Here is a 57,671-nt window from a genome sequence, read left to right on the forward strand (position 1 = left end):
CGCCCGGCTGTAACCGCAGCCTTCCCGCTTTACCGTGTCGGGCAAAGGCGCTGTAGGCTGCGGCGATATCGGCCAGTCGCGCGCCTGCACCGCCGAGGATCAGGGAGAGATTCGGCTGAGCCCCCGCGGGCAAGATCAGCGGCAACCCCGCGTTACTGAGCATCCCGGCAAAACGTTTTGGCCCGTAGGCTTCCAGCACCTGTACTGCGGGCAGGTTGAGGGAGCGCACCAGCGCTTCACTCATGCTGACCGGTCCGTGAAACCCACTGTCAAAATTCCCTGGCCGATAATCACCGGTTTTTCTGGGAACGTCCTGGAGCAGAGAGGCGGGATGGATCAGGCCATCGTCCAGCGCCATACCGTAGATAAAGGGCTTTAACACCGATCCCGGGGATCGGATCGCATTGACCATATCCACATGGCTGAAACGACTGTCATCGTTAATATCCACCGATCCGACCCAGCCCCGCACCTTCATATCCGTATGATCCACGACGATCATCGCCAGCGAACTGCGCGCAGGAAGTCGGGACTTCCAGTTCATCGCCAGCTCTTCCAGCTGCCGCTGTAGTCCGGCATCCAGCGTGGTGACCATTTTAGTGTCGCGGCTTTTGCCAAGCATCATGCGTGCAAAGAGCGGTGCCAGCTGCGGCATCTGTCGGGGCGCCAGCCATACCGATTCTTCCCGCGATTCCTTGACCTGCTTCACAGACCAGACGCCCTGCGTGACCATACGGTCGAGCACTTTATTTCGCGCCGCTTCAGCCCGTTCAGGCCAGCGGTCCGGACGTAATCGACTCGGTGCCTGCGGCAGCACCGCCAGCAGCGCCGCTTCGGAATAGCTGAGCTGCGATGGTGGTTTTCCCAGATAGGTCCAGCTTGCAGCCCCTACGCCCTGCAGCGTACCGCCAAAGGGGGCGCGGTTGAGATAGAGCGTGAGAATGTCGCGCTTGGAAAGATGCCACTCCAGCTGCATCGCCCGCCAGAGCTGACGAATTTTACCGCCAAAGGTGCGCGGATGCGGATCCAGCAGGCGTGCTACCTGCATGGTGAGCGTACTGCCGCCAGAGACGACTTTGCCAGAACTGAGATCCTGCCAGGCGGCACGCAGGACAGAGAGCGGGTTTACGCCAGGATGATCCCAGAACCAGCGATCTTCGTACTGGATCAGCGCCTCAAGATAACGGGGAGAGACCTCTTCAATCGTAACCGGGTAGCGCCAGATCCCGTCGCTGTCCGCAAAGCGCCACAGCGGGGTGCCCTTCTCATCCACCACCACCCGGGCGGGGTTAACCTCTTTCAGAGGCAACGGCCACAGGCGGTCGGCGACGATAATCAGCCCCCATAAAACGAGAAGCGCTCCCGCCAGCCAAAGCCAGCGGGAGCGTGTCAGACGAGCTATCTGCATATTACGGAACAACAATCAGCGGGCCGCTGGCTGCACCCGTTGCCCGCCACTGCGGAACGTACATAGACTCCACCATCGGCACCGGCACCTGGTAGGTACCCGGCGTCACGGCACGCGCCAGATAGACCAGCGTGACCGGCTGACCTTCATTTACCGGCACGGCAGCCACAAAGCGGTCATCGCGGAATTCCATATGCTGAATATCCGCCTGCTGCATCTGGCTGAGCAGGTTCTGGACCTCACTGCCGCTGTCCTGCAGGCTGGCACTGCTGTTCGCCAGGTTTTGGTTTTCCAGCTCCAGACCTGCCGGGAGCAGATCGACCACCAGCGCATCCGGCACGTTCTGGCTGGCCTTCACTTCCAGCCACACCAGCACCAGCTCACCGCTCTTCAGTGAAGAGAGTGACTTGCTGCTGCCGTCGGTTGCCAGGATATGGCGTTCAACCTGCAGCACGTTAGACGTTGGCTGAGGCGCATATTCCGGGTAACCGGTGCTGTCGAGGCGCACCCACATCGGCGCTGTACCGGTGTTAGTCACCTCCAGCGCGCCAAGCTGGTCACCGTTGACGTTTTGCACCTGCGATTTATCGCCGCTCAGCGCTTGTTCTGAAAGACTGGTCGTTGCCTGCCACGCACCAGACAAGGTTTGCAGCGAACGTCCTGCCAGGAACAGCGCATTGCTCTCCTGGGTTGACAGCCAGCGTTGGCTGAACGCTTCTTCAGATAAAGTATTGAGCAGAGCGTTTTGTGCTTCCGGCAGCAATTTGTACTCTTCCAGCAGGGAGAGCATCAGCGCGTTATCGCGAAGCTGGCTGCCGTAATCGGCCATCCAGTTTTTGCTGTCGTTGCGCGGTGTTTTAAGCGCCAGATCCAGCGCTTGCTGGCTGCGTGGGGCGTCGCCCATCAGTTTGAGCGCCATGCCCAGCTGCATCAACGGCAGCCCGGAAGCCGCCTGACCGTGGCGATCCCAGATTTCACGCAGCGCGCCCAGCGGCGCTTTTTGCTGACGTGCCAGCACCAGCGCGGCATAGGCCTGCACGGCGAACTTGCTGGCCTGAGTATCATCGCTATAGCGAATGGACATCATGCCCGGATCCTGCAGATAGCGCAGCAGGCGGCTATTGGCGTTATTCACTGCATCGGCGGGTACGCTGTAACCCTGCTCGCCCGCACGCACCAGGAAGTCGGTCACGTAGGCCGTCAGCCAGTACTCTTCCGGACCATTTTTATCCCACAGGGCGAAACCACCGTCGTCACGCTGCATTTGCAGCAGACGGGAAATACCAATATCGATCGCTGCACGGCGTTTATCGTCCGTATCACCCTTAATGCCAAGCGCCGACAGCTGCGCCGCGTTGGTATAGAGCGACGGGAACAGGCCACTGGTGGTTTGTTCCAGGCATCCGTACGGGTAGGCCTGAAGTTCGCGAATGTAGCGCGCCAGGTTCAATGGCGGTTTGCCGCTCAGCAGCAGTTGTCCCTGCAGCGTTGCAGGCGAGAAACCGTTGCTATGTTGCGCCGGTGCAATCCAGGACTCACCTGGGTTCAACATCGCGCCAGTGTTTACCGTCTGCGCCGGGAATGCAGGACGCACGCCGATTTTCCAGCTCTTCTGCTGCGGTGCGAAAGTTTCCTCCGGAAGCTGCAGACCGGTCACCTGAGCCGTCACCTCTCCGTCACCATAGCCCTCCAGCGCACGCACCGGAATAAACATCGTACTGCGCGCCCCCGGAGGCAGTTGAACCGGCTGCGGCTGCGAGCCTTCCAGCGACACTTTACCCGTTGTGGTTAAGGCCACGTTCAGCGTTTGCGGTTGGTCGGTCAGGTTAGTCAGATCCAGCGTCAGCCGCGAGGTATCGCCGCTTGCCAGGAAGCGTGGCGTGTTCAGCTCGGTAATGATCGGCGCGGCGACAACCACCTTACTTTCACTGCTGCCGAAATCGTCTTCCGTCCAGGCTTGCGCCATCAGGCGCAGCTCACCGTTGAAGTCCCCAATCGGCAGCGTAACAGTGCCCTCCCCGTTGGCATCCAGCGTGACCGGCAGTGCCTGCTGGGCAATAATGGTGACGTGGTTCACCGGCGGTTTGCCGCCGCGCTTGAGTTCATCTCCATCACCACCGAAGCGCAGCGCGGCCATACGTCCCTGCCCTTCAATAACCTGGCCGTAGATATCGTAGATATCCGCGCCGTAGCGCTTCTGGCCGAAGAAAGCCTGCCACGGATCGGGCGTAACGTAATCGGTGATGTTCAACACGCCGCTATCCACCGCCGAGACCAGGACGTTCACTTTCTGCGGCACAGCCCCCTCTTTCACGCTGGCTTTCACTTTCACAGAGAGCGTCTGGTTCGGACGCATTTTCTGCGGAGTATCCAGCGCAATATTCAGACGGCGATTTTCGTCACCCATCGGCAGATGCAGCAGACCTACCGCGCGTTTCGGCGTGGCGGATTTGGATTTATCGCCAGGACGAACCACCAGCGTGCTGAGGTAGAGATCGTGACGTTTCCAGGCTTTATCTACCGGAATGGAGAGATCCAGCCCGTTTGCCGGTACGTCGATCTCTTTCCACCACAGCGGTCCTTCGCTGGACTCGATCATCGCATAACCCTTACCTGCGGCCGGCGCGGCAATGTGCAGGTTGATGGTGTCGCCAGGCTGATAGGCTGGCTTATCCAGTTTCAGCGTCACGCGGTCAGGGCGCGCAGCCCCGGTGCCGTCGCTGTTATCCTGCCAGCTATACCCTGCCCAGAAACGTACGCTGCTGACCATCTCATCAGGCGCTTTAACTTCCAGACGGTATGAGCCCCACTCCACCGGGAAGGTGACTTTACCCGTCTCATCGGCCTTGAGCGTCAGCTCCTGCTCACCTTCAACCAGGTCTTTCTGATCGAACTGAGACTGCCAGCCATCGCTCTCCGACCAGTTCCAGTAATAGTCCCGGCGTTCGCGGATCAGGCGAACCTGTAACCCGGAAACCGCTTTTTTCGCGCCGCTGGCATCAGCGTAAACGATATCGAAGCTGGCGTTGCCGTTTTCATCCACAATCGGCTGGTTGACGGTGGTATCGGTGCGGTAGTCGTAAACGGCTTTACTGGCGAACTGAGGGCGAATACCCGGCAGCTCAGCCGCAGGCCAGATGGCCTGCTCAGCGCGACGCGTTACCGGACGGCCGCCGGACTCCAGCAGGCTGGCCTGCAGGATCAGCTGCAGCGGAGAGTGTACCTCTTTCCACTGGCTTTCGGTGCTGACCTGTCCACGCCCCTGCTCGTCGAGCGTAAGCTGTACTTCATCCAGGCTGCGGCTCAGGTTTTCCTCGGCGATATCGCCAAACTGGAAGCCCGGCAGCGTAGCCACCGCCTCACGCAGCGGACGCAGGTACAGCTGGCCCTGCAGCGAATTGCCATTAGCTGGCGCGCCGTACAGGTAGTACCCCACCACGTTAAAGTCGACATTATCTTGCTGTGATACTGGGGCTTTTTGCCCGGTCAGGTTGAGCGCCATACGCTCCGGCATGAAGTCTTCAACGTTGAAGTCCCACAGCCGCTGCAGGTTGTCGCCGGTGTTAGCGCGAATATGCCACATACCGGTCTGTGCCCCGCTGTCCAGCGGATAGTTAAAACGATAGAGTCCGTTTTCTGGCTTGACGACAATCGTACGCGCGACCTGTCCATCCGGACGCAGCACGTCAAGCTTCACAGGCTGATCGGGAAGCGGTTTTCCGTCGCTGTCGCGCAGCAGACCGTTGAGGATCACCGTTTCGCCCGGGCGATAAAGATCGCGTGGGCCAAACATAAAGAATTGCTTGCTGTAGCCAGGGCTCCCTGCGATGTCGAACTCCGCCAGGTCGAGCGCAGGCAGCTTGAGGTCAAGCAGCGTGGTCTGGCCGTCTTTGCTGGCCAGGATCAGCGCGGCTTCTTTGTCGGTTTCAAGTTTCGCATGACCGTCGGAATCGCTGTTCGCCTCGGCAAGCGTCTGGCCTTTGTCATTCAGCAGCGTAACGGACACGCCGGACTGCGCCGCACCGTTTTCCAGGCTCTGAGTGAAGATGTCCAGGCGGTTGTGATAGCGGTGAGCGGACAAGCCGATATCGCTCAGGGTAAAGAGCGTTGCGGCGTTGCTGTAGTTGTAGTGCCCTGCCTGGTTCATGACCGCGATATAAACGCCAGACTGCTGGAGTGGTTTAATATCCTTCAGGGGCAACAGCAATTTTTCGCGCGTATTGCGCGCCGGATTAAGGTCGAATCGACCGGTGTAAACCAGTTCCGCCATCTTCAGCAGGTTATCGGATTCCCAGTTGGTTAGAGAATTGCGGTATTCCCACTGGCTGACAAAGGAAGCTAACGACTCCGGCTTCACGCGGTAGAAGTTCACGTCCACGTTGTTAACGTTGAGCGCCATCACCGGCAGGCCTTCCACCACTTTACCCGGCAGCAGTGAGCCGCGGCTGGCAAAACCGACCGTCGGTTCGACATCCCGGGTGGTTAAGGCTTTTTCATAATCGATGCCAAAGGTCGCTTTATTCAGCGCCTGCAGGCCGCGTTCAACGGTGACGACCAGGCTGCGGTTAGGCTCCAGATGGCGCAGTCGAAGCTCTTTCAGGTTAGGCGCAAGTTCCCACGCCCCGTCAACCTTGCCGCTTTTCTTATCCACGACATGCACGGTTTTCGCGAAATCCTGATCGGGATTCAGCGGAACAGAAAAGGTCAGCACCAGTGTGGCGGCACCGTCGAGCTGAACTTCAGAGGTATCCAGCAACGTCAGCGCTTTTCCCTGACTCTGGGCGGCCAGTTTAGCCAGCGTTTCAGCATTGGGCTTTTCCGCGGCTTTCGGTGTTGATGCGGTGGATGCCGCGGGAGCCGCAGCCTGAGATTTATCGTCGCTGTTATCACAGCCGACAAGCGTAAACGTGGTAAGCAGCGCAAGAGAGAGCGCGGCTAAGCGAAACGGTTTCATCCTTTGTCCCTGGCCCATGGAGCCTGTTGGTCGTCGTCCGGATAAGTATTATCCGCAAGTTTCATTAATTCAAAAAGTCCAATTTTAGAATCTTGAAAGCGCCTCGCAGAATGGCATCACGCCGCTACGCCGTGATGGATCCGCGATCACAGCACATAACGTCACATGTTACCTTTCACGTCATTTGTTTTTAAAACAAGAAGATAGCTGGATAAGCACGGCTGAAGACTGCTAGTTTTATGACCATGACGCACCCCGAGTGCGCGGTTCAATAAGAGAGAAAGCCATGAAACGAGCCGTGAACGCCCTACAAAATTTCGGAAAATCATTGTACGGACCGGTACTTATCTTACCGATTGTCGGTCTTTTTATCGCCTTTGGTAACGTGCTGGGTAACGGCAATCTTGCCGAGTACCTGCCGTTTCTTGGCCATCCTCTGATTCAGAATATCGGCCAGCTCATCGCGAAATCTGCCGTATCGGTACTGGTTAACCTGGCACTGGTATTTGCCGTCGGTATCCCGATTGGTCTGGCGACGCGCGATAAAGGCTATGCCGCGCTGATTGGGCTGGTGACCTTTGTGGTGTTCATCAACGCCATGAACGTCACGCTGCAGCTACAGGGCGCGCTTGCGCCTGCCGAGCAGATGAAAGCGGCTGGACAGACCATGGTGCTGGGCGTGCAGGTGCTGGAGATGGGCGTGTTCGCCGGGATCCTGACCGGCGCGCTCTCCGGGTATCTCTACAACAAATACTCCGGCGTGCAGTTTAACGGCGCGATGGCGATTTACTCCGGCCACTGTTTTGTCGCTATCGTCATGCTCCCCGTCTCCATGCTGCTCGGCGTGGTGATGAGCGAATTGTGGCCGTTTGCCCAGCACGGCATTAGCGCCCTGGCGCTGGCCATTAAAGGCTCCGGGCCGTTTGGCGTAGCAATCTACGGTTTCCTGGAACGCATTCTGGTCCCCACCGGCCTGCACCATCTGGTTTATACGCCGTTCCTCTATACCGAGCTGGGCGGCACGCAGGAGGTTTGCGGCGCAACCTATCAGGGCGCGCGCAATATCTACTTTGCCGAGATGGCCTGCCCGGACGTGAAGCAGCTCAGCAGCACCGTGGTGTGGGATGCGCGCGGCATCAGCAAGATGTTCGGCCTGCCTGCCGCCGCGCTGGCGATGTACATGACCGCGAAGCCGGAGCGTAAAGCCATTGCGAAAGCCATTTTGATCCCGGCGGCGCTGACCTCGCTGCTGGTCGGCGTGACCGAGCCGATTGAGTTCTCCTTCCTGTTTGTCGCCCCACTGCTCTTCGTGGTGCACGCGGTGCTGACCGGCATCGGCATGATGCTGTTCTCGCTGCTGGGCGTTCACGCCATCGGCGCCAACGGGATTATCGACTTCATCCTTTACAACCTGCCGCTCGGCACGGAGAAGTCCAACTGGCCGATGTACCTCCTGGTCGGGCTGATCATGTTCGCCCTCTACTTTGTGGTGTTCCGCTTCCTGATCCTGCGCTTCAACATGAAGACGCCGGGCCGTGAGGATGACGATAAGGAGACGCGTCTGTACACCAAGCAGGAGTACCAGGCCAAAGGCAATAACGACGGGCTGGGCGAGTCCATCGTGGTGGGGCTGGGCGGCCGGGAAAACATTGAAGTGGTGGATAACTGCTACACCCGCTTACGCGTCACGGTGAAGGATGTCGCCATCATCGACGAGCCGCGCCTGAAGGCGACCGGCGCGAAAGGGATTATCAAACAAGGTAACAACGTTCAGGTGGTCTACGGGCTGCACGTCAAAAAAATGCGAGAAGCCGTTGAGACGTTTCTCTGAAAGGAGCTAAAGATGTTTACACCCCCATTTATCCTGTCGATTGCCGGCGGCGGTAGCACCTACACGCCGGGTATTGTGAAAAGCCTGATGGTGCGCCTGCAGGATTTCCCGCTGGCTGAAATTCGCCTTTACGATATCGACGAGGCGCGTCAGAACACCATTGCGCCCGTTGTCGAGAAGGTTATTCGCGACCACAGTCAGAGCATCAAATTTACCGTCACCAGTGACCCGGAAGTGGCCTTCAGCGGCGCACATTTTGTCTTCGCCCAGATGCGCGTCGGCCAGTACAAGATGCGCGAGCAGGATGAAAAGATCCCGCTGCGTCACGGCGTGGTCGGGCAGGAGACCTGCGGACCCGGCGGGCTGGCGTACGGGCTGCGCACGATCCTGCCGATGGTCGAGCTTATCGATCTTGTCGATCGCTACGCGCACGAGAAAGCCTGGATCGTGAACTACTCCAACCCGGCGGCGATCGTCGCGGAGGGCGTGCGGCGTCTGCGCCCAAATGCGCGGGTGCTGAACATCTGCGATATGCCGGTGGCTGCCATGCGCAATATGGGCGCCATTCTGGGCGTCGATCGCCGCAAGCTCGAAGTCGACTACTTCGGCCTGAACCACTTCGGCTGGTTTACCCGCGTGCTGGTGGACGGCGAAGATAAGCTTCCAGAGCTGCGTAAACATATCGCGAAGTTTGGCCTGCTGACGGAAGACGCGGCCAAAACCGACCCGCAGCATTCGGATCCGTCATGGGTAAAAACCTGGCGCAACATCAAGCCGATTATGGATAACTTCCCGGAGTACCTGCCGAACCCGTATCTACAGTACTACCTGATGCCAAACCAGATTGTGGAGCATCAGAACCCGGACTATACCCGCGCCAATGAAGTGATGGACGGGCGCGAGAAAAAACTGTTCGCCGCCGCCGAAGAGTATAAGCGCACCGGGATCCTGCCGGATGCCTTCCACGTGGGCGTCCACGGCGAGTTTATCGTCGATGTCGCCTGCTCGCTGGCCTTTAACCTGCGTAGCCGTCATCTGGTGATGGTGGAAAACCGCGGCGCGATTACCAACCTGCCTTACGATGCCGTGGTGGAAGTGCCCGCTTATATCACCTCCGAAGGCCCGGAACCGATTCGCGTCGGTCAGGTGCCGCTGTTCCATCAGACCCTTTTGCAACAGCAGCTCGCCTCGGAACAGCTGCTGGTGGAGGCGACCATCGAGGGCAGCTATGAGAAAGCGCTGCAGGCGTTCACCCTCAACCGCACCGTGCCGACCATGGAGCACGCGAAAGCGATTCTGGATGAGATGATTGAAGCCAACCGCGACTACTGGCCTGCGCTGCAAAAAGCCTGGCAGGACGGCGAAACGGTGAAAAAATAGGGGCTTGCTCGCGAGTTGAACGTGGTTTGCTTGTCGGTGTCAGAAAAAACACCGACAATCCTTTTTTACGGAAAAGAATGGAGGCAACCCATGTCCACCTCATATTTCGTCGCCGCCGACTGGCTGATTGAGCACGGCGACGATCCGGAAGTTCAAATTATTGACGCGCGTATGGCCCCGCCAGGGCAAGAACATCGCGACGTGCCCGGTGAATACCGTGCCGGACATATTCCTGGCGCGGTATTTTTTGATATCGAAGCCCTCTCCGACCACACCTCTCCCCTGCCGCACATGCTGCCGCGCCCGGAAGCATTTTCCGTGGCGATGCGCGAGCTGGGCGTCAGCAAAGACAAACACCTCGTTGTTTACGATGAGGGTAACCTCTTCTCCGCCCCGCGGGCGTGGTGGATGCTGAAAAACTTCGGCGTGGAAAAAGTGTCGATTCTGGCGGGCGGGCTTGCGGGCTGGAAGCGCGACGACCTGCCGCTTCAGCAGGGCGACATGACGCTGCCGGAAGGCGAATTCGATGCCACGTTCGACGCGCACGTGGTGAAACGCCTGACCGACGTGCTGGTCGTGAGCCATGAAAAAACGGCGCAAATCGTCGATGCCCGTCCTGCTCCACGCTTTAATGCCGAAGCGGATGAACCGCGTCCGGGGCTGAAGCGCGGACATATTCCGGGCGCGCTGAACGTGCCGTGGGGCGATCTGGTGTTTGAGGGCGAGCTGAAAACCACCGACGAGCTGCGCGCCATTTTTGACCGTGCAGGCGTGGATTTACATCGTCCGATTATTGCCAGCTGTGGCTCCGGCGTAACGGCCTGCGTAGTGATCCTGGCACTCGCCACGCTCGGCGCGAACGACGTCACGCTTTACGACGGCGCCTGGAGCGAATGGGGTGCGCGGGACGATCTGCCTGTCGAACCCGCGAAATAATGGATAACCGCCTGGCCACGCTGTTAACGCGCGGGGCATCGCTGACCCGCGCGGAGTATCGCGTCCTCGCCCACCTCACGGAGCATCCGCTGCTGGTGGGCAACATCACGGTACGCGAACTGGCGCAGGCGACGTTTGTTTCGACCGCCACCATCATGCGGCTGTGTCAGAAGCTGGGGTTCAGCGGCTTTAGCGAGTTTATCTGGCATTGCAAACAGCTGCTCTCCGACACGCCGCACATTGCCGTTCAGGGGCAGTCGCGTCCTGAGCTGCCGGCGCTTTTTAATCAGTTTATTGCCAACTATCAGCACACCTTCCGGTGGGCCACGCAGGAGAAGCGCCAGCAGTTTGCCAACCTGCTGCGCCAGAAAGAGAGCTTCTTTCTCTACGGCGCCGGTTTTTCTTATCTGTTTGCGGAGTACCTGACCAAGAAGCTGCAGGTACTGGGCAAAACGGCGTTTATCTCCGGGCCGGGAGACAGCCGGAATATTTTCCTCAGCAACGCCGCACGCTATCAGGTTTTTATTGCCGTCTCGCGCAGCGGCGAAACGGAGCAGGTGCTGGATAAAGCGCGGATTGCCAAAAACGTCGGCATGACAATCGTTGCCTTTACCCGCGCCTCGGCCAATACGCTGGCGGGGATGTCGGACGTGCACTTTGCCCTCTATGACGAAGCGGTACACTTCGCCGCCGAAGCCGCGGGGGTGACGTCGTTTGAGTCGAATCTGGTGCTGCTGATGGATTTACTGCTGCTGGAAGCAACGGGGTGATATCCACCCCGCCGTAATCAGATGATGCGGTTAGTTTTGAGATCGCGCAGGAAACCGCCCCAGCGACGCTCGTAGAACGGCGTGATGTGCTCGGTAATAAAATGGCTGATGCCCTTCTCACCGTTCTTCACCTGGCAGATATCGATCGGCTCATCGCCCGGCAGCGTGTCGGTCGCCACGCTTCCCGCCGCCTGAATGATATCCTCGATATCGCCGTCCGCCTCAATACCAATCAGCAATACCGGATGCTCGTCCGCGCGCTCTTTAATAGAGCAGAGGAACGCGCGCCTGACGGGCTTGAGCGTTTTGAACAGCGTGGTCAGCGAATCGATCATCTGCGCGGGTGGTTCAGCCACTTCAGACAGCAGCAGCGTTTCGCCCCCTTCCAGCACTTCCTGAGTGCTGAGCGGGTTACCTTCTTCGCCCATCAGGTGGCTGATTTCACGCGGCGTGAACTCTTTCCCGGTCGGCAATTTAGCGTTGAGGAACAGCGTCTGCCCCAGCGTCATTTCAAACAGGGTACGTACCGGCATCACCACGAACGCCTGTTCTTCTTCTACCGCTTCCTGCAGGGCTTCCAGTGAGGTAAAGAACGGGATCACCGAGGTGCCGTCGTCTTTTTCCCAGTGCAGCAGATCCAGCGCGCTGTCTTCTACGACCTGCTCACCTTCCGCCGCGGCGCCCGGCACCCAGACGGTGGATTCCAGCAGCGTGCGGAAAAATGCCGGACGGTGGGCGGGCTCGGTCGCCGCCTGCTCCAGCAGGGTTTCTAATTCGTTTTTGGTTTCTGACATAGTTTGGCTACTTCAAAAAACGCCGGGTGGCGCTTCGCTTACCCGGCCTACAAAACCGTAGGCCCGTGCAAGCGCAGCGCCGCCGGGCAATATGATGACTCCGAAGGCGCGCGTAAGCGTAGCGCCACCCGGCAAAAAGATTACTCAGCCGTCAGCAGGTTCGCCACGGTACGCACGCCCAGACCGGTCGCGCCCGCGGACCACTGCTCAACCGCCGCTTTACGGTACGTCGCGGAGCAGTCAATGTGCAGCCAGCCCTCGTGGTAGTTCTCAACGAAGTGGGACAGGAAGCCTGCTGCGGTGCTTGCACCCGCCGGGTACGCCGCGCTCGCGGTGTTGTTCAGCTCGGCAAAGTTGGACGGCAGCTGGCTGCGGTGGAACTCGGCCAGCGGCAGACGCCAGAACGGCTCGTTTTCCGCAGCAGCGCTTGCCAGCAGGCGGGCAGCGAGCTTGTCGTCGAAGCTGAACAGCGCGTGGTAGTCGTTACCCAGCGCCGTTTTCGCCGCCCCGGTCAGGGTCGCCATGTCGATAATCAACTCTGGCTTCTGGGCAGATGCGTCGATCAGGCCATCAGCCAACACCAGGCGGCCTTCGGCGTCGGTGTTCATCACTTCGACGTTTTTGCCGTTGCGATAGCGAATGATGTCGCCCAGCTTGAAGGCGTTACCGCTCACCATGTTGTCCGCGCAGCACAGGTAGAGCTTCACGCGCTTGTTCAGACCGCGGGTAATCGCAAACGCCAGCGCGCCGGTGATGGTTGCCGCGCCGCCCATGTCGGACTTCATGGAGTCCATGAACGCGCTCTGCTTCAGGCTGTAGCCGCCGGTGTCGAAGGTAATGCCTTTCCCGACCAGACAGGCAAAGACCGGCGCTTCTTTATCGCCGGTTGGGTTGTAATCCAGCGCCAGCAGGACCGGAGGACGCTCAGAACCACGGCCCACGGTGTGGATGCCCATGTAGTTCTGTTCGCGAAGGTCTTCACCTTTGGTGATGCGGTAGGACATTTTCTCGCCCGCCACGCCGCACAGCAGGTCAACCGCGCGCTGCGCCAGCTGCTCAGGGCCTAACTCTTCCGCCGGGGCGTTGATGGTGTCGCGCACCCAGTCGATGATTTGCAGGCGGCTTTCCAGCTCTTTCTGACCGGCTTCATCAAGGTTAGCCCACTCGATTTTACGGGTGCCTTTCGGGCCTTTGTAGCCTGCCCAGAATGCCCAACTGCGGTCGGTGTCCCAGCCTTCGCCTTCCAGAGAGACGTGTTTAATCCCCAGGCCGTCAATTTTACGCGCGGCGCGCTGGATCAGGCCCAAATCATCGTTGCCCGTCAGGTGCAGGGTAATGCCGTCGTTGTTAATGCTGTAGGTGGCTTTCTCGCCCCAGCGCGCATCGGCTGGCTGCGTAGAGAGCGTAATCTTCATCGCTTCGGTCATTTTATTTTTCCTTATTAGCAACTAGCAAACGGGCCGCCTGAAGGCAGCCCGTTATGTTTTTTATTCTGCTTCATCTAACCAGACTAACAGAATCGCCTCCAGAATTTTTTCATTGGATGCGTTTGGATCATCGTCGAAATCCTCTAAATCGCAGATCCACTGGTGCATGTCGGTGAATCGTACGGTCTTCGGATCGAGATCCGGGTTCGCGTCGTAGAGCGCTTCGCCGATTTCACGGCTGTCTGTCCACTTCAGTCCCATATCAATGCTCGCGTGCGTGGTTGATGGTGTAGCGTGGGAATTCCACGACCAGATCTTCATCGGTCACCGCGGCCTGGCAGCTCAGGCGGCTGTCAGGCTCCAGACCCCATGCTTTATCCAGCATGTCGTCTTCGTCTTCGGTGCTCTCAGCGAGAGAGTCGAAACCTTCACGCACGATGCAGTGGCAGGTGGTGCAGGCACAGGATTTTTCACAGGCGTGTTCCACTTCGATACCTGCACGCAGGGCAACATCGAGAATGGTTTCACCGGTCTTCGCTTCCAGAACAGCGCCATCCGGACAGAGGTCCGCATGAGGCAAAATTACAATCTTTGGCATATTAAACCTCGTCCACGGACTGGCCTTTCAGCGCGACGCGGACAGATTTGTCCATGCGGCGAGCAGCAAAGTCCTGGGTTTGTTTATCAACGTTTTTAATGGCTTCTTCTATTGCGTCAGCGTCATTGCCTTCGGCCACTGCGCTCAAGCGCGCGGCAGCATCGTCAATCACCTGACGCTCAGCGGCGCTTAACAGCGCGGCATCGGCAGCGAGCGCGCCGTTAAGGCTTTCCAGCACGCGTGCGGCTTCAACTTTTTGTTCAGCCAGCATACGCGCCTTCACATCCTGCTCGGCGTAGCTCATTGAGTCCTGAATCATGGAGGCGATTTCGCCATCGGTAAGGCCGTAGGACGGCTTCACCTGAATGGACGATTCCACGCCGGTGGATTTTTCCATCGCCGTCACGCTCAGCAGACCGTCCGCATCCACCTGGAAGGTGACGCGAATATGCGCCCCGCCCGCAGGCAGCGCCGGGATGCCGCGCAGCGCAAAGCGCGCCAGTGAACGGCAGTCCTGCACCAGCTCGCGTTCGCCCTGCATCACGTGGATGGACATCGCGGTCTGGCCGTCTTTGAAAGTGGTGAACTCCTGCGCGCGCGCCACCGGAATGGTGGTGTTACGCGGGATCACTTTCTCCACCAGGCCACCCATGGTTTCTAACCCCAGCGACAGCGGGATGACGTCCAGCAGCAGCATTTCACTGTCCGGCTTGTTGCCGACCAGGATATCGGCCTGGATTGCAGCGCCCACGGCAACCACTTTATCCGGATCGATGGAGGTCAGCGGCGTGCGGCCAAAGAATTCGCCCACGCGCTCGCGCACCAGCGGCACGCGGGTCGAACCGCCCACCATGACCACTTCCAGCACCTCGTTCGCCTCAACGCCCGCATCTTTCAATGCGCGACGGCAGGCCAGCAGGGTGCGTTTCACCAGCGGGGCAATCAGATCGCTGAACTGGTCGCGGGTGATGTCACCCTGCCAGCCCGCAACGTTTACGGTAACCGTGTGCGCATCGCTCAGGGCGATTTTGGCATCGATGGCCGCATCCAGCAGTTCACGCTGTACGCGCGCATCGCTGCGATCGCTGATGCCTGCCTGCTCGCGGATGTAATCCGCCAGCAGATGGTCGAAGTCATCGCCGCCCAGCGCGGAATCCCCGCCGGTCGCCAGCACTTCAAACACCCCGCGGCTCAGGCGCAGGATGGAGATATCAAAGGTGCCGCCGCCGAGATCGTAAACCGCAATCACCCCTTCCTGACCGGAGTCGAGACCGTAGGCAATCGCCGCCGCCGTCGGTTCGTTCAGCAGTCGCAGCACGTGCAGGCCCGCCAGACGCGCGGCGTCTTTGGTGCCCTGACGCTGTGCGTCGTCAAAGTAGGCTGGTACGGTAATAACCACGCCGTCCAGATCGCCGCCGAGCGTTGCGGTCGCGCGCTCTGCCAGCGCTTTGAGGATGTCAGCGGACACGCGGATCGGGTTCAGCAGACCGGCCGCCGTCGCGATCATCGGCAGGCCGTTTTCACTGGCCTGCAGCTGGTACGGCAGATGCGGATAGCGGGTCTGAATATCGGCCAGCGAGCGGCCCATCATGCGCTTTACGGAGCTGATGGTGTTGGCCGGATCGCGCGCGGCGTTGGCGCGGGCGTCATAGCCAACCGCGTGACCCTGCTGCTGGTAGTGGACCACGGAAGGCAGCAGATGGCGGCCCTGCTCGTCAGCCAGCGTTTCCGCCTGGCCGCTGCGCACGGTCGCCACGAGGGAATTGGTGGTGCCCAGATCAATACCCACCGCCAGACGACGCTGGTGCGGTGCGGCACTTAAGCCAGGCTCACTAATTTGTAATAAGGCCATAATTGCTTCCGAAATTAAAAATCGAGCAGCTTTTCTTCGAGTTGTTCAGCACTGCTTCGCAGTTTATCGAGAAAACGGAGTTTGCGCACAGTGTCTGCCGCCACGTCCCAGGTCTCGTTGTTCAGTTGCTCCACCATCTGCTGATGGCGGGTATCGAACATGCCCTTCACGCGCTTGATGAAGCTTTCCAGACGCGCTTCGTCTTTGGCCTGTTCAATCTCATCCAGTTCTTCGCGAAGCTCCAGCTGCTCCATCAGAAACGCGGTGTCGCGCACGGTATGCTGTTCGCTCGCCAGGTCGAAACCGTGCAGTGAAAGCAGGTACTCGGCACGGCTCAGCGGATGGCGCAGCGTCTGCCAGGCCTGGTTGATGGTCGCAGAGTGGGAGACCGCAGCCAATTGCTCTGACTGAGTACCGCTCGCGAATTTATCCGGGTGGTACTGACGCTGCAGATCCTGAAAACGGATCGTCAGCGCCTGCAGATCAATCGGGTATTGAGCGGGTAGTCCGAAGAGAGTGAAGTAATCCATAACAATCTCAGGGGTAGCCTGTTAGAACAAACCCCACACGTAGCAGGTAAGCCACGGTGGGGTTTCGGATGACGCGCGGTTAAACGTGGAAGCTTTCGCCGCAACCACACTCGTCTTTAACGTTCGGGTTCGTAAATTTGAACCCTTCGTTCAGACCTTCTTTGACGAAGTCCAGCTGAGTGCCGTTGAGGAATTGCAGGCTTTTGCCATCGACCACCACCTTCACGCCCTTGTCTTCAAACACGGTGTCGTCGGACGCCGGTTCATCAACAAACTCCAGTACGTAAGCCATACCAGAACAGCCGGAGGTACGTACGCCCAGTCGCAGGCCAAAGCCTTTACCACGGTTCGCCAGAAAAGAGCTTACTCGCGCGGCAGCGCTGTCGCTAAGGGTAATCGACATACTCAAACCTCAATTATTTTGCTTCACGTTTGCTTTTATAGTCCGCAATGGCGGCTTTGATCGCGTCTTCTGCCAGAATTGAACAGTGAATTTTCACCGGTGGCAGTTCGAGTTCTTCAGCAATATCGGTGTTCTTGATTGCCTGTGCTTCGTCCAGAGACTTGCCCTTCACCCATTCGGTCACCAGGGAGCTGGACGCGATAGCAGAACCGCAGCCGTAGGTCTTGAAGCGCGCGTCTTCAATGATACCTTCATTGTTGACTTTAATCTGCAACTTCATCACGTCGCCACACGCCGGTGCGCCAACCATGCCGCTACCGACAGATTCGTCGCTGTTGTCAAATGAGCCAACGTTGCGCGGGTTCTCGTAATGATCGATGACTTTTTCGCTGTATGCCATGTTGAATTCTCCTTATGTACCGATTAGTGATGTGACCATTCAATGCTGTTCAGATCCACGCCCTGCTTGAACATTTCCCACAGTGGAGAAAGGTCGCGCAGACGGCCGATGGAGTTGCGAACCAGCTTGATGGTGTAGTCAATCTCTTCTTCGGTAGTGAAACGACCTAAAGAGAAACGGATAGAGCTGTGTGCCAGCTCGTCAGTCATGCCCAGCGCGCGCAGCACGTAGGATGGCTCGAGGCTTGCAGACGTACAGGCAGAACCGGAAGAAACGGCCAGGTCTTTCAGCGCCATGATCAGCGATTCGCCTTCAACATAGTTGAAGCTGACGTTGAGGATGTTCGGTGCGCCCTGCTCGAGATCGCCGTTCAGATACACTTCTTCCATATCCTTCACGCCGTCCCACAGACGGTTACGCAGCGTGCGCAGGCGCGCCATCTCGGTTTCCATCTCTTCTTTCGCGATGCGGTACGCTTCGCCCATGCCCACGATCTGGTGAACAGGCAGCGTACCGGAACGCATGCCGCGCTCATGACCGCCGCCGTGCATCTGTGCTTCGATGCGGATACGTGGCTTACGACGAACGTACAGCGCGCCGATCCCTTTCGGGCCATAGATTTTGTGGCCGGAGAAGGACATCAGGTCCACTTTCAGCTGGCTCAGGTCGATAGGCAGTTTGCCCACGCTCTGGGTCGCGTCCACGTGGTAGATGATACCGCGCGCGCGGCACATTTCACCGATGGTCGCGATGTCCTGAACGACGCCGATTTCGTTGTTAACGTGCATGATGGATACCAGAATGGTGTCATCACGCATGGCCGCTTCGAGCTCTTTCAGGTCGATGATCCCGTTGCTCTGCGGCGCCAGGTAAGTCACGTCGAACCCTTCACGCTCCAGCTGACGGCAGGTGTCCAGCACGGCTTTGTGTTCGGTTTTGCTGGTGATGATGTGCTTGCCTTTTTTCTGATAAAAGTTGGCTGCACCTTTGATCGCCAGGTTGTCGGATTCGGTCGCACCGGAGGTGAAAACAATTTCACGCGGGTCGGCACCGACCAGGTCAGCAATCTGATTACGGGCGATATCAACCGCCTCTTCAGCATGCCAGCCAAAACGGTGTGAACGGGAAGCTGGGTTACCAAAGTTTCCGTCCAGGGTCAGACACTGCATCATTTTCTCGGCAACACGCGGGTCCACCGGCGTGGTTGCGGAGTAGTCGAGATAAATCGGTAATTTCATTGCTCTTTAAACTCCGTACATCGCTTCAATGCAAGGAATCAGGCAACCGGCTGGATGTACGACCGAGTACACGGGGCGTGACCGCCCCGGCCTGATTCTGAAATACTTATCTTTTTATTACGCGCGCAGTTTGACGTCGATAGCGTCTTGCGCGCGGGTGCTGCGTTGTGATTCATGGCTTTGCTGACGACCCGATACGTCCAGAACTTCCTGGTTATTCACCAGTTCACCCAGGGTGATGTTGTTCAGGAAGCCGGTCAGACGGTCGCTCAGATCGCGCCACAGCGCGTGGGTCAGGCACTTATCGCCGCCCTGGCAGCCGCCTTTACCCTGGCAACGGGTCGCGTCAACGGATTCGTCAACGGCACTGATCACTTCGCCAACTGCAATACTGCCCGCGTCTTTACCCAGCAGATAGCCGCCGCCTGGGCCACGAACGCTGGAAACCAGTCCATTTTTACGCAGTCTGGAGAACAGCTGTTCCAGATAAGAGAGGGAGATCCCCTGTCGTTCAGAAATATCAGCCAACGGAACCGGGCCCGCTTCGGAGTTGAGCGCAACGTCCAGCATCGCGGTCACGGCATAACGCCCTTTAGATGTCAGTCTCATGTCTTACTTAACCTCAAACTCGCCCCTGCCCGGGGTTTTTTATTGTAAAATGGGGGTATTGCATAGCTGGGCCAAGTCTGACATTCCTGACTAAAATGGTCAACTATTTACTTGACTGTTTTAGTCAGGTATTTAACCTTCTGTGCCGTTTTTTGTCGGGTGGCGCTGCGCTTACCCGACCTACGGTTTGTAGGCTGGGTAAGCGCAGCGCCACCCGGCGAACAGACGACACTACTCTTTATTCTTCTGCTCAATCGACGCCAGAATACCGCGCAGGATGTTCAGCTCCTGGCTTTCCGGACGCGCGCGGGTGAACATACGGCGCAGCTTGTTCATCACCTGGCCCGGGTGGCCTTCACGGATAAAGCCGGTTGAGAGCAGCGTCTGCTCCAGGTGACCGTAGAAGCGTTCAAGGTCGTCCACCAGCGGGTAGGCGCTCTCTTCTTTAGGTTCGACCGGTTTCTCCTGCGTCGCCAGCCACGCCATACGCACTTCATAGGCGATAACCTGCACCGCCATCGCCAGGTTCAGCGAGCTGTATTCCGGGTTCGCCGCGATGGCAACGTGATAGTGGCACTTCTGCAGCTCGTCGTTGGTCAGGCCAACGCGCTCACGGCCAAACACCAGCGCAACCGGGGCCTGTTCCGCTTCTGAAACACTTTTCAGGCCGCATTCGCGCGGGTCCAGCATCGGCCACGGCAGCGTGCGGGAGCGCGCGCTGGTACCGACAACGAGACTGCAACCGGCAAGGGCTTCATCAAGGGTATCGACGATCTGGGCGTTGCCGATCACGTCGCTGGCACCGGCCGCCAGGGCGATGGCCTGCGAGTCTGGTTTTACCAGCGGGTTAACCAGCCACAGGTTCGTTAAGCCCATGGTTTTCATAGCGCGGGCAACGGAGCCCATGTTGCCGGTGTGCGATGTTTCGACCAGCACGATTCGAATGTTTTGCAGCATAATTTTAGATGTCTGGATTCTGTGTCTGAAGAATATTCGGGCATATTATCATAAACGGGAGACATAATCCGATCCCGCTGCTATACTCTGCGCCGATTTTCCTGTTCTTTAACATCCAGTGAGAGAGACCGATGCATCCGATGCTGACCATCGCCGTGCGCGCAGCGCGCAAGGCGGGTAATGTAATTGCCAAACACTACGAAACCCCAGACTCCGTAGAAACCAGCCAGAAAGGCAGCAATGATTTCGTGACTAACGTCGATAAAGCCGCAGAAGCGATTATTATCGAAACGATCCGCAAATCTTACCCACAGCACACCATCATCACCGAAGAAAGCGGTGAACATGAAGGTACCGATCAGGATGTTCAATGGGTTATCGATCCACTGGATGGCACCACCAACTTCGTCAAACGCCTGCCACACTTCTCTGTGTCTATCGCAGTACGCATTAAAGGTCGTACTGAAGTCGCCGTTGTTTACGATCCAATGCGTAACGAACTGTTCACCGCTACCCGCGGTCAGGGCGCTCAGCTGAACGGCTACCGCCTGCGCTGCAGCAATGCACGCGATCTGGACGGCACCATTCTGGCGACCGGTTTCCCGTTCAAGGCGAAACAGCACGCGACGACCTATATGAATATCCTGGGCAAACTGTTCACCGAATGCGCAGATTTCCGTCGTACCGGTTCTGCAGCGCTGGATCTGGCCTACGTTGCGACCGGCCGCGTTGACGGTTATTTCGAGCTGTCACTGAAGCCGTGGGACTTTGCGGCGGGCGAGCTGATCGCACGTGAAGCAGGCGCGATTGTTTGCGATTTCACCGGCGGCCACAACTACATGACCACCGGCAACATCGTTGCAGGTAACCCACGCGTTGTTAAAGCCATGCTGGCAAACATGCGTGAAGAACTGAGCGATGCGCTGAAGCGCTAATGCCGAAAATTCCCTCTCCCTGTGGGAGAGGGGATCCCAACTAAAACGGCCGCAATCCCCTCCCCGCCGGCACCGCACTCATCCACATCGTCACCGCCGCCACCAGCAGAACCACCCCGCCCGCCAGCGCAAGCGTCGTCCACCCTACCTGTCGCCACAGCACCGGCGTTTTATTGCCGCTGAGTTTAACCGCCAGCTGACGGAAGCTGTGTACCAGCAGCGCTAAAGACGAAATGGTGAGAGACGTTCCTGCCGCCATCGCCAGCGCGGACAACATTCCCCAGCCAAACACGCCGATTACCTTACTGAACAGCAGCACCATGATCGCCCCCGAGCACGGGCGCATACCCATCGAGAGAATAATCATCAGCCGCGCGCGCCAGTCGTCGCCGTTCTGTAATTGTTCCTGCGTGGGCAGATGCTGATGCCCGCATCCGCAGTTTTCATCATGAACGTGGTGCGGCGTAAAGGTCTTGAATTTCGGCTTTTGCAGCAGCACGCGCAGCTTTTTGAGCGCCCGCCAGCAGAGGATCAGCCCCAGCACGCCCACCAGCGCATAGCTCCCTTTTTCAAGCCAGAAGCTGCTCATGTGTAGCTGACGGGCAGGCAGCTGTAAGAGTGAAAGGACTATCACGACAAGCGCAATCGCCACGCCGCCCTGCAGCAGCGAGGAGGCCAGCGTCAGGCCAATGCTCGATCTCAACTTCGAGGGATGGGTAGCAAGCCAGGTGGTGATGACGATTTTGCCGTGCCCCGGCCCCAGCGCGTGCAGAACACCATAGATAAAGCTAAACGCCAGCAGGGAACCGCCCGCTTTTGTCGGGTTCTCCGCCACCGCCTTCAGCAGCCCGCTCATCTGTTGATTGACTTCACGCTGCCAGATGATGCTTTTCATCATCACCTGCGGCCAGGCCTGCCACAGCCAGAGCGAACCGCAAACGGCGAGCAGGAGAAAAAGCGCCAGCGGCCAGAGATGAAGCCAGCGGCGCGGTTTTTGGTGCGAAGAGGAGATCACTGACATTGTAACGTCACCTCCTGCGCAAACTGTTTACCCAGCTCCATGTCCTCCGGCGGCGCATCTTCTTTGTCGAGAGAGACCGCAAAGTTCAGCGTCTCTTCGCTGGGCTTTGGCGTGTGGACGGTAAGCTTGCATTTCTTTTGTAGCGATGCCGTAAGCTGCACGTCGCTGTCCTCGGCGTAGCTCATATCGACATAGTAGGTGGGGTCAAAGGTGGAGAAACGATACTTTTGCCCTGCCAGCGGCTGAGGGTGCGCCAGCGGGAGAATAAATGTCAGCACCGCCTGATGCCCGTCTCGCGTCATACCGTATTCCGTGGGCCGGTTAAGAAATTTGACCTTTTGTCCGTTATGCCAGAACTCGGTGAAATAGTGCTGACCGAGCACGTTGGCCATCACTTCTGCCGCCAGCTTTTTCCAGATCTCATCGCCAGGCTTTGCGTTTCCCGCATCATAGAGCAGATCCGCCGAGGTGATTTCATCCATCGTCCAGCGCATTTTCAGGCCGCTGAGCTGCGTGCCGTCCGTCACAAGCTCGGTTTTCAGGCTGATAAAACTGTGAGGATGTGCGCTGACGGCAAAGGTGATAACCGCCAAAAATAACGCCATCGCGCTTTGTTTAACTATTTGCATCAATTCCTCACGTCAAAAATTCTGTGATGTTCCCCAGCAATCCTGAATGAAAGGCCTGCCGGCGCGCTTTTCAGCGCCCATCCTTTAGCTATTCTTATCAAACATTCACACTGGATACCCGACAGATGATGACGACGCTTGAAATTCCATCTGTGCTTTCCAGTTCGCAGCGCCGCTGCCAGGTGCTTTTGATGCTTTACCTGCCCGATGCTGCCGTCACCGCACAGAACATAATCGCTGCCAATGGCGTGGACGACGCAATGGCACGGCAAGATATAGCCGAGACGCGCGATGAAATCCAGCGCTATCATCGGCTTGATATCGTCACGCACCTCGACGGCAGCTACCGAATTGAAGGTTCGGTCCTGAATCAGCGTTTATGCCTGCTGCACTGGCTGCGCAGGGCACTTCGGCTTTGCCCGCAGTTCGTCTCTCACCAGTTTACTCCCGCGCTTAAAACCGCACTTAAACAGCAGGGCATCGCTCGTCCACTCTATGATGACACCAACCTGCGAGCATTGATCAACTTCTGTTCGCGAAAGCTTCAGCGTCCGTTTGACTGCCGCGACGTACAGTTTTTACAGCTGTTTTTGCAATACTGTCTGATCCAGCATCATCTGGGCAATACGCCGCAGTTTTCCCACGTTCAGCGCAACTGGACGCAATCGAGAGGGGAATATTTCACCGCGCAGGAAATCGTGCGTCACTGGAAACGGCGCGTTCCGCAGGGAACGCACAGCGATGAACAGCTGTTCCTCGCGCTGCTGTTTATGATGCTGCGCACCCCCGATCCGGTGCTTGACAGACATCAGCAGGATCAACGCCTGCGCCGCACCATAGTGCGGATGATCGCGCGCTTTCGGGCCCAAACCGGGATGAATTTTAGCGATGAACAGGGGCTGACCGATCAGCTTTATATCCATCTTGCTCAGGCGTTAGATCGCTCACTGTTTGAAATCGGCATCGATAACAGCCTGCCGGAAGAGATTCATCGGCTTTATCCGCGGCTGTTACGCACCACCAAAGAGGCGCTATTTGAGCTGGAAGCGGAGTTCGGGCTGCGTTTCTCCGATGAAGAGATGAGCCTAGTGGCGGTGATTTTTGGTGCCTGGCTGATGCAGGAGACCGATCTGCATGAAAAACAGGTGGTGTTACTGACCGGGGAAGATAAAGCATGTGAAGCGTTGATTGAGCAGCAGCTGCGCGAGCTGACGCTGTTGCCGCTCAATATTCGTTATCTGACCCTGCACGCGTTTCAGAAGGGAGGAGCGCCCCGTGAAGCTGCGCTGGTGATCACCCCTTACCCAACCGCCCTGCCGTTGTTCTCGCCGCCGCTGATCCATGCCGTTGAGACATTGAACGCGCAGCAGCAAGAACATATTCGCGCGATGCTGGAATCCTAGTTACGCGCGTGCCGTCACTTTGGGGCGAACGAGCATTGCAGGTAGTGCAACGAGTGCCATCACCCAGAATACGCCGTGCCCAAGGTGCTGATAGAGGAAGCCAGCAAAGACCGTCATCACGGCTATGCTGCCGCCCATTGCCACCGCAGAGTAGACCGCCTGCAGTCGAATCACATCCCCACCCTCTCGCGCAGAGATGTAGCGCATCGCCGCCAGGTGGCACACGGTAAAGGTACCGCAGTGCAGAATTTGCGCCAGAATCAGCCACGGCAGTTCGGTCGTCCAGCCCATAATCCCCCAGCGTGCCACGCCGCACACGGCAGAAAGCAGCAGCAAATCGCGCGCGCCGAAGCGACGGAACAGTTTTTTACTGAGCGCAAAGATGATCACTTCCGCCACGACGCCGAGCGACCACAGGTAGCCTACCGCAGAAGCAGAGTAGCCCGCACCCTGCCAGTAGATGGCGCTGAACCCATAGTACGCCGCATGCGCCCCCTGAAGCAGGCAAACGCACGCCAGAAAACGCCAGCTTTGTGCCACCAGGCTCCGCCAGGCCGGCCAGCCTGCGCTCTCCTGGTGACGGCTTTCGCCCTGCGGCATTACCGACGGACGCAACAGCATCCCCAGCAGCATGGAGGCAATACCCACGCTCAGTAACGCAAGGATGGCGTGATAGTCGTACAGGCTGACCAGCTTACCCACCAGCGCCGAGCCGATCACGAACGCAATCGATCCCCAGAGACGCACGCGGCCATAGTCCATGGTGATCTGCTTTTGCCAGGTGTTCGCCAGGGCATCCGTCAGCGGCACCAGCGGTGAGAAGAACAGGTTGAAGCCAACCATCACCACCATCAGCCAGGCAAACTGCTGACTCACCCAGAAGCAGGCGACAAAGACCAGCGTGAGCAGCGCAAGTATGCGCACGGCCTTGATCAGTAAGGAGGGATCGCTGACGCGCGGCGCAATCAGCAGACTGCCCAGGAAACGCGCCACCAGTCCTGCGCCAAGCAGAACGCCGATGGACTCAGGGGTGAGGCCGATTCCCTTGAGCCAGACGCTCCAGAAAGGCAGAAAAATACCGTAGCTAAAGAAGTAGGTGAAGTAGCTGAGCGCCAGCCAGCGCGTGGAATGCAAGACCATGAATCCCTCCCGAAATGGAGGCGATAGTCTGGCGTTTATCCTGCACTTTAGCAAGTCGTTAGCGCGCTATAAATTAACGATAAATTAACATCATGGACAGCCGGTCGGCGTATGGCGAGAGCGGCAAAATTGTATTACGTTTAAAGAACATCGCCTGAAGAGGTCGTTTGCCATGAACAGCTTACGTTATTTCGATTTCGGCTCCTCACGTTCTTTCCTGCTTTTGATTGCCCGTATTGCTATCGTTGTCCTGTTTATTATTTTTGGCTATCCCAAACTCACGGGGTTTAGCGGCACCGTTCAGTATATGACGTCCCTCGGCGCCCCCATGCCTATGCTTGCCGCGATTATTGCGGTGGTGATGGAGGTCCCCGCGGCAATTCTGATCGTGCTGGGCTTTTTCACCCGCCCCATCGCGGTGCTCTTTGTCTTTTATACGCTGGGAACGGCGGTGATAGGCCACCATTACTGGGATATGACCGGTGATGCGGTTGTGCCGAACATGATTAACTTCTATAAGAATGTGAGTATTGCTGGCGCGTTTATTTTGCTGGCGATTGTGGGACCGGGGGCCATATCTCTCGACCGACGTTAGCCCATAAAAAAAGGCCGCAAGCGCGGCCTTTTTTATTTCGGCAAAGCAGAGGGATTATGCGTATACCGGGAAGCGTGCGCAGATATCCAGAACTTTACCTTTAACGCGCTCGATAACCGCTTCGTCATTGATGTTGTCCAGAACGTCACACATCCAGCCCGCCAGCTCTTTCACTTCCGCTTCTTTGAAGCCGCGGCGAGTCACTGCCGGAGAACCGATACGGATACCGGAGGTCACGAACGGGCTCTTCGGATCGTTTGGCACGCTGTTTTTGTTCACGGTGATGTTGGCGCGGCCCAGGGCGGCGTCAGCTTCTTTACCGGTCAGGTTCTTATCAACCAGATCCAGCAGGAACAGGTGGTTTTCAGTACCGCCAGACACCACTTTGTAGCCACGGCTCAGGAACACTTCCACCATCGCTTTGGCGTTTTTGGCAACCTGCTGCTGATAAACCTTGAACTCTGGCTCCATCGCTTCTTTCAGCGCTACCGCTTTTGCGGCGATAACGTGCATCAGCGGGCCGCCCTGCGCGCTTGGGAACACGGCGGAGTTCAGTTTCTTATACAGCTCTTCGTCACCGCCTTTCGCCAGGATCAGGCCACCGCGTGGACCCGCCAGGGTTTTGTGGGTGGTGGTGGTCACAACGTGAGCGTGTGGAACCGGGTTCGGGTAAACGCCTGCCGCGATCAGACCCGCAACGTGCGCCATATCAACGAACAGGTAAGCACCGATGCTGTCTGCGATTTCACGCATTTTTGCCCAGTCAACGATACCGGAGTAAGCAGAGAAGCCACCGATGATCATCTTCGGTTTGTGCTCTTTGGCCTGCTTAGCCATGTCTTCGTAGTCAATTTTACCGGACTCATCAATACCGTAAGGAATGATGTTGTACAGTTTGCCGGAGAAGTTAACCGGGGAGCCGTGAGTCAGGTGGCCGCCCTGCGCCAGGTTCATACCCAGAACGGTATCGCCCGGCTGGAGCAGCGCGGTGTAGACCGCGAAGTTAGCCTGAGAGCCTGAGTGCGGCTGCACGTTCGCGTAGTCTGCGCCAAAGAGTTCTTTCGCACGGTCAATCGCCAGTTGCTCAACGATATCAACGTACTCGCAACCGCCGTAGTAGCGCTTGCCCGGATAACCTTCAGCGTATTTGTTGGTCAGCTGAGAACCCTGCGCCTGCATCACGCGCGGGCTGGTGTAGTTTTCGGAGGCGATCAGTTCGATGTGCTCTTCCTGACGTACTTTTTCCTGCTCCATAGCCTGCCACAGTTCGGCATCATAATCGGCAATGTTCATTTCACGCTTTAACATCCGCATCTCCTGACTCAGCTAACAAGTAAATTTTGGCCTGAAAAGGCAGTCCCGTTGGACGACGGGCAACAGTATAACTGAATAGTTCTGCGATAACAGGTCTTGACAAACGATTTTACGCAAACGTTTACCTCCACGCCGCGCAAGGGTTTGAGGAATAAAGCTCTCATCATTTTCAACGGATTTCTTTTCAGGTTTGTGATGCATATTTTTCATCTTGCAAAGAACCATTTACAACGCAGGGTTATTTTTTATAAGATGCATTTAAAATACATCATTAAATATAACATCAGAAGGACGCGCTCATGCTCGACGCTCAAACCATCGCTACCGTTAAGTCCACCATTCCCCTGCTGGTGGAAACCGGCCCTAAACTCACCGCGCATTTCTACGATCGCATGTTCTCGCACAACCCGGAGCTCAAAGAAATTTTCAACATGAGCAACCAGCGCAATGGCGACCAGCGTGAAGCGTTGTTTAACGCCATCGCAGCCTACGCCAGCAATATCGAAAACCTGGCGGCATTGCTGCCTGCGGTAGAAAAGATTGCGCAGAAACATACCAGCTTCCAGATCCAGCCTGAGCAGTACAACATCGTTGGCGGCCACCTGCTGGCCACGCTGGACGAAATGTTCAGCCCGGGCCAGGAAGTGCTGGACGCGTGGGGTAAAGCCTACGGCGTGCTGGCAAACGTGTTTATCAACCGTGAAGCGCAAATCTACAGCGAAAACGCCAGCAAGAACGGCGGCTGGGAAGGCACGCGCGCGTTCCGCATCGTCGAGAAAACCCCACGCAGCGCATTGATTACCAGCTTTGAATTTGAGCCGGTGGACGGTAAACCGGTGGCCGAATATCAACCGGGCCAGTATCTGGGCGTGTGGCTGAAGCCTGAAGGTTTCCCGCATCAGGAAATTCGCCAGTATTCCCTCACCCGCAAGCCAAACGGCAAAGGCTACCGTATTGCGGTGAAACGCGAAGATGGCGGTCAGGTCTCAACCTGGCTGCACAACGAAGCCAGCGTGGGCGACGTGGTTCATCTGGCCGCGCCGGCGGGTGATTTCTTTATGGCCGTTGACGGCAATACGCCAGTGACGCTGATCTCTGCGGGTGTTGGTCAAACGCCAATGCTGGCGATGCTCGATACGCTGGCAAAAACAAACCACGACGCGCAGGTAAACTGGTTCCACGCCGCAGAGAACGGCGACGTGCACGCCTTTGCGGATGAAGTGAAAACGCTCGGGACGTCCCTGCCGCGCTTCACCGCGCATACCTGGTATCGCCTGCCAACGGACGCAGACCGCCAGGCCGCACGCTTCGACAGCGAAGGTCTGATGAATTTAAGCCAGCATGAAGGGGCGTTTAGCGCGCCGGACATGCAGTTCTACGTCTGTGGACCGGTGGCGTTTATGCAGTATGCCGCGAAGCAGCTGGTAGACCTGGGTGTGGACAAGGACAACATTCATTACGAATGTTTCGGGCCGCATAAGGTGCTGTAATGAAAAAGCCCCTCGTTCGAGGGGCTTTTTTTTCGCCGGGTGGCGGCTGCGCCTTACCCGACCTACAAAACCGTTGGCGCTGTTAAATCGCGGCGTCGTCTTCTTCGCCGGTACGGATACGGATCACGCGCGCCACGTCAAAGACGAAGATTTTACCGTCGCCAATTTTGCCCGTCTGCGCGGTACGGATGATGGTATCCACGCAGGTATCCACGATATCGTCGCTGACCACGATTTCAATTTTCACTTTCGGCAGAAAGTCGACCATGTACTCCGCGCCACGGTAAAGCTCGGTGTGGCCCTTCTGACGACCAAAACCTTTCACTTCCGTTACTGTCATCCCGGTGATGCCAACTTCCGCCAGCGCTTCACGTACATCATCCAGTTTGAAAGGTTTAATAATCGCATCAATCTTTTTCATGGTGGGTCCTTAAACTCTTGCCTGTAAGCTGCCTCGTAATCGATTGCTCACAGTACCATACGGCATTACTCTTTAAAATCGTTTGCTTCCAGCTCGTGACGCGACAGCAGCTTGTAGAACTCGGTGCGGTTGCGCCCGGCCATGCGCGCCGCGTGGGTCACGTTACCCTTCGTAATCTGCAGCAGTTTGCGCAGGTAGTTCAGTTCGAACTGGTTACGCGCTTCGGCAAAGGTCGGCAACGCCGTGTTTTCTCCTTCCAGCGCCTGCTCCACCAGCGCGTCGCTGATAACGGGCGACGACGTCAGCGCCACGCACTGCTCAATCACGTTGACCAACTGGCGCACGTTGCCAGGCCACCCGGCGGTCATTAGCCTTTTCATTGCATCCGTGGAAAACGCGCGCACGAAGGGTTTATGGCGATCCGCGGACTGGCGCAGCAGATGGTTTGCCAGCAGTGGGATATCTTCCGCACGCTCGGCCAGCGCAGGAATTTTCAGGTTCACCACGTTCAGGCGGTAGTAGAGATCTTCACGAAACTCATTGCGCGCCATCACTTTTGGCAGATCCCGGTGGGTGGCGGAAATAATACGCACGTTGATGTCGATATCGCGGTTGCTGCCGAGCGGACGCACCTTTCTCTCCTGCAACACGCGCAGCAGTTTCACCTGCAACGGCGCAGGCATATCGCCAATCTCGTCGAGGAACAGCGTGCCGCCTTCCGCCGCCTGGAACAACCCTTCCCGGCTGCTCACCGCGCCGGTGAAGGCGCCGCGCGCGTGACCAAAGAGTTCAGACTCGAGCAGTTGCTCCGGAAGCGCACCGCAGTTAATGGCGATAAAGGCATTTTTAGCGCGCGGGCTGGCGTTGTGGATCGCCTGCGCCAGGATCTCTTTCCCGGTACCGCTCTGGCCGTTGATCAAAACGCTGACGTCAGATTGCGCCACCATTCGCGCCTGCTCAAGCAGACGCAGCATGACAGGGCTTCGCGTCACGATGGACTCGCGCCAGGCATCATCACCAGAAGGCGCGGCATGCTCCAGCGCGCTGTCGATGGCTTTATAAAGCGCGTCTTTGTCCACCGGTTTAGTGAGGAAGCTGAACACCCCTTGCTGGGTTGCCGCGACCGCATCCGGGATCGAGCCGTGGGCGGTCAAGATGATAACCGGCATGCCGGGCTGCTGCTTTTGAATCTCTGCAAAAAGCTGCAGGCCATCCATTTCGTCCATCCGCAGATCGCTGATCACCAGATCAATTTTCTCGCGGCTGAGCACTTTCAGCCCCTCCTGCCCGCTTTCCGCCGTCACAACGCTGTAGCCTTCACTGACCAGGCGCATCCCCAGCAGCTTTAACAGTCCAGGATCGTCATCGACCAGTAAGAGATGGGCAGGTTTACGGCTTGTCATGGCTTCACATCCTCTTCCTTCTGCGCGTCACCGTCCGGCGACGCGGCAGAATTTCCTTTCGACGAATCTGGCAAATAGCTGCCTGCGGGTTTACGCGTCGACAGTTGCCTTTCAATATCGGTCAGATTTTCAAGCTTGCGCGTGGTGGTCTCAAGCTGGGTGCGCAGATAATTCTGCTGCTGGCGAAGCGTATCAAGCTCGCCGTCCGTTGACTGCTGTAATTTGCTGTAGCGGGAACGCTCTTCAGACAGCTGAAGCTGTAATGCCTGGCCGTCCCGCCAGAGTTGATATATCGGCCGCACCTGCGCAGGAATGTTGGCGCTGAACGCGTCCAGACGCGTGATATTCGTGCGGCGCTCCACGGGCGTGATTTTGGCATCGCCAAGCAGAATGGCACGTTTAAAGGTCGCCTGCCATGCGTTGTCGCCCCACATCGTGGCTTGCGCCCGTGCCTCTACGGGTTCCAGACGCTGCGCACAATCGATGCCACGTAGCCAAAACAGCGGGTTGGTATCAACTTCATGTCCTGATAAGTGCCAGATGCCCTCGCAGGGGGTGGTCAGGAAATCCGCCAGCTGATTTTCAGGCCATTTTTCTTCCGGCTTTTCACTGATTGCGCTCTTCGGGGCATGGGTCACACACCCTGCCAGCAGTAAACACGGCAGACTTAGACGTACGGTATTGCGGGAAAACATCGCGCGTGCGGCGCGGAAAAAAACGTGTGACATACTCACCAGACTTAGATTCATTTTATTGATTTTCCGGCTTAAGAGGCAGTTCGATACGAAAGCACACATCCGACCGTTCATCACTGACGATATTCAGTTCGCCGTGCATGCGTCGTATGCCGTCGCGGGCAATACTGAGCCCCAGACCACTTCCTTTTACCGCACCTTTTCGCTGATGACTGCCCTGGAAAAAGGGTTCAAAAATCATCGTTTTTTCTTCATCCGGAATCGGGGTGCCCGTATTCGCTACATCGATAAACACCCGGGAACCCGCCCTGTAGCTTCGGATATAAATGTTACCGGATTCAGTACCATAGTGCACCGCATTGGAATAAAGATTATCCAGAACGCTCATAAACAGCATGGGCTCTGCAAGACAAGCGGGCTCGCTAAGATCGACCTGGGTATGCATCATTTTAGCTCTTGCTGGCAGGCTATGGGCGGAGATCACCATATCCACTATCGGTGCAATCTCCACATTTTCCAGTACCACTGCCCCGTCCGCCAGCTTACGGTTGTAGTCCAGCAGTTGCTCAATCAGCTTTTGCAGATTCCGGCTGCTGTCATCGAGGATCTCGACAATCTCTTTTTGCTCAGAGGTCAGCGGGCCAGCCACTTCGTCCGCCAGCAGCTCGGTGCCTTCTCGCATGCTGGCGAGAGGCGTTTTGAGTTCGTGGGAAATGTGACGGAGGAACTGATGACGCTGCGTTTCCAGCCACGCCAGACGTTCGGAAAGCCAGATGATCCGCTGACCCACTGAACGCAGCTCGCGCGGCCCGGTGAAAACAACCGTATCCCCGAGAGACTTCCCCTCACCCAGACGGTTAATCATCCGCTGTATGCCCTTCACCGGACCGATAATCATGCGGGTGAACAGCAGAACCAGAGCAAGACTGACCAGGAACAGGACCAGCGCCTGCCAGCCGAAGAATTGACCGCGCTCGGCGATTTCCTGCTGCAGCTGCTGCCCGCGAGAGAAGATCACCGTGCGTGTAGACTGGACCATTTCCGTATTGGCATTAGCAAAAGCTTCCAGCCGCGCGGCGGCGGCGGCATCCGGGCCGCTATTTTTACACTGTAGCTGAGCCAGATCGTTCAGGTCCTGACGTAATGCCTGGTAGAGTTTGTCGTCCGGCAGCACGCCCGCGTGGGCATCCAGCATTTCGCTGTAGCGTTTACGTTGATTCTGGTAAACCCGCTCCAGGGTGCGATCGTCCAGCACGCAATACTGGCGATAGCTTCGCTCCATCTCCAGCGCGGCGTTCGTCATTGCTTCGCTTCGCCTTGCATCAATTAGCGTCGTGCGATTCGTCAATGCCGCCTGCGCGCTTAGCGCATTGAGACTTTGCCAGGCCTGCCACGCCAGTATCAGTAAAGGGAGCAGGATCAGCAGGAATGCCATCATGACGAGCTGTCGCAGGGAGCGAGGGAAAACAGACCAGCGTTTCAACGCATTACTCTCTTAATGGGGGTTTACGCAGAGCGTAACTGAGTCTGCCCTTCAGATACAACAAAGCCGGGTAAAAACCCGGCTTTGTTGTGGAATGAGGCGGTGCCTAACTCGACGTTTCGCCCTGTCCTGATAAAGCATCGCTATGATCAGTAGTTGGACGGCAGGCACCTTTTTGTGCGTCATTCTAAGTTTATGTAGCGCGTCCCGAAGGGGCTGACATAAGAAGGTGAATGAGCCACTGATTAATATTATGCAACAGCCGTGCCAGTTTGCAAAACAATAAATTAACATGATGAATTAAAAGGGTTTTATACACTCAACCTATTACTTGTTGGCAGAATGATTTCCAGGCTAAGTGTCGCTATTTAACAACACCTTTAGACCATGATTTTTCTACTTATATAAATCAACAAGTTAAGTGTCACCTTTTGGAGACATCGGCGGGGCAGGATTGTCGCGATTTTGCGACACGCATAAAAAAGCCCGGTGGCACTCACGCCTACCGGGCCTACAAGGGTTAGGGTGCTAAAACTTAACCCAGCTGCTTACGCGCGTTGCGGAAGATACGCATCCACGGGCTATCCTCGCCCCAGTTTTCCGGGTGCCAGGAGTTGCTCACGGTGCGGAACACGCGCTCCGGGTGCGGCATCATGATGGTCGCACGACCGCTTTCACTGGTGACTGCCGTAATACCGTTGGCGGAGCCGTTCGGGTTAGCCGGGTAGGTTTCTGTCACCTTGCCGAAGTTATCGACAAAGCGCAGCGCCACCAGACCTTTGCTCTCCAGCTGAGCCAGATGCGCAGCATCACGCACTTCTACCTGACCTTCACCGTGGGAAACGGCGATTGGCATCTGTGAACCCACCATTCCCTGCAGCAGCAGAGAAGGGCTTTGGGTCACTTCCACCAGGCTGAAGCGCGCTTCGAAGCGGTCAGACTGGTTGCGCACAAAGCGCGGCCAGGCTTCGCTGCCCGGGATCAGTTCGCGCAGGTTAGACATCATCTGGCAGCCGTTACACACGCCCAGCGCCAGGGTCTGCGGACGATGGAAGAAGGTTTCGAACTCGTCACGCACGCGGCTGTTGAACAGGATGGACTTCGCCCAACCTTCGCCCGCGCCCAGCACGTCGCCGTAGGAGAAACCGCCGCACGCCACCAGCGCCTGGAAATCTTCCAGACCGGTACGTCCGGCCAGCAGGTCGCTCATGTGGACGTCGATGGCGTCAAAGCCCGCGCGGTGGAAGGCAGCCGCCATCTCAACGTGGGAGTTAACGCCCTGCTCGCGCAGCACGGCTACCTTCGGACGCGCGCCTGTCGCAATGTACGGTGCAGCGATATCTTCGTTGATATCAAAGGAGAGCTTCACGTTCAGGCCAGGATCCTGGTCATTCGCTTTCGCGTTATGCTCCTGATCGGCACATTCCGGGTTATCACGCAGGCGCTGCATCTGCCAGGTGGTTTCTGCCCACCACATGCGCAGCGTGGTGCGGCTTTCGCTGAACACCGCGTGGCCGTCTGCTTCAATGACGAAGCGGTCACCCTGAACGGCTTTGCCCAGATAGTGGACGCAGTCTGCCAGACCGTGCTTCGCCAGAATCGCTTCAACCGCGTCGCGATCTGCGGCACGTACCTGAATTACCGCACCCAACTCTTCATTGAACAGCGCCGCCAGACGGTCTTCGCCAAGCGTGGCAATGTTCGCTTCAACGCCGCAGTGGCCGGTGAAGGCCATCTCTGCCAGCGTCACCAGCAGGCCGCCGTCAGAACGGTCGTGGTAGGCCAGCAGCTTACGCTCCGCCACCAGCGCCTGGATGGCGTCGTAGAAGCCTTTCAACTGCGCGACGTCGCGCACATCGGCTGGCTTGTCGCCGAGCTGGCGGTAAACCTGTGCCAGCGCGGTGGCACCCAGCGCGTTGTGGCCTTTACCCAGGTCAATCAGCAGCAGGGCGTTGTCTTCGGTCGCAAGCTGCGGCGTAACGGTGTGGCGCACGTCTTCCACGCGGGCAAACGCGGTGATCACCAGCGACAGCGGAGAGGTCATCTCGCGCTGCTCGCTGCCTTCCTGCCAGCGGGTTTTCATCGACATGGAGTCTTTACCCACCGGAATGGTCAGGCCGAGGGCAGGACACAGCTCCTCACCCACCGCTTTTACGGCTTCATACAGGCCAGCATCTTCGCCAGGGTGACCGGCTGCGGCCATCCAGTTTGCAGAGAGTTTGATACGTTTGATGTCGCCAATCTGCGTCGCGGCGATGTTGGTCAGCGCTTCACCGACCGCCAGACGTGCGGAGGCGGCAAAGTCCAGCAGCGCCACCGGGGTGCGTTCGCCCAGGGCCATCGCTTCGCCGTAGTAGCTGTCGAGGCTCGCGGTCGTCACCGCGCAGTTCGCCACCGGGATCTGCCACGGGCCAACCATCTGGTCGCGCGATACCATACCGGTCACGGTACGGTCGCCGATGGTCACCAGGAACGTTTTCTCCGCCACGGCAGGCAGGTGCAGCACGCGGTTAACCGCTTCTGCCACGGTGATGCCCTGGCGATCCAGCGCTTTGCCCGCCGCTTTGCGGGTTGTCACGTCGCGGGTCATCTTCGGCGTTTTACCGAGCAGGACGTCCAGCGGCAGATCGATCGGCTGGTTGTCAAAGTGGGTGTCGCTTAAGGAAAGGTGCTGCTCTTCGGTCGCTTCACCGATCACCGCATACGGCGCACGCTCGCGGCGGCACAGCTCGTCAAACAGCGGCAGCTGATCCGCGGCAACCGCCAGCACGTAGCGCTCCTGGGATTCGTTACACCAGATTTCCAGCGGGCTCATGCCCGGCTCATCGCTCAGGATATCGCGCAGGTTGAAACGGCCACCGCGGCCACCGTCGCTCACCAGCTCCGGCATGGCGTTGGACAGACCGCCCGCACCCACGTCGTGGATGAACAGAATCGGGTTGGCGTCGCCCAGCTGCCAGCAGCGGTCGATCACTTCCTGGCAGCGACGCTCCATTTCCGGGTTGTCACGCTGCACGGAAGCAAAATCGAGGTCCGCATCAGACTGGCCGGACGCCATAGAAGACGCTGCCCCGCCGCCCAGACCGATGTTCATCGCCGGGCCACCGAGCACGATCAGCTTCGCGCCGACGACGATCTCGCCTTTCTGCACGTGATCGGCACGGATGTTGCCGATCCCGCCCGCCAGCATGATCGGTTTGTGGTAACCGCGCAGCTCTTCGCCGTTGTGGCTGTCCACTTTCTCTTCATAGGTACGGAAGTAACCGTTCAGCGCCGGACGACCAAACTCGTTGTTAAACGCCGCGCCGCCCAGCGGGCCGTCGGTCATGATATCCAGCGCGGTTACAATGCGCTCTGGCTTGCCGAAATCTTCTTCCCATGGCTGTTCAAAGCCCGGGATACGCAGGTTAGAGACGGAGAAACCGACCAGACCCGCTTTAGGTTTAGCGCCACGACCGGTCGCACCTTCGTCACGGATTTCACCGCCGGAGCCGGTCGCCGCACCCGGCCACGGGGAGATCGCCGTCGGGTGGTTGTGGGTTTCCACTTTCATCAGGATATGCGCGGGCTCCTGATGGAAGTCATAGCGCCCTGCTTCGCGATCGGCGAAGAAGCGGCCCACCTCGGAACCTTCCATTACCGCGGCGTTGTCTTTATAGGCAGACAGCACGTGGTCAGGGGTTTGCTCCATGGTGTTTTTGATCATTTTGAACAGCGACTTCGGCTGCTGTTCGCCGTCAATAATCCAGTCGGCGTTGAAAATCTTATGGCGGCAGTGCTCAGAGTTGGCCTGCGCGAACATGTAGAGTTCGATGTCGTTCGGGTTGCGGTTGAGCTTAACGAACGCGTCCTGCAGGTAATCAATTTCGTCTTCTGCCAGCGCCAGGCCGAGACGCAGGTTGGCGTCAATCAGCGCCTGACGGCCCTGCCCCAGCAGGTCAACGCTCTGTACCGGCGCAGGCTGATGGTGTGAGAACAGCTTCTGCGCGTCGTCGAGAGAGGCAAATACGCTCTCCATCATGCGGTCGTGCAGCTCAGCCGCAACCGCCTGCCACTGCGCGTCGTTCAGGGTGGAGGCTTCAACATAGTACGCCACGCCGCGTTCCAGACGGTTAATCTGGCTCAGACCACAGTTGTGGGCGATGTCGGTGGCTTTGGAAGACCAGGGGGAGATGGTGCCCGGACGCGGCGTCGCAAGGATCAGTTTGCCGGTTGGCGTATGGCTGCTCAGGCTTGGACCATACTTGAGCAGGCGTTCCAGCTGTACGCGCTCCTCTGCATTCAGGGGGGCATTCAGGTCAGCAAAATGGACATACTCAGCGTAAATATTGCTTACCGGAAGGTCGGCCGCCTGAAAACGTGCCAGCAGTTTGGTAATACGGAAGGCAGACAGTGCAGGCGAACCACGCAGAATTTCCATCATAAGTCTCTCGTCTTCGAAGCGCCGGGGCGCTTACAGTGTGCGCAAGGGGGGAAAACGGGCGTCATTATAGAGAATCCTGAGCGCCGACGAAACCGTTTGCGTCGAAATAAAATTTGCACAGCGGTTTAACAATAGGTGTGACCTGTCTCTCTAATTTGTTGCCAAGTGGCGTAACTTTGCGCAAAATGCCGCTCATTCAATGGCAAACCTTATTCTTAACATGGCTACAGCATACTGAGGCAACCGGCGTCGCAGAGAATTAACTAATTGAAAAAATTAAAGATTAATTATCTGCTCATCGGCATTGTTACGTTGCTGCTGGCAGTGGCCCTCTGGCCTTCTATCCCCTGGTTCGGTAAAGCCGAAAACCGTATCGCCGCCATTCAGGAGCGGGGGGAATTGCGCGTCAGTACCCTCTCCTCTCCGCTGATTTACGGCGACATCAACGGCAAAACCATCGGTCTGGATTATGAACTGGCCCAGCAGTTTGCCGACTATCTGGGTGTTAAGCTCAAAATTACCGTGCGTCAGAACATCAGCCAATTGTTCGATGACCTGGATAACGACGACGCCGATATCCTTGCAGCCGGGCTGGTGTACAACAGCGAGCGCAGCAAGAACTACCAGCCAGGCCCAACCTACTACTCTGTCTCCCAGCAGCTGGTTTACCGCGTGGGAAGCGTGCGCCCGCGCTCACTCGCCACCATTAACGAGCAACAGCTGACGATTGCCCCCGGCCATGTCGTGATTGAGGACCTGCGCGCCCTCAAAGAGAAAAAGTATCCTGACCTGAGCTGGACGGTTGACCCAAAACTGGGCACCACAGAACTGCTCGATCAGGTTAAAGACAAAAAGCTGGCCTATACCATTGCGGATTCGGTGGCGATCAGTCTTTTCCAGCGCGTGCACCCGGAAATCGCAGTGGCGCTGGATGTGACTGACGAACAGCCGGTGACCTGGTTTACCCAACTGGATAACGATCAGACCCTCTCTGCGGCCATGCTCGATTTCTATAACGCCATCAATGAAGACGGCACGCTGGCGCGCCTGGAAGAAAAATACCTCGGCCATGGTGATGACTTCGATTACGTCGACACCCGCAGCTTCTTGCGCGCAGTTGATAGCGTCCTGCCGGACCTGCAGCCGTTGTTCGAAAAATACGCCCAGGAGATTGACTGGAAGCTGCTGGCGGCGATTTCGTATCAGGAATCCCACTGGGATACTCAGGCTACCTCTCCGACCGGTGTGCGTGGTCTCATGATGCTGACGAAAAATACCGCGCTGAGTCTGGGTGTTAATGACCGTACCGATGCGGAGCAAAGCATCAGCGGCGGCGCGCAGTATTTACAGGATATGATGGCTAAAGTACCGGAGACCGTGCCGGAAGAAGAGCGGATTTGGTTTGCACTGGCCGCCTACAACATGGGTTATGCGCACATGCTTGACGCGCGCGCGCTGACGGCAAAAACCAAAGGTAACCCGGACAGCTGGTCTGATGTAAAACAGCGTCTGCCGCTGCTGAGCCAGAAACCGTGGTACAACAAGCTGACCTACGGGTATGCGCGCGGGCATGAAGCCTACGTTTACGTGGAAAATATTCGTAAGTATCAGATAAGCCTGGTGGGGTATCTGCTGGAGAAAGAGAAAGAAGCGGCAGAAGCTAAACAGCTGGCTCAGAGCTACCCGGTGGTCGCACCGGACGAACTTAATCGTCCACCTGCTTCAATTCTGCCTTTTGTTGCTTTTTCTGCTGCCGGCGCATTCGAAAGAAGTCACTCAGCAGACCCGAACACTCTGGTGCAAGTACCCCACCGATAGTCTGCACCTGGTGGTTCATCCCCGGATGGCCTAGCACGTCCATTAGCGAACCGGCCGCGCCTGTTTTTTCATCCCGCGCACCAAACACCAGCGTACCGATACGACTGTGCACCATCGCGCCGGAACACATGACGCAGGGTTCAAGGGTGACGTACAGAGTCGTATCGAGCAGACGATAGTTTTGCAGTACCAGCCCGCCCTGACGAAGCGCCATAATTTCGGCGTGCGCGGTAGGATCGTGGCGGCCAATGGGGCGGTTCCACCCTTCGCCAATCACCTGATTATGATGAACCAGCACCGCGCCCACGGGCACTTCGCCCTCATCCCAGGCACGTTGAGCCAGCGTTAGCGCGTGGCGCATCCAGTATTCATGATTGTGTTCAGGGTTGGACAACGGTTGTACTCCAGTCGAAAAGCGGGCGGCATTATACACACCCACTATATACACGTCATCCTTCAAGCCGCCTTGATCCAACTTGAATGATTTAGTGTATGAATTTGTCTATTCGAGTTGCTGAAGTTCACCTGATGGCGTGACGCGCCAGCGGTGCTGGCAAAAATAGAGCAGCGGGTTGTCCTGCTTGCTGTCGCTGTAGCCGCTGTACAGGCGCAGCGGCGTGCCGATGCGCTTCTCCAGCTGAACCACTTTCTCGTGCCCCAGGCAGCGCATAGTCAGCACCCAACCGCCGTAAGCGCGGGAAATTTGCGTGGCGATAAGATTTACGCGCGGCAGCCAGGGCGTATCAAAATAGACCTGCTCCACCAGCGTCTGCGGGGAGCCGGTAATCAGCCAGATATCGGCATCGTTCGCGTCGAGGTAGCTGGTGAGACGCGCCTGCACCACGGGAAACGCGGCGACATGGCCGCGAAACCAGTGCGCAAAATCCTCTTCGAGCTGTTTAAGCCGTGCTTCGCTGTGACCAAAGGTGCATCCCCAGAGCAGCAGGCTCATCGGCCAGCGCGCTGCACGGCCTTTAACCAGCAGCGCGATGCCAATCACGGGTAAGAGCGGTAAGACGAGCAGCGCATTCAGAGGCTGACGCCGCAGCAGATAGCGTATAAAGGTGCCAAACATATCCTGCTGATGCAGCGTTCCATCCAGGTCGAAAAAGACAACGCGACGCGCGTGATTTGCCAAACCTTACTCCTCTGGGTCGTTGAATCCTAACAGCCAGGTAAACAGGAACCCGGCGATTACCGCTACTAAATAGCCTAACAGATAGAGCATCACTTTTCCGGTCACGATGGTTAATGCCAGCGGTAAACCGGAAAGTCCAAAGGTGATCACCGTCGCCACTTTCCAGTAGCTAATGAGCGCCCCGCCCACCGCGCCGCCCAGACAGGCTGCGAGGAAAGGTTTCCCCAGCGGCAGCGTAACGCCGAAAATCAGCGGCTCGCCGATGCCGAGCAACCCGACCGGGAGCGCGCCTTTAATCACTTTTTTCAGTCGCGCGTTGCGGGTTTTCATCAGTACGGCAATCGCCGCGCCGACCTGCCCCACGCCCGCCATCGACAGGATAGGCAGCAGCGCGTTATAGCCGTGCGCCTGCACCAGCTCGACGTGGATCGGCACCAGCCCCTGATGCAGGCCGGTCAGCACCAGCGGCAGGAAGGTACCAGAGAGCACCGCCCCCACCAGCAGGCCACCACGGTCGATAGCCAGAGACGCACCGTGGGCGATGGCTTCTGAGATCCAGCCGCCTAACGGCTGGAGTGCCACCACCGCGACGCTACCGGTAATGAGCGTGGTCAGCAGCGGGTTGAGGATAAGCTCAATCGAGCCAGGCAGGATCGCGCGCAGCCTTTTCTCGATCCAGCACATCAGGATGACCACCAGCAGCACGGCAATCACCCCACCGCGCCCGGGCTGGAGCGCCTCACCAAACAGCGTGATCTGCGCCAGCTGCGGGCTGGACAAGATGCCCGCCATTACCCCACCCATGGCCAGCGATCCGCCAAACACCTTCGCGGTATTCACCCCGACCAGAATGTTCATGATGGCGAAAACTGCGCTGCCGAAGATCCCAAGGATCCCCAGCAGGTTTGGATACTGCGTGGCAAAATCCCCGACGATATCCGGCCGCTTGAGGATATTGATAATGCCGGTGATCAGGCCCGAAGCAATAAACGCCGGGATCAGCGGGATAAAGACGTTTGCCAGCTGTCGCAGCGCATCGCTCATTGGCGCCTTGTATTTGGCTTTTGCCTGCGCTTTGGTGCTTTCGGCATCGTCAAATGAGGCCGTCGCCTCACCACCAACCATCAGCGCGCGCATGGCATCAACAACCTGCGCCGCTTTTCCCGGCCCGACAATAAGCTGGTGCTGCTGCCCCTGTTTGACGTATCCACTTACGCCGGGGAGTTGCTTCAGGCGCGGTAGATCAAGATCGTCGTCGTTATGCACCTCGACGCGCACGCGCGTCATGCAGTTTTCCAGACGCTGGATATTCTTTTCTCCGCCGATCCCCTGCAGGATGCCGCTGGCGAGCGCTGCTGTCTTTTCCATACACGCCTCTGTTAGTTTTCTAATGCAGCCCGTAAGAACCCGTTATGCGCATCGAGTTTGGCTCTCGCCGCCGCGGCGTCCAGCCCGCTTAAGATCATCAGAATGGCCGGTTTAACATCGTGATCGGTTTGTTTCAGGACCGCTTCCGCCTCTTCACGGCCTGCGCCTGTCGCCTCCATCACCATGCGGCAGGCTCTGTCCACCAGCTTGACGTTGGTGGCCTGCATATCGACCATCAGGTTCTGATAAACCTTGCCGAACTTCACCATCGCGCCGGTGGAGATCATATTGAGCACCAGCTTTTGCGCGGTCCCGGATTTCAGGCGCGTGGAGCCGGTCAGCGCTTCCGGCCCGACAACCGGAGAGATGGCGATAGCGGCCACCTGGGCAATCGGCGAGCCCGGGTTACAGGAGATGGCAACCGTCGTGCAGCCTGTCTGGTTGGCGTATTCCAGGCCGCCAATGACGTACGGCGTGCGCCCGGATGCCGCCAGCCCAACCACCAGATCCTGCGCGGTCAGGTTCAGCGCTTTGAGATCATCTTCACCGAGCTGTTTGTTGTCTTCCGCCCCTTCAACGGCTTTCAGCAGCGCGCCTGGGCCACCGGCAATCAGCCCGATCACCAGGCCGTGCGGAACGCCAAAGGTTGGCGGACATTCGGAGGCATCCAGAACCCCCAAACGTCCGCTGGTGCCCGCGCCCATGTAAATAATGCGTCCATCGGCCTTTAGCGCAGCTGCGGCCGCATCAACCGCCTTCGCCACCTCTGGTAATGTCTCTTTCACTGCCTGCGCGACCAGCGTATCCTGTTGATTAAAGCGGTTAACCAGCTCCAGCGTGGAGAGTGCGTCAAGATCCATGGTTTGCGGGTTACGCGTTTCAGAAACCAGTGAGCCAAGATTCATTTTTTGTACCTCAAGAATTTTTAATTCATAATAATCACACTATAGTGGAATATAAAATTCATTCAGGCGAGCAAAATTCGTATTTGAGCAGATAATCACATTTTCGCCAGGAGACCGTATGAACTGTTTAATTCGCATTCGCCAGCGTTATGCAGGCTTTGCCCAAAGCGACAAGAAGCTGGCGGATTTTCTACTTTCTCAACCCGATCACGCGCGCCATCTTAGCTCGCAGCAGCTGGCGAGTGAGGCGGGTGTGAGCCAGTCCAGCGTGGTGAAGTTTGCCCAGAAAATCGGGTTTAAGGGCTTTCCGGCCCTCAAGCTGGCGATCAGCGAAGCGCTGGTGAGTAACCCCAATCCGCAGTCGATGCCGGTGCATAATCAGATCCGGGGCGATGACCCGATGCGTCTGGTGGGCGAAAAGCTGATCAAAGAGAACGTGGCGGCCATGCATGCGACACTGGATGTGAATACCGAAGAGAAGCTGCTGGAAAGCGTGGCGATGCTGCGCGCGGCACGGCGCATTATTCTTACCGGGATAGGTGCATCCGGGCTAGTGGCGCGTAACTTTGGCTGGAAGCTGACGAAGATCGGTTACAACGCGATAGTGGAGCAGGACATGCACGCCCTGCTCGCCACCGTTCAGGCGATGGATCCTGACGATTTACTGCTGGCGATCTCTTATTCCGGTGTACGTCGAGAGATCAATATGGCGACCGATGAAGCGCTGCGCGTCGGCGGTAAAATTCTGGCGATCACGGGTTTTACGCCAAACGCGCTCCAGCAGCGGGCAACGCGCTGTTTATATACCATTGCCGAGGAGCAGGCCACGCGCAGCGCGGCTATTTCGTCCACCAGTGCTCAAATGATGCTGACGGATCTGCTGTTTATGGCGCTGGTGCAGCAGGATCTTGAGCGCGCGCCCGAACGCATTCGTCACAGCGAAGAACTGGTAAAGAAACTGGTTTGACGCGTATAATGCCCGCCCAGTTTGTGTTGTTTCTGAGAATTTCCTGATGGCGCTGTTAATTACCAAAAAATGCATTAATTGCGATATGTGCGAGCCCGAATGCCCGAACCAGGCGATTTCGATGGGCGACAGCATTTATGAGATTAACAGCGACCGCTGCACGGAATGCATCGGCCACTATGAAACGCCGACCTGTCAGAAAGTGTGCCCGATCCCGAATACTATCCTGAAGGATCCGGCCCACGTCGAGAACGAAGAGCAGTTATGGGATAAGTTTGTCCTGATGCATCATGCAGACAAACTCTAGCTTTCAATGATCACCGTTGCGCAGGCGTAGTGGCGTTCATCGGCGAGCGTCACGTGCATGTGATTCACCCCCAGCTTTTCCGCCAGCTTTTGCGCTTCCCCCCACAGACGCAGGCTCGGTTTGCCCAGCTCATCGTTAAACACTTCGAACTGGTTAAACGCCAGGCCGTTGCGAATGCCGGTTCCGAAGGCTTTAGCTGCCGCCTCTTTAACCGCAAAGCGCTTCGCCAGAAAACGCACCGGCTGCTGATGCGCCTCCCAGATGGCCCATTCGTTATCGCTCAGCACGCGTCTTGCGAGGCGATCGCCGCTACGGGCGATCACCGCTTCAATGCGGGCTATTTCAACGATATCGGTGCCTAAGCCCAGAATGGCCATTACTGACGCGCTTCCTGCATCAGGCGTTTCATTTCTGAAACCGCCTCTTTCAGACCGCTCATCACCGCACGGCCAATAATGGCGTGGCCGATGTTCAGCTCGTGCATTTCCGGCAGCGCGGCAATGGCTTTCACATTGTGGTAGGTCAGGCCGTGACCGGCGTTAACCTTCAAACCCAGGCTTGAAGCGTACGTGGCCGCTTTAGCGATACGCTCCAGCTCTTTCGCCTGCTCGGCGTCGTTTTTGGCATCGGCATAGCAGCCGGTGTGAATTTCGATATACGGTGCGCCCACGTCGGCCGCCGCTTTAATCTGGGTGAAATCAGCGTCGATAAACAGAGAAACCAGGATACCGGCATCCGCCAGACGTTTGCAGGCATCGCGCATTTTGTCGAGCTGCCCGGCCACATCCAGACCGCCTTCGGTGGTCACTTCCTGGCGTTTTTCCGGCACCAGACAGCAGAAATGCGGTTGGGTCTCGCAGGCAATGGTCAGCATCTCTTCGGTGACCGCCATCTCCAGATTCATACGGGTGTCCAGCGTCTGACGCAGAATGCGCACGTCGCGATCAGTAATGTGGCGACGGTCTTCACGCAGGTGAACGGTAATGCCGTCAGCGCCAGCCTGTTCAGCGATAAACGCCGCCTGAACCGGATCGGGATACGCCGTGCCGCGCGCATTACGCAGCGTGGCGATATGATCGATGTTGACGCCTAACAGTAATTCAGCCATGACAATCCTCGGTTTTCTTTTCGATTCTGTGGTCTAACGTTTCGGCACAAACTGCCTGAATAATTCGCGGCTCTTTAAGGGCTTGCCGCCAAGATACGGCTTGAGGGCAATCCGGGTAAAGCGTTTTGCTGCGCGCAGGGTGTCCTGATCGGGAAACTCGCGCTCATACAGCGCCCGGAGCTGGCGCCCGGTAAAAGTGCTGTTGTCTATTACGATACTGGCGATAAAGCCTTTTTCTTCGCGGTAGCGGTAGGTCATAGTGTCTTCTACCTCGTCCCCGCTACCCGCACAGTGCAGAAAATCTACGCCGTACCCGAGATGGCCCAGCAGTGCCAGTTCGAAGCGGCGCAGCGCAGGCTCGGGTGTGCCGGTTGCGCCAGCAAGTGCCTGGATACAGTGCAGATAATCGAAGAAAAGTTCCGAGAAGCGAGTCTCATGTTCAAGGACGCGAGAAATGAGTTCGTTAACATACAGACCGCTGTAGAGCGTGATGCCAGAAAGGGGAAGCGCCAGAGAGACGGCTTCAGCGCTGCGCAGGGTTTTGACTTCCCCTCGCCCGCCAAAGCGTACCAGCAGCGGGGTGAAAGGCTGTAAGGCACCTTTCAGGTTAGAACGTTTGGAACGTGCGCCTTTCGCAACAAGGCGCACGCGGCCCGACTCTTCCGTGAAGACGTCCAGCATAAGGCTGGTTTCGCTCCAGGGACGACTATGGAGAACGAAGGCACGCTGCCAACCTTCCATTATACTCGTCGTCTTGCGTTACTGGTCTTCGCCGTAACCGAGGCTGCGCAGAGCACGCTCATCATCGGCCCAGCCAGATTTCACTTTCACCCACAGTTCGAGGTGAACCGGCGCTTCGAACATCTCCATCATGTCCTTACGGGCTTCGATACCGATGGTTTTTATCTTGGCGCCTTTGTTGCCGATCACCATCTTCTTCTGCCCTTCGCGCTCAACGAGGATCAGGCCGTTGATGTCGTAGCCACCGCGCTCGTTGGTCTGGAAACGCTCGATCTCCACCGTCACAGAGTACGGCAGTTCAGCGCCCAGGAAACGCATCAGCTTTTCACGGATGATTTCAGACGCCATAAAGCGCTGAGAGCGATCGGTGATGTAGTCTTCTGGGAAGTGATGAATCGCTTCCGGCAGATGCTTACGCACGATGCCCGCGATGGTATCAACGTTCAGGCCGGTCTCAGCAGACAGCGGAACGATGTCGAGGAAGTTCATCTGGCTTCCGAGCCACTGCAGATGCGGCAGCAGGTCGGCCTTTTCCTGCACGTTATCAACTTTGTTGACCGCGAGAATGACCGGCGTTTTGCCGTCACGCAGCTTGTTCAGCACCATCTCGTCGTCCGGCGTCCAGCGGGTGCCTTCAACAACGAAAATCACCAGCTCTACGTCGCCAATCGAGCTGCTCGCCGCCTTGTTCATCAGACGGTTGATGGCACGCTTCTCTTCCATGTGCAGGCCTGGGGTATCGACGTAGATCGCCTGATACGCGCCTTCAGTATGGATGCCGACGATGCGGTGACGCGTGGTCTGCGCCTTACGCGAGGTGATGGAAATCTTCTGCCCAAGCAGATTATTCAGCAGGGTGGATTTACCAACGTTCGGACGTCCGACGATGGCAATAAATCCGCAATAGGTTTTTTCTTCGCTCATTCCAGCTCCAGCATTTTTAACGCCTGTTCGGCGGCAGCCTGTTCAGCCTTACGACGGCTTGAACCTGTGCCCACCACCGGTTCACTCAGGCCACTGACCTGGCAATGGATGGTAAATTCCTGATCGTGCGCTTCGCCACGTACCTGCACCACCAGATAGGATGGCAGCGGCAGATGACGACCCTGCAAATATTCCTGCAGACGCGTTTTCGGATCTTTTTGTTTATCGCCCGGACTGATTTCGTCCAGACGGCTCTGATACCAGTTCAGGATCAGCTTTTCTACGGTCTGGATATCGCTGTCCAGGAACACACCACCAATTAATGCTTCGACCGTATCGGCAAGAATAGATTCACGACGAAAGCCGCCGCTTTTCAGTTCACCCGGTCCAAGACGCAGACATTCGCCCAGTTCAAATTCACGCGCGATTTCCGCAAGGGTATTACCCCGAACCAGCGTGGCACGCATGCGGCTCATATCACCCTCGTCCACACGCGGGAAACGATGATAAAGCGCATTCGCAATCACGAAACTTAAAATAGAGTCACCTAAAAACTCGAGGCGCTCATTGTGTTTGCTGCTGGCACTGCGGTGGGTTAATGCCTGTTGCAACAACTCCTGATGATGAAAAGTGTAGCCCAGCTTCCGTTGAAGCCGATTAATTACGATGGGGTTCATGCGATACCAATAAATGAATGCGTCAAAAATGCAGCACACGAAACCGACCTGAGAAAACCAACGCGGTTTCGTGTGCCGTGGCTCCCATGCAGGGCCAACCTTAAACTTCGGGGGAATATTCTATACACAACGACAAGGGATGTCGTTAGTTCGAAGAGATTTATCGTGGAAATAATTCACGTAGCCGCGAAATAATGCGGCTACGTGCTCTTTTCGTGAGAATTAATGGATCCCGCCAATACGATTCAGGCGTACCCCGGTCGGCCATTCGCCTTCCTGCTTCTCAAAACTCATCCAGATCGCCGTCGCTTTACCCACCAGATTCGCTTCCGGCACAAAGCCCCAGTAGCGGCTATCGGCAGAGTTATCGCGGTTATCGCCCATCATGAAGTAATGACCTGGCGGTACGATCCAGCTGGCAAGCTGCTGACCCGGCTGCTGGTAGTACATACCCACTTGATCCTGCGCGATTGGAACCGTCAGGATACGATGGGTGACATCACCCAGCGTCTCTTTACGCTCAACCAGGCGGATGCCGTTCTCTTTGGTCTCGCCTTTCGGTACCTGGAAGAAGCCGCTGGTCGCTTCGCCGCCGTTACGACGGGCAAAGGTCTGCACAAAATCACTTGGCTCAACGTTTGAGTAGGTGATGGCCAGCGCGTTTTCACATGCGGTACCGGAACTGCAGCCCGGCTGAACGGTGACTTCCTTCGTGGCCGGATCGTAGGTGACTTTATCACCCGGCAGACCCACCGCGCGCTTGATGTAGTCCAGTCGCGGATCTTCCGGGTATTTAAATACCACGATATCGCCACGTTTCGGATGACCGGTTTCGATCAGCGTTTTCTGGTAGATCGGATCTTTAATGCCGTAGGCAAACTTCTCAACCAGAATAAAATCGCCAATTAGCAGTGTTGGCATCATGGAACCTGATGGGATCTGGAACGGCTCGTAAATGAACGAACGCACCACCAGCACAATGGCCAGCACCGGAAATACCGAGGCTCCCGTTTCCAGCCAGCCCGGTTTCGGGCCAACTTTCTTCAGGGTTTTCGCATCAAGCCCATCGCCAGTGGCTGCCTGTGCGGCAGCCTGACGTTCACGGCGTTTTGGGGCGAAGATAAACTTATCCAGACACCACAGCAGACCTGTCACCAGGGTAGCGATGACCAGGATCAGGGCAAACATGTTCGCCATGCCAACTCCTTAAGGGTTATTTGCCGTCTTTACCAACATGAAGAATGGCAAGGAATGCTTCCTGCGGCAGCTCAACGTTACCGACCTGCTTCATACGCTTCTTACCATCTTTCTGCTTCTGCAGCAGCTTTTTCTTACGGCTGACGTCACCGCCGTAGCATTTCGCCAGGACGTTTTTACGCAGCTGTTTCACGGTAGAACGGGCGATGATGTGGTTACCAATGGCCGCCTGAATCGCGATATCAAATTGCTGACGCGGGATCAGCTCTTTCATCTTCTCAACCAGCTCACGACCACGGTATGGCGCGTTGTCGTTGTGGGTGATCAGCGCCAGTGCATCGACGCGCTCGCTGTTGATCAGCACGTCCACACGCACCATGTTAGAGGCCTGGAAACGCTTGAAGTTGTAATCCAGTGACGCATAGCCACGGGAGGTCGACTTCAGACGGTCGAAGAAGTCGAGGACCACTTCCGCCATCGGGATTTCGTAGGTCAGCGCCACCTGGTTACCATGGTAAACCATGTTGGTCTGCACGCCACGCTTCTCAATACAGAGCGTGATGACGTTGCCCAGGAACTCCTGCGGCAGCAGCATGTGACACTCAGCAATAGGCTCACGCAGCTCGTGAATATTGTTCAGCGGCGGCAGCTTGGACGGGCTGTCGACGTAGATCACTTCTTTCGAGGTGGTTTCCACTTCATACACTACGGTCGGTGCGGTGGTGATCAGATCCAGATCGTATTCACGCTCCAGACGTTCCTGAATGATCTCCATATGCAGCAGGCCAAGGAAGCCACAGCGGAAACCGAAGCCCAGCGCCGTTGAACTTTCTGGTTCGTAGAACAGGGAAGCATCGTTCAGGCTCAGCTTACCGAGCGCATCACGGAAGTTTTCGTAGTCGTCAGAGCTGACCGGGAACAGGCCCGCGTAAACCTGCGGCTTCACCTTTTTAAAGCCTGGCAGCGCTTTGTCCGCCGGGTTACGTGCCAGCGTCAGCGTATCGCCCACCGGAGCACCGAGGATGTCTTTAATCGCGCAGACCAGCCAGCCTACCTCGCCGCATTTCAGCTCGGTACGGTCAACCTGTTTTGGCGTGAAGATACCCAGACGGTCAGCGTTGTAGACCTGGCCGGTACTCATGACCTTAATTTTGTCGCCTTTACGCATGGTCCCGTTTTTGATACGCACCAGCGAAACAACGCCAAGGTAGTTATCGAACCAGGAGTCGATGATCAGCGCCTGCAGCGGCGCTTCCGGGTCACCTTCCGGTGGCGGAATATCACGCACCAGACGTTCCAGCACATCGGGAACACCGACGCCGGTTTTCGCCGAGCAGCGTACCGCGTCGGTCGCATCAATGCCGACGATGTCTTCAATCTCTTCCGCTACGCGCTCAGGATCGGCGGCAGGCAAGTCAATTTTGTTCAGAACCGGCACGACCTCGAGATCCATTTCCATCGCGGTGTAGCAGTTCGCCAGGGTCTGGGCTTCTACGCCCTGCCCGGCATCGACCACAAGCAGCGCGCCTTCACAGGCCGCCAGCGAGCGTGAAACTTCATAGGAGAAGTCAACGTGGCCAGGGGTGTCGATAAAGTTCAGTTGGTAGGTTTCACCGTCGGTCGCTTTATAGTCGAGCGTCACGCTCTGCGCTTTAATGGTGATACCGCGTTCGCGTTCCAGGTCCATGGAGTCCAGTACCTGGGCTGCCATTTCACGATCAGACAGGCCACCGCAAATCTGGATAATACGGTCAGACAGCGTCGACTTACCGTGGTCAATGTGAGCAATGATCGAAAAGTTACGTATGTTCTTCATATAGTTAAATAATTATGCCTTACGAATTCCTGGAGGCCGCTGTTCTTAGCCTGACGTTTTTCAGTGCGAAAACGCAGCATTCTACACTACATCCCCGCAACCTGGAAATGCACTTAGAGCCAAGCATAGCGCGAAGAAACGGCGTTTTCTTTTTTGAGATGTAAATAATGATAAAGCCCGGTGGATCACCGGGCTTCAGAAGAGAGCGTCTCGACACGAAGCTGGTCAGGCGCGAGTGCAACATTGAGGATAACGGGTTGCCACTCTTCACGTGCTGCGAGCTTTGGCGACAGGCCTTTGGCAAGCCAAAATCCACCTACGCCACCCAGTGCAGCACCACACATGGCAGCCACATCGGTGCCAAACAACGTCTGGAAAATACCGCCCATAACAAACAAACCAACCAGTGGGGAGAGATAAACCAGCATCGCGGAGGTCAACAGACTGCCTTCTGCGATGCCCAGTTCCACCTTCTGCCCTGCCACCAGCGGCTGTTCGCTCGGGACGGCGATCGTATGCGACGTTTGCGGCCCCAGCTTGTTGAGCACGCGACTGCCGCAACCCGCTCTGGACGCACAGCTGTTGCAGGATGCTTTTACGTCACAGCTCACCAGCGCAACGCCATCCTGCCACGATACGACCGTAGCCCACTCTTTAATCATTGCGCAGCCCTAAATTTAATGCTGTCGGAAATGCGCTTCGCCGTTTGCGGCGGCAATTCCCCGACGATGGTGATCTCGGCGTTATCACGTACCGTGGTACTCACCGTACGGCGCCCGGTACGAAGCATTTGTTCTGAACTGTTTGCCGTTGCACGGTTGATGTTCACCGAGAAGCTGAACAACCCATCTGAATAAAGACGCGATTCGACCGGCGTTTCAATGGTCGGTAACTGGCGACGGCTACTGGAGACTTCACTAAATCCTTGCGGGATCCAGGAAGGAACCCAGTTGAAGTTCACAGAATCACCGGCAGGAACAGAAAGCAGCGGCGGCAGGCTGGCTTTGGCCAGATTCTGCATGCTATTGCCCACCTGATTATTCACGCTGAAGGAGATGACGCGGAACTGTTCCAGCGTTTCACCGTCACGGTCGAGCAGGTCAACGCGCATTGGCAGCTTGGTTTCTGCATCAATCCAGACGATGTAGCTGTAACGCGTACCGTCTCTGGCCACAACGCGGATAACCTCGCAGAGTCTGTCGGCGATGCGGGTTTTGCCGACCGCGATAAAATCGTAGAAAGGCGCAAGACGCTTGAAATCGGTATAGATAAGCGATGGCAAGGAATCAACGATATAGTCGCCATTCAGAGTGAAAGGTTCCAGGCCAGGTTCAAAGTAGCTGATTTCATTGCCACGCTGAACCACTTCCCGACGTGGACCATCCATCTGTAAAAGCTGGGCGAGCGGCTGGTTATCAAGACGGGCATGGCGATAGCGTAACGATTCGACGCCCTGCTTATTAATGCTGATAAATGCCAACTCGTAATTGAGTGACTGGCTGGCCAGATTCATTTGCTGCAACAACGCCCCGGATGAAACATCAGCCGAGGCGTTGGCAGAGAAGAACAGGCTACCTGTCATCAGAGACATGGCGAACCAAAGTTGCTTCATTACTGCGATTGCGTTCCTAAAGTTTGGTTTCCGGGCACTTGCACAGCAGCCTGCTGGGTTTGTGCCTGCTCAAACTGAAGCTGTTCGGAGTGCAGACGACGCTGCAACTCATAATCCTGCAACATCGCATTGATGCGACGGCGCTGCTCTTGTACCTGCTGTTGCTGACCGCCGCTTGCGGAAGCATCTGCCGGTACGCCCAGGCTAACCGGGCTGGCTTTGCCCATCATCGGCAGTGTATTAAACACTGGCGCTTCAGGCTGCTGATTGGCTTCAGACTGAGTGTTATAGTGCTGGACGCCAACGATAACTGCAAACGATACGCAAGCAGCCACACCCATTTGGGTAAGCTGGCTGGCCCACGGACGCACCTTTTGCCAGAACGGCATTTTCTGCCACTGGTGAGGCGCGGGCTGAGCTTCAGGAATCAGCGGAGTGGTCTGATGTACTGGCTCGTTCTCGATGGCCGCCATGACGCGAGCCGAGATATCGAAATGGAGAACCTCGCCGGTATCACCACGTAAGGTGTCACGGATGAGATGATAGCTCTCCCAGGTCTCTTGCATTTCGGGAGAATGAGACAGCTCATTGAGCAGCTCACTATCCAGCGTTTCACCATCCATTAAAGCGGAAAGTTGTTCTTTCTGCATGCCTAATACCTTTTCCAGTATCCCGCTATCGTCAACGCCTGATAAGCGGTTGAACTTTATTATCAATTGCTTCTCGCGCACGGAAAATTCGTGAACGAACCGTGCCGACCGGACAATCCATGATGACCGCTATCTCTTCATAGCTTAGGCCATCCAACTCCCGTAACGTAATTGCCATGCGTAAATCTTCCGGGAGCGACTCGATCGTGCGAAAAACGATTTGTCTCAGTTCTTCTGACAACATTAAGTTCTCAGGGTTCGAAATTTCTTTCAACGCGCCGCCACTTTCGAAGTTTTCGGCGTCGATTGCGTCCACATCACTAGAAGGCGGACGACGGCCCTGAGCGACCAGATAATTTTTTGCTGTATTCACGGCAATGCGATACAGCCAGGTATAAAAAGCACTATCTCCCCGGAATGAATCCAGCGCACGATAGGCCTTAATAAAAGACTCTTGTACCACATCAGGAACATCTCCCGAGGGGACATAGCGAGAAACCAGACTCGCCACCTTATGCTGGTAGCGAACCACCAGTAGGTTAAAGGCTTTCTGATCTCCCTTTTGGACCCGTTCAACCAGGACCTGGTCCGTTAACTGCTCGCTCATCCGAGGTAATGTCTCCCCAAACCTAAATTCCACGCGCTATCGAAACGCCACTCTAACAGCATTGTACTTTGAGCAAGCACTGGCTTAGAGCGTCTATTCTTCAATAAGTTCCGTCACGCTTTTGTTTTTGTTCATCGCGCCGCAGACCGATCATTTTCTCTCATTATAAGTCTGATCACGATACGCACCCACTTTCTGACAAGAATCATCAACTTTATCGTCAGAAGAGTAACGCAACACCGGCTTTATTTCACCACAAAATCTGAAGCTAACGATCTGCTTCGCAAAATCTTTTCGTTCATTTACCTCTTGTTTAGCTCTGACTTTACGTTTAGTCACCATAACAACATACAAAAAAAACGTGCGAAACCTCTCAGCCAGGTGCTATTCTGGCCAAACACTGTTTAGTAAATTAAACAAACATCATGAACACAACGCCAGAACTTCATTGTGATGTACTGATCATCGGCAGCGGTGCTGCTGGTCTCTCCCTTGCGCTGCGCCTTGCTGAGCACCAGAACGTGATCGTCTTGAGTAAAGGCCCGATGAGCGAGGGTTCAACTTTCTATGCGCAAGGCGGGATTGCGGCCGTGTTTGACGAAACGGACAGCATTGCCTCGCACGTTGAAGACACCCTCATTGCCGGGGCGGGGATTGTGGATGAACATGCCGCAGAGTTTGTCGCCAGCAACGCCCGACATTGCGTACAGTGGCTTATCGATCAGGGGGTGCTGTTTGATACCCACGTCCAGCCTAACGGTGAAGAGAGCTACCACCTGACCCGTGAAGGCGGACATAGCCATCGTCGGATCCTTCATGCGGCAGACGCGACCGGAAAAGCGGTTGAAACCACACTGGTCAGTAAAGCGCTTAGCCATCCTAATATTCGCGTCCTTGAGCGTAGCAATGCGGTTGACCTGATTATCTCCGATAAAATTGGTCTACCGGGCACGCGACGCGTCGTCGGCGCCTGGGTGTGGAATCGTAATAAAGAGAAGGTGGAAACCTGCCGGGCAAAAGCGGTCGTCCTGGCGACAGGCGGTGCTTCTAAGGTGTATCAGTACACAACTAACCCGGACATTGCCTCCGGGGACGGTATAGCCATGGCCTGGCGTGCCGGTTGTCGCGTGGCGAACCTTGAGTTCAATCAGTTCCATCCAACAGCCCTGTTCCATCCTCAGGCGCGTAATTTCCTGCTGACGGAAGCCCTGCGCGGAGAAGGCGCTTACCTGAAGCGTCCCGACGGCTCCCGCTTTATGCCTGACTTTGATGCCAGGGGCGAACTGGCTCCGCGCGATATTGTCGCTCGCGCAATCGACCATGAAATGAAACGTCTTGGCGTGGATTGTATGTATCTGGATATCAGCCATAAGCCAGCTGAGTTCATTCGTCAGCACTTCCCGATGATTTATGAAAAACTGCTGGGCCTGGGGATCGATTTGACCCGCGATCCGGTGCCCATTGTGCCTGCAGCCCACTATACCTGTGGTGGCGTGATGGTTGACGATCACGGCCGCACCGACGTGGACGGCCTGTATGCCATTGGAGAAGTGAGTTATACCGGCCTGCACGGCGCGAACCGCATGGCCTCAAACTCGCTGCTGGAGTGTCTGGTATACGGATGGTCTGCAGCAGAGGATATTACCAGCCGTATGCCGTATGCACGTGAAACAGAGCATTTGCCAGCCTGGGATGAAAGTCGTGTAGAAAATCCGGACGAACTGGTTGTTATCCAGCATAACTGGCGCGAACTGCGGCTGTTTATGTGGGACTACGTTGGGATTGTACGGACGACAAAACGTCTTGAACGCGCCCTGCGCCGCATCACGATGCTACAGCAGGAGATTGATGAGTATTACGCCAATTTCCGCGTCTCCAATAACCTGCTGGAACTGCGCAACCTGGTACAGGTTGCGGAGCTTATCGTACGCTGCGCAATGATGCGTAAAGAGAGTCGCGGGCTGCATTACACCCTGGACTATCCCGATCAGCTGGAAGCGTCCGGCCCGTCGGTCTTGTCTCCTCACGCTCACATAAACAGATAGAACGCCTGGGTCAGAGCAGTGTAATCTTCGGAGTAACGCTGGTCTGGCCCACGGATGACCATTCTGTCATTGAAACACTCCCCTTCTTTCGGTGAGAGTGCCAGCAACACACGATGCGGCAACCGCCCTTCAGTGTCCGAAATGTCGGTGCGTAAACGCAGATTCCAGCCAATCTCCCGGGCAATCTCAATAAAGTTATTGCCGGTACTTTCTGGCAGTACCACGCAGAAAAAACCTTCTTCAGAGATCAGCTCAGCCGCACTGGTTAACAGCGCCTTATGATCGAGTGAACCGGTATAACGAGCCCGTTCGCGCTCGGGCGTACCGCACTCTACGCCGGGTTCGTAGTAAGGAGGGTTACTGACAATGAGATCGTAACGTGAAGTTTGCTCAGGCGCCCAGGCAAGAATATCCGCACACTCAACGGAAAGGCGTGGTGCCCAAGGGGATTCCGCAGCATTTTCACTCGCCTGCCCTGCGGCCTGCGCATCCAGTTCGACGGCATCAATGGTGACATGGTCTTCCGTGCGCTGCGCCAGCATCAACGCCACCAGCCCGCTGCCCGTACCGATATCAAGAATACGCTTAACACCTGCGACAGGTGCCCAGGCACCCAGTAAAATACCGTCTGTACCGACTTTCATCGCACAGCGATCGTGCGCCACAAAAAACTGCTTAAACGTAAAACCATCGCGGCGCAGCTGCGCTTTGAGTTGAGACATGTCAGGGCAACCTTCTAAGTGAAACTGGAGTAGCATAGGGGAAAGCGAAGTGGTCGAAAAGCGATATCCATACAAACAGATGAAGATTACAGCCGTAACGTCTATAATCAGCGCCCCACACAGAGGTAGAACATGACTGTAACGACTTTTTCCGAACTTGAACTCGATGAAAGCCTGCTCAATGCACTTGAGAGCAAAGGCTTTACACGCCCGACCGCCATTCAGGCCGCGGCCATTCCGCCTGCGCTTGAGGGCCGCGATGTGCTCGGTTCTGCGCCAACCGGCACGGGGAAAACAGCAGCCTACTTGCTGCCTGTCTTGCAGCACCTGCTCGATTTCCCACGTAAAAAATCAGGCCCACCGCGTATTTTAATTCTGACGCCTACGCGCGAACTGGCAATGCAGGTTGCCGATCACGCGCGTGAACTCGCGGCAAATACTCATCTTGATATCGCCACCATCACCGGCGGCGTTGCGTACATGAACCACGCCGAAGTGTTCAGCGAAAACCAGGACATCGTCGTTGCGACAACCGGCCGCCTGCTGCAGTACATCAAAGAAGAGAACTTCGACTGCCGCGCGGTTGAAACGCTGATCCTGGATGAAGCCGACCGCATGCTGGACATGGGCTTCGCGCAGGATATTGAACACATTGCGGGTGAAACGCGCTGGCGTAACCAGACAATGCTGTTCTCTGCCACTCTCGAAGGGGAAGCGATCAAAGACTTCGCGGAGCGTCTGCTGGAAGATCCGGCGGAAGTCTCGGCGACACCGTCAACCCGTGAGCGTAAGAAGATCCACCAGTGGTACTACCGCGCGGATAACCTTGAGCACAAGGTCGAATTGCTGAAACACCTGCTGAAGCAGGAAGATGCTCTGCGCACAATCGTGTTTGTGCGCAAGCGCGAGCGCGTGCATGAGCTGGCGGAAATGCTGCGTAACGCCGGGATCAACAACTGCTATCTTGAAGGCGAGATGGCGCAGATCAAGCGAACTGAAGGCATTAAGCGTCTGACCGACGGTCGCGTGAACGTTCTGGTTGCGACTGACGTTGCCGCACGCGGGATCGACATCCCTGACGTGAGCCACGTCATTAACTTCGATATGCCGCGCAGCGGAGATACCTATCTGCACCGTATTGGCCGTACCGGCCGCGCGGGCCGCAAAGGGATTGCGATTTCACTGGTTGAAGCGCATGACTACCTGCTGCTGCAGAAGATTGGCCGCTATGTTGATGAGCCGCTGAAAGCGCGCGTCATTGATGAGCTTCGCCCGACCACCCGTGCACCGAGCGAAAAAATGACGGGCAAGCCGTCCAAAAAAGCGCTCGCGAAACGTGCTGAGAGAAAAGAGAAAGAAAAAGAGAAGCCGCGCGTTAAGCAACGCCACCGCGACACCAAAAATATTGGTAAACGTCGCAAGCCAAGCGCGGCCGCGCCAGAAACGAAAACTGAAGAGTAAAAAAAAGCCGGGAAATTTCCCGGCTTTTTTATTCCACCCCCGTGGCTGAAACCCTTACAGGCTTTCAGTAAAGGTACGGGCAATAACGTCGCGCTGCTGTTCTGGAGTCAGTGAGTTGAAGCGTACCGCATAGCCAGACACACGAATGGTCAGCTGTGGGTATTTTTCAGGGTGCTCAACGGCATCCATCAGCGTTTCGCGACGCAGCACGTTAACGTTCAGGTGCTGACCACCTTCAACGCGCACTTCTGGTTTCACTTCCATTGGGATTTCACGGTATTCGATTTCGCCCAGTTTGCTCACTGGCACGATTTCGTCTTCTGCAAAACCCGCTTTCGCTACGACACAGCGCGCTTCGTTTTTCTCGCTGTCCAACAGCCAGAAAGAGTTGAGCAGATCGTCATTTGCAGCTTTAGTAATCTGGATACCTGTAATCATGTGTTGCCTCCCTAGGCTACATTAACTGATGTCGGCCTCTCGCGGCCAATTGGTAAAACCATTGTTTCTTGTGTGTATATATATCATTCACACCTCGGTGATTTATTGATTTAAATCAACAAAAACACCAA

53 protein-coding genes (1 of these 53 only partly in view) are annotated in these 57,671 nt (G+C 56.7%); 13 read left to right on the plus strand and 40 right to left on the minus strand.

What is annotated here, in order from left to right; translation table 11 throughout:
* Both pbpC and HV355_RS05320 read right to left on the minus strand, forming a co-directional pair.
* Window positions 1–1,408, minus strand: partial view of a peptidoglycan glycosyltransferase PbpC gene (gene pbpC / locus HV355_RS05315; protein ID WP_182401129.1) — the 5' portion only. Its footprint begins 920 nt before the window's first position; the window shows 1,408 of its 2,328 coding nt (coding positions 1–1,408); its start codon is at window positions 1,406–1,408; the stop codon falls past the left edge of the window.
* 1 nt (window position 1,409) lies between these two features.
* The gene (locus HV355_RS05320) at window positions 1,410–6,362 is read right to left on the minus strand and encodes an alpha-2-macroglobulin (RefSeq protein WP_182401131.1); all 4,953 of its coding nucleotides are present in this window, start codon (window positions 6,360–6,362) and stop codon (window positions 1,410–1,412) included.
* A 286-nt stretch (window positions 6,363–6,648) separates the two neighbouring features.
* On the opposite strand from HV355_RS05320, the gene HV355_RS05325 reads away from it, so the two are divergent.
* The 4 genes from HV355_RS05325 to HV355_RS05340 all read left to right on the plus strand — a co-directional run bounded on the left by HV355_RS05325 (window position 6,649) and on the right by HV355_RS05340 (window position 11,279).
* On the plus strand, window positions 6,649–8,193 hold the full coding sequence (locus HV355_RS05325; RefSeq protein ID WP_182401133.1) for a PTS transporter subunit EIIC: 1,545 nt from the start codon (window positions 6,649–6,651) through the stop codon (window positions 8,191–8,193).
* A gap of 12 nt (window positions 8,194–8,205) precedes the next feature.
* Window positions 8,206–9,573 carry a 6-phospho-alpha-glucosidase gene (locus HV355_RS05330; RefSeq protein WP_042718127.1) on the plus strand — a complete coding sequence of 456 codons (1,368 nt, stop codon included), beginning with the start codon at window positions 8,206–8,208 and terminating at the stop codon, window positions 9,571–9,573.
* Between the two features lie 90 nt (window positions 9,574–9,663).
* Complete coding sequence (sseA, locus tag HV355_RS05335) at window positions 9,664–10,509, plus strand: 3-mercaptopyruvate sulfurtransferase (RefSeq protein WP_120157698.1); 846 nt, start codon at window positions 9,664–9,666, stop codon at window positions 10,507–10,509.
* Complete coding sequence (locus tag HV355_RS05340; RefSeq protein ID WP_120157697.1) at window positions 10,509–11,279, plus strand: MurR/RpiR family transcriptional regulator; 771 nt, start codon at window positions 10,509–10,511, stop codon at window positions 11,277–11,279. Before sseA ends, HV355_RS05340 begins: the two co-directional genes overlap by 1 nt.
* Window positions 11,280–11,296: 17 nt before the next feature.
* Here the strand turns inward: HV355_RS05340 and sseB are convergent, their stop codons facing one another.
* The 11 genes from sseB to trmJ form a co-directional block, all read right to left on the minus strand.
* A complete protein-coding gene (gene sseB, locus HV355_RS05345; protein ID WP_182401135.1) occupies window positions 11,297–12,073 on the minus strand; it encodes an enhanced serine sensitivity protein SseB in 777 nt (258 codons plus the stop codon).
* Between the two features lie 140 nt (window positions 12,074–12,213).
* The gene (gene pepB / locus HV355_RS05350; RefSeq protein WP_058685879.1) at window positions 12,214–13,500 is read right to left on the minus strand and encodes an aminopeptidase PepB; all 1,287 of its coding nucleotides are present in this window, start codon (window positions 13,498–13,500) and stop codon (window positions 12,214–12,216) included.
* A gap of 60 nt (window positions 13,501–13,560) precedes the next feature.
* Window positions 13,561–13,761, minus strand: a complete 201-nt coding sequence (iscX, locus tag HV355_RS05355) for a Fe-S cluster assembly protein IscX (RefSeq protein WP_003860650.1) — start codon at window positions 13,759–13,761, stop codon at window positions 13,561–13,563.
* Window position 13,762: 1 nt separating this feature from the next.
* Complete coding sequence (gene fdx, locus HV355_RS05360) at window positions 13,763–14,098, minus strand: ISC system 2Fe-2S type ferredoxin (protein ID WP_003860652.1); 336 nt, start codon at window positions 14,096–14,098, stop codon at window positions 13,763–13,765.
* 1 nt (window position 14,099) lies between these two features.
* On the minus strand, window positions 14,100–15,950 hold the full coding sequence (hscA, locus tag HV355_RS05365; RefSeq protein ID WP_182401137.1) for a Fe-S protein assembly chaperone HscA: 1,851 nt from the start codon (window positions 15,948–15,950) through the stop codon (window positions 14,100–14,102).
* 14 nt (window positions 15,951–15,964) lie between these two features.
* Complete coding sequence (gene hscB, locus HV355_RS05370; protein ID WP_125915420.1) at window positions 15,965–16,480, minus strand: co-chaperone HscB; 516 nt, start codon at window positions 16,478–16,480, stop codon at window positions 15,965–15,967.
* A 79-nt stretch (window positions 16,481–16,559) separates the two neighbouring features.
* Window positions 16,560–16,883: an iron-sulfur cluster assembly protein IscA gene (iscA, locus tag HV355_RS05375; RefSeq protein ID WP_003860659.1), complete on the minus strand. Its 324-nt coding sequence runs from the start codon at window positions 16,881–16,883 to the stop codon at window positions 16,560–16,562.
* A 13-nt stretch (window positions 16,884–16,896) separates the two neighbouring features.
* Window positions 16,897–17,283 carry a Fe-S cluster assembly scaffold IscU gene (iscU, locus tag HV355_RS05380; RefSeq protein ID WP_003860661.1) on the minus strand — a complete coding sequence of 129 codons (387 nt, stop codon included), beginning with the start codon at window positions 17,281–17,283 and terminating at the stop codon, window positions 16,897–16,899.
* A 23-nt stretch (window positions 17,284–17,306) separates the two neighbouring features.
* Window positions 17,307–18,521 carry a cysteine desulfurase gene (iscS, locus tag HV355_RS05385; RefSeq protein ID WP_020883022.1) on the minus strand — a complete coding sequence of 405 codons (1,215 nt, stop codon included), beginning with the start codon at window positions 18,519–18,521 and terminating at the stop codon, window positions 17,307–17,309.
* Between the two features lie 117 nt (window positions 18,522–18,638).
* Window positions 18,639–19,130 (minus strand): Fe-S cluster assembly transcriptional regulator IscR, encoded by a 492-nt coding sequence (iscR, locus tag HV355_RS05390; RefSeq protein ID WP_089597799.1) that lies wholly within the window; start codon window positions 19,128–19,130, stop codon window positions 18,639–18,641.
* A gap of 231 nt (window positions 19,131–19,361) precedes the next feature.
* On the minus strand, window positions 19,362–20,087 hold the full coding sequence (gene trmJ / locus HV355_RS05395; RefSeq protein ID WP_182401139.1) for a tRNA (cytosine(32)/uridine(32)-2'-O)-methyltransferase TrmJ: 726 nt from the start codon (window positions 20,085–20,087) through the stop codon (window positions 19,362–19,364).
* Window positions 20,088–20,218: 131 nt separating this feature from the next.
* On the opposite strand from trmJ, the gene suhB reads away from it, so the two are divergent.
* Window positions 20,219–21,022 carry an inositol-1-monophosphatase gene (gene suhB, locus HV355_RS05400; protein ID WP_010434013.1) on the plus strand — a complete coding sequence of 268 codons (804 nt, stop codon included), beginning with the start codon at window positions 20,219–20,221 and terminating at the stop codon, window positions 21,020–21,022.
* Between the two features lie 40 nt (window positions 21,023–21,062).
* Here the strand turns inward: suhB and HV355_RS05405 are convergent, their stop codons facing one another.
* Together HV355_RS05405 and HV355_RS05410 are read right to left on the minus strand one after the other, a co-directional pair.
* On the minus strand, window positions 21,063–22,043 hold the full coding sequence (locus tag HV355_RS05405) for a nickel/cobalt transporter (protein WP_182401141.1): 981 nt from the start codon (window positions 22,041–22,043) through the stop codon (window positions 21,063–21,065).
* Complete coding sequence (locus HV355_RS05410; protein ID WP_182401143.1) at window positions 22,034–22,672, minus strand: DUF1007 family protein; 639 nt, start codon at window positions 22,670–22,672, stop codon at window positions 22,034–22,036. The genes HV355_RS05405 and HV355_RS05410 overlap by 10 nt, the downstream gene beginning before the upstream one ends.
* A 125-nt stretch (window positions 22,673–22,797) precedes the next feature.
* On the opposite strand from HV355_RS05410, the gene csiE reads away from it, so the two are divergent.
* Entirely contained in the window at window positions 22,798–24,075 is a 1,278-nt protein-coding gene (csiE, locus tag HV355_RS05415; RefSeq protein WP_182401145.1) for a stationary phase inducible protein CsiE, read from the plus strand.
* Here csiE and HV355_RS05420 read toward each other — a convergent pair whose 3' ends face one another.
* Complete coding sequence (locus HV355_RS05420) at window positions 24,076–25,215, minus strand: 3-phenylpropionate MFS transporter (protein WP_010434021.1); 1,140 nt, start codon at window positions 25,213–25,215, stop codon at window positions 24,076–24,078.
* A gap of 172 nt (window positions 25,216–25,387) precedes the next feature.
* On the opposite strand from HV355_RS05420, the gene HV355_RS05425 reads away from it, so the two are divergent.
* Entirely contained in the window at window positions 25,388–25,810 is a 423-nt protein-coding gene (locus HV355_RS05425) for a DoxX family protein (protein WP_032653045.1), read from the plus strand.
* A 54-nt stretch (window positions 25,811–25,864) separates the two neighbouring features.
* On the opposite strand, the gene glyA is transcribed toward HV355_RS05425, so the two are convergent.
* Window positions 25,865–27,118 (minus strand): serine hydroxymethyltransferase, encoded by a 1,254-nt coding sequence (gene glyA, locus HV355_RS05430; RefSeq protein WP_046888197.1) that lies wholly within the window; start codon window positions 27,116–27,118, stop codon window positions 25,865–25,867.
* Between the two features lie 305 nt (window positions 27,119–27,423).
* Between glyA and hmpA the strand changes: the two genes are divergently transcribed.
* Complete coding sequence (gene hmpA / locus HV355_RS05435; RefSeq protein ID WP_182401147.1) at window positions 27,424–28,614, plus strand: NO-inducible flavohemoprotein; 1,191 nt, start codon at window positions 27,424–27,426, stop codon at window positions 28,612–28,614.
* A gap of 82 nt (window positions 28,615–28,696) precedes the next feature.
* On the opposite strand, the gene glnB is transcribed toward hmpA, so the two are convergent.
* The 5 genes from glnB to purL form a co-directional block, all read right to left on the minus strand.
* On the minus strand, window positions 28,697–29,035 hold the full coding sequence (gene glnB, locus HV355_RS05440) for a nitrogen regulatory protein P-II (protein ID WP_003860685.1): 339 nt from the start codon (window positions 29,033–29,035) through the stop codon (window positions 28,697–28,699).
* Window positions 29,036–29,100: 65 nt separating this feature from the next.
* Window positions 29,101–30,438 carry a two-component system response regulator GlrR gene (glrR, locus tag HV355_RS05445; RefSeq protein WP_100165739.1) on the minus strand — a complete coding sequence of 446 codons (1,338 nt, stop codon included), beginning with the start codon at window positions 30,436–30,438 and terminating at the stop codon, window positions 29,101–29,103.
* Window positions 30,435–31,187 carry a two-component system QseEF-associated lipoprotein QseG gene (qseG, locus tag HV355_RS05450; protein WP_108416743.1) on the minus strand — a complete coding sequence of 251 codons (753 nt, stop codon included), beginning with the start codon at window positions 31,185–31,187 and terminating at the stop codon, window positions 30,435–30,437. Before qseG ends, glrR begins: the two co-directional genes overlap by 4 nt.
* Before the next feature lies 1 nt (window position 31,188).
* Window positions 31,189–32,616, minus strand: coding sequence for a two component system sensor histidine kinase QseE/GlrK (qseE, locus tag HV355_RS05455; protein ID WP_108416744.1), 1,428 nt, complete (start codon window positions 32,614–32,616; stop codon window positions 31,189–31,191).
* 535 nt (window positions 32,617–33,151) lie between these two features.
* Window positions 33,152–37,039: a phosphoribosylformylglycinamidine synthase gene (purL, locus tag HV355_RS05460; protein WP_126816188.1), complete on the minus strand. Its 3,888-nt coding sequence runs from the start codon at window positions 37,037–37,039 to the stop codon at window positions 33,152–33,154.
* 267 nt (window positions 37,040–37,306) lie between these two features.
* Between purL and mltF the strand changes: the two genes are divergently transcribed.
* Complete coding sequence (gene mltF, locus HV355_RS05465) at window positions 37,307–38,857, plus strand: membrane-bound lytic murein transglycosylase MltF (RefSeq protein ID WP_182401149.1); 1,551 nt, start codon at window positions 37,307–37,309, stop codon at window positions 38,855–38,857.
* On the opposite strand, the gene tadA is transcribed toward mltF, so the two are convergent.
* The 4 genes from tadA to murQ all read right to left on the minus strand — a co-directional run bounded on the left by tadA (window position 38,745) and on the right by murQ (window position 42,268).
* On the minus strand, window positions 38,745–39,251 hold the full coding sequence (gene tadA / locus HV355_RS05470) for a tRNA adenosine(34) deaminase TadA (RefSeq protein ID WP_108416747.1): 507 nt from the start codon (window positions 39,249–39,251) through the stop codon (window positions 38,745–38,747). The two genes, mltF and tadA, sit on opposite strands and share 113 nt — an antisense overlap.
* Window positions 39,252–39,359: 108 nt before the next feature.
* Window positions 39,360–39,995 carry a phosphatidylglycerophosphatase C gene (yfhb, locus tag HV355_RS05475; protein ID WP_182401150.1) on the minus strand — a complete coding sequence of 212 codons (636 nt, stop codon included), beginning with the start codon at window positions 39,993–39,995 and terminating at the stop codon, window positions 39,360–39,362.
* Between the two features lie 3 nt (window positions 39,996–39,998).
* The gene (locus HV355_RS05480; protein ID WP_126816192.1) at window positions 39,999–41,363 is read right to left on the minus strand and encodes a PTS transporter subunit EIIC; all 1,365 of its coding nucleotides are present in this window, start codon (window positions 41,361–41,363) and stop codon (window positions 39,999–40,001) included.
* A gap of 11 nt (window positions 41,364–41,374) precedes the next feature.
* The gene (gene murQ / locus HV355_RS05485; protein ID WP_182401152.1) at window positions 41,375–42,268 is read right to left on the minus strand and encodes an N-acetylmuramic acid 6-phosphate etherase; all 894 of its coding nucleotides are present in this window, start codon (window positions 42,266–42,268) and stop codon (window positions 41,375–41,377) included.
* 118 nt (window positions 42,269–42,386) lie between these two features.
* On the opposite strand from murQ, the gene HV355_RS05490 reads away from it, so the two are divergent.
* Window positions 42,387–43,235, plus strand: coding sequence for a MurR/RpiR family transcriptional regulator (locus HV355_RS05490; RefSeq protein ID WP_182401155.1), 849 nt, complete (start codon window positions 42,387–42,389; stop codon window positions 43,233–43,235).
* Between the two features lie 46 nt (window positions 43,236–43,281).
* Window positions 43,282–43,542 carry a YfhL family 4Fe-4S dicluster ferredoxin gene (locus tag HV355_RS05495; RefSeq protein WP_010434061.1) on the plus strand — a complete coding sequence of 87 codons (261 nt, stop codon included), beginning with the start codon at window positions 43,282–43,284 and terminating at the stop codon, window positions 43,540–43,542.
* Here the strand turns inward: HV355_RS05495 and acpS are convergent.
* The 12 genes from acpS to rseD form a co-directional block, all read right to left on the minus strand.
* Window positions 43,539–43,919 (minus strand): holo-ACP synthase, encoded by a 381-nt coding sequence (gene acpS, locus HV355_RS05500; RefSeq protein ID WP_042715848.1) that lies wholly within the window; start codon window positions 43,917–43,919, stop codon window positions 43,539–43,541. The two genes, HV355_RS05495 and acpS, sit on opposite strands and share 4 nt — an antisense overlap.
* A complete protein-coding gene (gene pdxJ / locus HV355_RS05505; RefSeq protein ID WP_126816194.1) occupies window positions 43,919–44,650 on the minus strand; it encodes a pyridoxine 5'-phosphate synthase in 732 nt (243 codons plus the stop codon). The genes acpS and pdxJ overlap by 1 nt, the downstream gene beginning before the upstream one ends.
* 33 nt (window positions 44,651–44,683) lie before the next feature.
* On the minus strand, window positions 44,684–45,391 hold the full coding sequence (gene recO / locus HV355_RS05510; RefSeq protein ID WP_089598411.1) for a DNA repair protein RecO: 708 nt from the start codon (window positions 45,389–45,391) through the stop codon (window positions 44,684–44,686).
* A gap of 18 nt (window positions 45,392–45,409) precedes the next feature.
* Window positions 45,410–46,315: a GTPase Era gene (gene era, locus HV355_RS05515; RefSeq protein ID WP_006176722.1), complete on the minus strand. Its 906-nt coding sequence runs from the start codon at window positions 46,313–46,315 to the stop codon at window positions 45,410–45,412.
* On the minus strand, window positions 46,312–46,992 hold the full coding sequence (gene rnc, locus HV355_RS05520) for a ribonuclease III (RefSeq protein WP_010434072.1): 681 nt from the start codon (window positions 46,990–46,992) through the stop codon (window positions 46,312–46,314). Before rnc ends, era begins: the two co-directional genes overlap by 4 nt.
* 222 nt (window positions 46,993–47,214) lie before the next feature.
* On the minus strand, window positions 47,215–48,189 hold the full coding sequence (lepB, locus tag HV355_RS05525; RefSeq protein WP_010434075.1) for a signal peptidase I: 975 nt from the start codon (window positions 48,187–48,189) through the stop codon (window positions 47,215–47,217).
* Between the two features lie 16 nt (window positions 48,190–48,205).
* Window positions 48,206–50,005 (minus strand): translation elongation factor 4, encoded by a 1,800-nt coding sequence (gene lepA / locus HV355_RS05530; RefSeq protein WP_089598413.1) that lies wholly within the window; start codon window positions 50,003–50,005, stop codon window positions 48,206–48,208.
* A gap of 185 nt (window positions 50,006–50,190) precedes the next feature.
* Window positions 50,191–50,667 (minus strand): SoxR-reducing system protein RseC, encoded by a 477-nt coding sequence (gene rseC, locus HV355_RS05535; protein ID WP_182401157.1) that lies wholly within the window; start codon window positions 50,665–50,667, stop codon window positions 50,191–50,193.
* A complete protein-coding gene (gene rseB, locus HV355_RS05540) occupies window positions 50,664–51,617 on the minus strand; it encodes a sigma-E factor regulatory protein RseB (RefSeq protein WP_010434078.1) in 954 nt (317 codons plus the stop codon). Before rseB ends, rseC begins: the two co-directional genes overlap by 4 nt.
* Complete coding sequence (gene rseA / locus HV355_RS05545; protein WP_182401160.1) at window positions 51,617–52,267, minus strand: anti-sigma-E factor RseA; 651 nt, start codon at window positions 52,265–52,267, stop codon at window positions 51,617–51,619. The genes rseB and rseA overlap by 1 nt, the downstream gene beginning before the upstream one ends.
* 31 nt (window positions 52,268–52,298) lie before the next feature.
* Window positions 52,299–52,874 carry an RNA polymerase sigma factor RpoE gene (gene rpoE / locus HV355_RS05550; RefSeq protein WP_010434081.1) on the minus strand — a complete coding sequence of 192 codons (576 nt, stop codon included), beginning with the start codon at window positions 52,872–52,874 and terminating at the stop codon, window positions 52,299–52,301.
* A complete protein-coding gene (rseD, locus tag HV355_RS24155) occupies window positions 52,871–52,936 on the minus strand; it encodes a rpoE leader peptide RseD (protein WP_226348011.1) in 66 nt (21 codons plus the stop codon). The genes rpoE and rseD overlap by 4 nt, the downstream gene beginning before the upstream one ends.
* 363 nt (window positions 52,937–53,299) lie before the next feature.
* Between rseD and nadB the strand changes: the two genes are divergently transcribed.
* A complete protein-coding gene (gene nadB, locus HV355_RS05560) occupies window positions 53,300–54,919 on the plus strand; it encodes an L-aspartate oxidase (RefSeq protein ID WP_182401161.1) in 1,620 nt (539 codons plus the stop codon).
* Here the strand turns inward: nadB and HV355_RS05565 are convergent.
* Window positions 54,904–55,641, minus strand: coding sequence for a tRNA1(Val) (adenine(37)-N6)-methyltransferase (locus HV355_RS05565; RefSeq protein WP_182401163.1), 738 nt, complete (start codon window positions 55,639–55,641; stop codon window positions 54,904–54,906). The genes nadB and HV355_RS05565 overlap by 16 nt on opposite strands.
* 132 nt (window positions 55,642–55,773) lie before the next feature.
* Between HV355_RS05565 and srmB the strand changes: the two genes are divergently transcribed.
* The gene (gene srmB, locus HV355_RS05570) at window positions 55,774–57,102 is read left to right on the plus strand and encodes an ATP-dependent RNA helicase SrmB (protein ID WP_042715662.1); all 1,329 of its coding nucleotides are present in this window, start codon (window positions 55,774–55,776) and stop codon (window positions 57,100–57,102) included.
* 54 nt (window positions 57,103–57,156) lie between these two features.
* Here the strand turns inward: srmB and grcA are convergent, their stop codons facing one another.
* Window positions 57,157–57,540 (minus strand): autonomous glycyl radical cofactor GrcA, encoded by a 384-nt coding sequence (grcA, locus tag HV355_RS05575; protein WP_008502190.1) that lies wholly within the window; start codon window positions 57,538–57,540, stop codon window positions 57,157–57,159.
* Window positions 57,541–57,671 lie beyond the last annotated feature (131 nt).

The sequence above is a fragment of the Enterobacter sp. RHBSTW-01064 genome (genome assembly GCF_014103035.1).
GTDB classification, from domain to species: Bacteria; Pseudomonadota; Gammaproteobacteria; order Enterobacterales; family Enterobacteriaceae; genus Enterobacter; species Enterobacter mori.

Bases quoted from the DNA above. Each gene is read 5' to 3' on its own strand.
- HV355_RS05320 (WP_182401131.1), bottom strand. From the start codon at position 6,362: ATGAAACCGTTTCGCTTAGCCGCGCTCTCTCTTGCGCTGCTTACCACG.
- HV355_RS05325 (WP_182401133.1), top strand. From the start codon at position 6,649: ATGAAACGAGCCGTGAACGCCCTACAAAATTTCGGAAAATCATTGTAC.
- HV355_RS05330 (WP_042718127.1), top strand. From the start codon at position 8,206: ATGTTTACACCCCCATTTATCCTGTCGATTGCCGGCGGCGGTAGCACC.
- sseA (WP_120157698.1), top strand. From the start codon at position 9,664: ATGTCCACCTCATATTTCGTCGCCGCCGACTGGCTGATTGAGCACGGC.
- HV355_RS05340 (WP_120157697.1), top strand. From the start codon at position 10,509: ATGGATAACCGCCTGGCCACGCTGTTAACGCGCGGGGCATCGCTGACC.
- sseB (WP_182401135.1), bottom strand. From the start codon at position 12,073: ATGTCAGAAACCAAAAACGAATTAGAAACCCTGCTGGAGCAGGCGGCG.
- pepB (WP_058685879.1), bottom strand. From the start codon at position 13,500: ATGACCGAAGCGATGAAGATTACGCTCTCTACGCAGCCAGCCGATGCG.
- iscX (WP_003860650.1), bottom strand. From the start codon at position 13,761: ATGGGACTGAAGTGGACAGACAGCCGTGAAATCGGCGAAGCGCTCTAC.
- fdx (WP_003860652.1), bottom strand. From the start codon at position 14,098: ATGCCAAAGATTGTAATTTTGCCTCATGCGGACCTCTGTCCGGATGGC.
- hscA (WP_182401137.1), bottom strand. From the start codon at position 15,950: ATGGCCTTATTACAAATTAGTGAGCCTGGCTTAAGTGCCGCACCGCAC.
- hscB (WP_125915420.1), bottom strand. From the start codon at position 16,480: ATGGATTACTTCACTCTCTTCGGACTACCCGCTCAATACCCGATTGAT.
- iscA (WP_003860659.1), bottom strand. From the start codon at position 16,883: ATGTCGATTACCCTTAGCGACAGCGCTGCCGCGCGAGTAAGCTCTTTT.
- iscU (WP_003860661.1), bottom strand. From the start codon at position 17,283: ATGGCATACAGCGAAAAAGTCATCGATCATTACGAGAACCCGCGCAAC.
- iscS (WP_020883022.1), bottom strand. From the start codon at position 18,521: ATGAAATTACCGATTTATCTCGACTACTCCGCAACCACGCCGGTGGAC.
- iscR (WP_089597799.1), bottom strand. From the start codon at position 19,130: ATGAGACTGACATCTAAAGGGCGTTATGCCGTGACCGCGATGCTGGAC.
- trmJ (WP_182401139.1), bottom strand. From the start codon at position 20,087: ATGCTGCAAAACATTCGAATCGTGCTGGTCGAAACATCGCACACCGGC.
- suhB (WP_010434013.1), top strand. From the start codon at position 20,219: ATGCATCCGATGCTGACCATCGCCGTGCGCGCAGCGCGCAAGGCGGGT.
- HV355_RS05405 (WP_182401141.1), bottom strand. From the start codon at position 22,043: ATGTCAGTGATCTCCTCTTCGCACCAAAAACCGCGCCGCTGGCTTCAT.
- HV355_RS05410 (WP_182401143.1), bottom strand. From the start codon at position 22,672: ATGCAAATAGTTAAACAAAGCGCGATGGCGTTATTTTTGGCGGTTATC.
- csiE (WP_182401145.1), top strand. From the start codon at position 22,798: ATGATGACGACGCTTGAAATTCCATCTGTGCTTTCCAGTTCGCAGCGC.
- HV355_RS05420 (WP_010434021.1), bottom strand. From the start codon at position 25,215: ATGGTCTTGCATTCCACGCGCTGGCTGGCGCTCAGCTACTTCACCTAC.
- HV355_RS05425 (WP_032653045.1), top strand. From the start codon at position 25,388: ATGAACAGCTTACGTTATTTCGATTTCGGCTCCTCACGTTCTTTCCTG.
- glyA (WP_046888197.1), bottom strand. From the start codon at position 27,118: ATGTTAAAGCGTGAAATGAACATTGCCGATTATGATGCCGAACTGTGG.
- hmpA (WP_182401147.1), top strand. From the start codon at position 27,424: ATGCTCGACGCTCAAACCATCGCTACCGTTAAGTCCACCATTCCCCTG.
- glnB (WP_003860685.1), bottom strand. From the start codon at position 29,035: ATGAAAAAGATTGATGCGATTATTAAACCTTTCAAACTGGATGATGTA.
- glrR (WP_100165739.1), bottom strand. From the start codon at position 30,438: ATGACAAGCCGTAAACCTGCCCATCTCTTACTGGTCGATGACGATCCT.
- qseG (WP_108416743.1), bottom strand. From the start codon at position 31,187: ATGAATCTAAGTCTGGTGAGTATGTCACACGTTTTTTTCCGCGCCGCA.
- purL (WP_126816188.1), bottom strand. From the start codon at position 37,039: ATGATGGAAATTCTGCGTGGTTCGCCTGCACTGTCTGCCTTCCGTATT.
- HV355_RS05480 (WP_126816192.1), bottom strand. From the start codon at position 41,363: ATGGAAAAGACAGCAGCGCTCGCCAGCGGCATCCTGCAGGGGATCGGC.
- murQ (WP_182401152.1), bottom strand. From the start codon at position 42,268: ATGAATCTTGGCTCACTGGTTTCTGAAACGCGTAACCCGCAAACCATG.
- HV355_RS05490 (WP_182401155.1), top strand. From the start codon at position 42,387: ATGAACTGTTTAATTCGCATTCGCCAGCGTTATGCAGGCTTTGCCCAA.
- HV355_RS05495 (WP_010434061.1), top strand. From the start codon at position 43,282: ATGGCGCTGTTAATTACCAAAAAATGCATTAATTGCGATATGTGCGAG.
- acpS (WP_042715848.1), bottom strand. From the start codon at position 43,919: ATGGCCATTCTGGGCTTAGGCACCGATATCGTTGAAATAGCCCGCATT.
- pdxJ (WP_126816194.1), bottom strand. From the start codon at position 44,650: ATGGCTGAATTACTGTTAGGCGTCAACATCGATCATATCGCCACGCTG.
- recO (WP_089598411.1), bottom strand. From the start codon at position 45,391: ATGGAAGGTTGGCAGCGTGCCTTCGTTCTCCATAGTCGTCCCTGGAGC.
- era (WP_006176722.1), bottom strand. From the start codon at position 46,315: ATGAGCGAAGAAAAAACCTATTGCGGATTTATTGCCATCGTCGGACGT.
- rnc (WP_010434072.1), bottom strand. From the start codon at position 46,992: ATGAACCCCATCGTAATTAATCGGCTTCAACGGAAGCTGGGCTACACT.
- lepB (WP_010434075.1), bottom strand. From the start codon at position 48,189: ATGGCGAACATGTTTGCCCTGATCCTGGTCATCGCTACCCTGGTGACA.
- lepA (WP_089598413.1), bottom strand. From the start codon at position 50,005: ATGAAGAACATACGTAACTTTTCGATCATTGCTCACATTGACCACGGT.
- rseC (WP_182401157.1), bottom strand. From the start codon at position 50,667: ATGATTAAAGAGTGGGCTACGGTCGTATCGTGGCAGGATGGCGTTGCG.
- rseB (WP_010434078.1), bottom strand. From the start codon at position 51,617: ATGAAGCAACTTTGGTTCGCCATGTCTCTGATGACAGGTAGCCTGTTC.
- rseA (WP_182401160.1), bottom strand. From the start codon at position 52,267: ATGCAGAAAGAACAACTTTCCGCTTTAATGGATGGTGAAACGCTGGAT.
- rpoE (WP_010434081.1), bottom strand. From the start codon at position 52,874: ATGAGCGAGCAGTTAACGGACCAGGTCCTGGTTGAACGGGTCCAAAAG.
- nadB (WP_182401161.1), top strand. From the start codon at position 53,300: ATGAACACAACGCCAGAACTTCATTGTGATGTACTGATCATCGGCAGC.
- HV355_RS05565 (WP_182401163.1), bottom strand. From the start codon at position 55,641: ATGTCTCAACTCAAAGCGCAGCTGCGCCGCGATGGTTTTACGTTTAAG.
- srmB (WP_042715662.1), top strand. From the start codon at position 55,774: ATGACTGTAACGACTTTTTCCGAACTTGAACTCGATGAAAGCCTGCTC.
- grcA (WP_008502190.1), bottom strand. From the start codon at position 57,540: ATGATTACAGGTATCCAGATTACTAAAGCTGCAAATGACGATCTGCTC.